This is a genomic window from Kitasatospora sp. NPDC058032, from assembly GCF_042885845.1.
In the GTDB taxonomy this organism is placed as follows: domain Bacteria; phylum Actinomycetota; class Actinomycetes; order Streptomycetales; family Streptomycetaceae; genus Kitasatospora.
Genome location: NZ_JBHVRK010000017.1, coordinates 1 through 56419 on the forward strand (window position 1 = coordinate 1; position 56419 = coordinate 56419).

A 56419-nucleotide genomic window follows, 5' to 3' on the forward strand; every position below is an offset into this window, starting at 1 on the left:
CGCAGCACCGCCACCGGGTACCCGCACAACGGCCACCACACATTCGGCACCCGATTGCGCAGCACCGGCGACACCACCGCCAGCAGCAGCGCGACTGCTCCCAGCACACCCGCCGCCCACACCACCGGCGGCGCCGACGCCCCGGCCGCCACCACCGTTGCGTTCTCGATCGTGCTCACTTCCTCACCTCCGCGATTTGGTTGATCACATCGATGTCCACGACCACCGACCGGCTGATCTGATCCGCCCACGTCTGCCGGCGGTGATGCACCAGCGGACGCACGAACCCGAAGAACCCCGGCGCCACATCCACCACGTGCAGCAGGCTCCGCACGATCGAGCGGGCCGGACCCAGCGGACGCGCGGTGTCCTCATCCACCGTCACGATCCGCATCACGCGCTGCCCCAGCGACTGACCCGTCCGACCCCGCACCGCCCACTGCCACACCAGGAACACCAGCGGCAGCGCCCAGTACAGGAACCGGTACACCGGCTCCAGGTGCACACTCAGCAGCAGGGCGACGGCTTGCAGCAGCGCCAACGGCGGGCGCGCGTAGTACAGGAGAGCCGTGTACGTCGTCATGATCCCCCCGGCGATCGAGACCTCCAGAAGGAAGGCACACGCCCGGGTACTCCAGTCCGCCATCCCCGGCACGGCCGGCCGAGGTTCCTTCCTCGCCCGCCCCGGTCCGACGAGGGCCTTCCACCGTTCCTCGCTCACCGGCTCTCACCGTCGCCCGGGTCCGACCGGGGCAGGATCACCCCGTGCTTGGCCGCCAGCACGTACAGCTCGCCCTCAAGGTCCCGGGCCAGACGGGCCGCGTCCTCCGCCATCGGCGCGATGATCGCGAACAGGAAGCGGGCCCGCCCCCAGTCCATGTCCGGACGCATCTCCTCCGCGAAGGCCCCCAAGTCGTTCAACCGCTCCCGAAGGTCCAGCCAGGTGCGATCCGCCCTGCTCACTCCGATCCCCCAGCAACGGCACGGGGATCAGCCGACTGCCGGGCCGCACGCGCCGGGGCGGGGGCCGGGACCACCGAGTCCGCCCGGTAGGACAGGCCCGCGCGCCCGTTCATCTCCCACCAGAACGCCTCCAGGCCCTCCAGGCTCACCACCTGACCGACCATCACACCCGTGGGCTCGCCACTGACCGCCACCTCGATCAGCGCGGTCCGTCGACCCTCCGGCCGCACCGCCACCCCGACCGTCCACACCGGAACCCCATCGCGGTCCGCCTTGACCTCACCCGTCTCGGGAACGGTCTTAGCCTCCACGGAAACGCACAGAGCGACACCCAGACGCCCGGCGTCCAACGGGAGATTCTTCAAGGTCATGCCCTACTCACCCCTCCCGGACGACCCCCCAGATAGGTCAGTCGTCATGATGAATTGTGCGGGAGGTCGATGATGAGCCCCCTTGACGCCGGACGCAAGGGCAATCATCCTGACGACTGCTGAATTCAGGTCGCGGCACGCAGGCTGAGCAGCGGCGATGGCCGTTGGAAAACGAACGTGACGGACACGAACGACCCAACGGCAAAGGGGCAGAAGTGACAGTTGTGAAGGGACAGGCCCTCTACAAGCAGGTGGCACGCGAGATGCGCAAGGCCATCGCCAAGGGCCAGTGGCGACCGGGCGAGAAGATCCCGACCGAGGACAAGCTGACCGCCCTCTACGGAGTCTCCCGACCCACCGTCCGCCAAGCGGTCGCCGAGCTGCGGGCCGATGGACTGCTCGACGTCCAGCAGGGACGCGGCACATTCGTCCGGGGACCGCAGCCCGAGCAGAACGCGACGATCAACATCCAACGCACGGTCATCTGCGACGGCGACCAGTACCACTGCCCGGCCGGCTGGCAGGACGCCGAGAAGCCCACGGTCTATCGAGTGCGACTGGAACCCAGCGCGGCGGCAACCCTGGAGACCGACGAAGGGGAAGCCGCCTTCCTGGTTCAGCGCCTCTACACCCACGAGTCCAGCGGAGTCCGCGCCCGCTACTCAGGACTGCTGCCCATGGAACAGATCACCAGCACCGTGCTCGCCCAGCGCCCCGAGGTCTTCAACACCGACGCCTACGCCGCACTGGCCGCAGCACACGGACCCATCGAATGGCACGAGGCTGTCAGCGCACGCATGCCCAACCCCGACGAACGCGCCGCCCTCCACGTTCCCGAGAACACCCCACTTCTCGTCTCCCAGCGCGTCACCCGCACCCAGGCCGACGCTCGCCCCCTCATGCTCGAAACTCTCACCATGACCGCAGCCGCCACACAACTCACCATCACCCACCGCCCCGTCATCCAGTAGGTTCACCGCCCCGAACTGATCGCTGACGGAATACTCAGCGCTCCGGCATGGACTGTCTATGCGTTGTGTGGGTCTGGGTGTCGTCGAAAAGAAGCCCACCCGAGGCTCTGGGAGAGTTACTCCATCTACACCTCTCGAAGCTCAGCTTCCCCCGGTAGAAAGTTGTACTCTCCGCCAGCAAGCCGGCTAAGGAGGGGAAGAATTCAATGCTGGAGAGATTCCCAACCCTTACGCGTGATCCGCGATCACCATATCAGGCCTAGTTCGCTTCGAGTCGACCCTGATCGGGAACCGCGGATCACGGTTATGGTGGTGGGCGAGGTACGTCACCAACCATCCCAGCATTCGATGCCGATCTGTCTTCCTTCCTTAGTCAACTCGGATGCTCGATGATTCGACGTCATCGAAGTACTTGCTCTCGCCAGCGGAAAGCTTGACCGGGTCTCCATCCTGCCCCAGGTACGGATAGATCAGAACACTGTACTCACTGTTGTTCTGAACCCACGCTCCGTCTCCGGGAAAGAAGAAGTCGTCCGCCATCCCGGGCTCCGGATTCAGGTAGCATTCTCTGTCGTGGCCTCGGCGCCGGTAGACAGATCCGGGGGGAATCTGGAGTTCTTGGGAACCAGTGTTTGCCTTTCCGTCGCGGATTGCAATGGAAACCATAAGGATTCACCTTCATCCTGGGATAAGCGGCCGAGTAGGTTGGTGCGATCACCAGCCGGGAACCTTGAAATCGTCGAAGGCTCTACAAGCCACACCACGCTGTGGCCGGCGGAATCGCCGGCCACACAGGGCCCGGTCGACCGGGTCAGTCTTTGTCATTCGTGTGGTCGTAGTCCGGGTCATTACCAGCGCTGTTGGTAGCACCCGTTTGGGTCTCCTTCAGGGTGTCCGAGGCTCCAGCCATCACGAAGGGGGCCGCCGGCTGCGGGTCTACGAGGTAGCCGACAAGGTGGTCAAGCCGCTGCTGTGCGTCCTTGTCCGCAAACACGTCCGGAATACCCAGAACGGGCTCTTGATCACTCAGCAGGTAGCTGGCCATGACCTTCGGTGTTGTTTCCACTTTACTTCCCTCTCTGCGCATCGGATACCTACGCATTATTTGCGTTCCTGGCATTTTCCGTTGAGTCACTCCTCCGTTGCGTGATTCCGCCGTTGGCTGCGACGGTGAGGCCAACGCTGTTAGTATCGGGTGCCCGCCCAAATATTTGACAATATTTGACGAAAGCGACTCAGGAATTCCGTGTCATGACGTCAACAAAACCCTGCATGAGGCGCAGCTCCGGCACCCATTCCTGAATGAATACCCATTGGCCATTCGGGTTGACCTCCAAGAAGATGTGCTCACCCTCAGGGGTCACGATGAAGTCGAAAGCCCCGAAGTGCAGACCGAACTCCTCCAGCATGGCTAAGCACGCACTCTCAATGTAGTCAGGGAGTTGGCCAGTTGTTGCGTGGGGGCGGAAGTCCTGTCGCCGCCAGTCGTATCGAGTGAGATCGTTCTTCTGTGAGTCGATCTGACAGGTGAAGACCTGATCCTCAAAGACGGTGACCCGCAACTCGTGCTTCTTTTCCACAAGCTCCTGAAACATACAGGCACTCTGACGCACGCTATCGACCTGATCCATGTCCCCGCCAGTGAACGGCCGGACGAGCGGGATTCCGGGAAGGACTTCAGAGGGGGTGGAAACTTCTATGTCATCAGGGGGGAGAAGAACTCCCGTCATAGACTTGAAGACCATCTTCTCTGAGCATCTATCATAGAACCCGCGCACATCTTCGGGATTGTTGGTGATGATTGTGTTCGGAGCGGTGAGGCCGTGGGCTGTGGCTCTGGCCATCTGGAGCATCTTATTATCCGCCTTGCGGATGTTCTGTGGGTCGCTCATCCAATAGACATCAGGATTTCCGGCAAGCAGGCCCCACAGACCGTTTAGGGCATAGCTATTCTCTCGTCTGGAATAGAGAAATTCTATCCTGGATAGATCGTCTGGCGGTCTGGATGCGAGCGGCTTTCGCCACCACACAGCCTTGATTTTATCCAGGTCGATTAGCCCGTCCTCGGTGTGCAACACGTTGGACCACTTGCCCTGCTTGAACACCGCATCGAGCTGCGCGCGCTGCGGAATGTCATCGGGGTAGAAGAAGGCCGATTCCCTGCCGCTCCGGCGCAGGACTTCAGCCGCAACGTAGGCGGTCGCGTCCCACCGCGACGTGACAATCAGAATTTTTGCTCTACTCATGACATCACCCCTGGCTACTCACACCGACCAAAGGTCAAACCATCTCGAATTGACCACCCCGGACGAGTAGCCGCGACCAGCTGCCACGGCCATGGCGCTTCAGCTCCCGCAGGTTCGCTGACAGCACGGGCCTCCGAGGGGCAGTGTCCGTTCCATGGGCGGCCGCACTTGGGGAACGCTGTGGCCCTCGACCATGCGGGCACGTTGTTCAGGCCGTCCACCGCCATGGAACAACGCCCCATAGCGAGTTCTAGCCCGCCTGCCGTCCCAGGAGGCCAGGAGGGCGGTAGTTGGCTGTGTTCCTACTTCCAGTATCCGCTTCACGACGTACCGTCGCTACTGGAGGCGGATAGGCCCCAGGCCCCGGTCCGGGCAAGCCCGAAAGACTCCCGACAGCCCGGCCATCAACAAGGCCTACCGGAACATAACGTGCCGCTTCGGTCTGTGCAGGCGGGGCGTCTCGCGGAGAAGACCGACAGCCGAGCTGCCTGTCTGCGCGAGGGCTTACGCGGCGGAGCCGATACAACAAACGCGGCTACGCAGCCCCGGCACCATCATCGCAGCAGCCCTCTCGACCTGCTCACCCGGCACGTTCGTCCGGGGGTCGCAGCCCGAGCAGAACGCGACGATCAACATCCAACACACCGTCATCTGCAACGGCGACCAGTACCACTGCCCGGCCGGCTGGCAGGACGCCGAGGAGCCCACCGTCTACCGCGTCCGACTCGAACCCAGCGCAGCGGCAACCCTGGAGACCGACGAAGGAGAAGCCGCCTGCCTCTACACCCACGAGTCCAGCGGAGTCCGCGCCCGCTACTCAGGGCTCCTGCCCATGGAACAGATCACCAGCACCGTACTCGCCCAGCGCCCCGAGGTCTTCAACACCGACGCCTACGCCGCACTCGCCGCAGCACACGGACCCATCGAATGGCACGAGGCTGTCAGCGCCCGCATGCCCAACCCCGACGAACGCGCCGCCCTCCACATCCCCGAGAACACACCACTCCTCGTCTCCCAACGCGTCACCCGCACCCAGGTAGACGCCCGCCCCCTCATGCTCGAAACCCTCACCATGACCGCAGCAGCAACTCAACTCACCATCACTCACCGCCCCGTCACCGAACTGCTGAGTTAAGGACCTATCCGCCCAACGGCTTCCGCTCGTCCTGTTGACAGCGCACCTGCATAGGAATCCCGTCCGATCGGAATGATCGGGCGGGATGTTGTCAACTGACCTTAAGTGAGGTCGACGAAGCGCCTGCCATGCCTGACGGAATCGCCGGGCGTGAGGAGCTTGGTCCCATATCTCGTGGTCCTTCGATCCGTCGATCTTGGAGTCAGGCCGCCCCGCGTCCCGGTTCATCCGCTACGAACCTCCGCGAGCAGCAAGGGCGTCGAGGCTCTGCGGCTTCACCATGAACCCCGACATCCAGGGAACGTAAGAAGGTCGGGGTCCACGCATCCTTGCTGCATCCGTCACTCGAAGCACAGCCAGGGATCCCCATAGGTCCGACAGTCCAGTCGCTCACATCACGCAGCTGGGAAACCCGGCGCCCTCAGTGGAGCCCGTTAGAGTGAAATTAGGCAACTCGATCACCCATGCTGGTGAATCCCGCCAAGTGTGCTGCAGCAAGCAGGGTAGAGTCTCTGTACCCGAACCTAGCTGCATGAAAGTTCCGCATGAAGCTACAGGCGAAGATCATACTCACCGCAGCGCCAAACGCGACATCCACGCCCTGTCGCCCGTAGGTAGATCGGGCCCCGAATTCAGCACTGCCGGAGGATATCCATCCCACCTGGAGCCAGATGAGCGCCTACAGCTACTTCACTTCGGAATGCGGAACCAACTCCTGGGCAAGATCGAATGATGGATTCAAAGTCAATACGACCATGATGATCAACGACAGCACAGACTTCAAGGACTGCGTCACAATCGAGGGTGGCGGTCACGTCTATGGGGTAAATTTGAACAAGTCCCCGAATCCCCTTTATGGATATCGGATCAGCGTGGACGCCTGCGGCCCGACTGGAATGACATCGACCATGTACCTGTCATTTCAGGATCGCAATGGAGAAATTTACCACCTCTCCATTTATAAAAGTGCAAGGATTATCCACTCCTTGGACTATAGTAGCAGCAATCCGGAAATCATTGAATTCAGGTGGAGTAATATGCCATTAACCTGAACTTTCTAGAACTGTCGACTGCCTTTTGTTGCGATTATCGCCGCGCAGACCCGCCCCTTGCGAGGGTCGAATGGACAACTCGGGACCCATTCGAGGAAAGACCAGAGCCTAGGGACCCTGTCCCGACACAAGAACGGAGAAAAGAAGTGACCGGATATGGATTCAACCTCAAGATCGAGAAGGACCTCAAGGAGCTTGCCGGCCTCAGCCTGGCGATCTTCAAGACCGTGTCCACAGACGGTGCCGCAGCCGTGAGCTCGGCTGGCCCGACCTTGTGGGTTGCAGACCCACACTTCACGAACAGCTCGAACACGTACCGCTGGGAGACCAAGTATCAGGGATACTTCGCAAACCAGGAATTCAAGGACGGCTTGACCGTCGAACATTCGGACGCGAAGGATGCCGACCTCGGGACCATGTTCGACATTCAACCCCTGGAGGGCGACCCCACGAAGGCCACGCTGGAAAAGGAGAAGGAGAAGGATCCGGCTGGCTACATCGACTTCTACAACACCACCGCAGACAAGCATCTGGTAGGCCTGAGTCAGGCCTACACAACCTCGTCTGGCACCTCCTTCAGCAAGCTCTGCGCCTTCTCTGAAGGAGCAGGACTTCACCGCCGAATCAAGCCGCTCGAAAAGATCGTTATTCTTTTCGAAGACTCCGCCACGAAGGTTGGTACGATCCTCACCCAGGCTTCCTCTGACGCATTCTCCGTCGACGCAGGACCTGCAGATAGCCCCATCGAGATCACGTACACGCAAGCGGGAAAGTGGACCGCGAAAGACGCGAAGGGGAATCCCGTGGGAACGACCATTCTGCCTAATCAGTTCTGGAGTTCCCTCATCGTCAAAGCCTGAGGCAAGTCCGATACCGCTGTGGAGCCTCACTTCGCGCACTATTTCCCGGTCGAAACAGGGCGGTAAATAGGGCATGGTCCGCAGGTACCTTGCAGGCGGTCGTCGGCATTGACGCAGGGCCCTACCTGGCCACTGGCCAGTAGGGCCCTTTATTTGATGTGGCGTGAAACTTGCCGGTCACCCTGGCCGCGGGAGCCACGCCACCGCCAAGGGTCATTCGAGCGTGGTAGCGCACTGGCGGCCGAAAAGGCCTGTCAGTCAATACTGTGCAAAGGGGCCCACGGAACTCGTGACGGCAAGACACGGTCGACGCCGTCGAAGAATTTCTTCACTCACTCAAGAGGCGGCGCACAGCGCCGCCGGTCGCCCATGGCGCCCCGGCCGGGCATGCGGCCTGACGGCCGGTCCCGGCCGGGCGCCGGGCTCCCGACGGCCACACGCAGCCCGGCATGGTGATCAGCTACCAGCCGACGCCTCAGGGTTGGGATCCGCGTCATCGACGGCACCGTCCCGGGTCGCCATGCGGTCGAGCGTGGCTCCGAGCTTTCGCGCGCCCGAGAGCGTTCCCCTCAGGAATACCACGCCGTGGCCGTCGTCCGACCAGCCGGCTTGGGCCTTGACCTGATCATCGCCCTGCAGCCCCAGCGCCGCGAGCACCGAGTTCAGATGGACCGCTGCGGCCCTGGCTTCCAACCAGGCGGCCTCATAGTCCACCCCTTCGACCGTCGGCCCGCCCCCGAGGAAGACATCCCCGCTCTCGTCGCCGCCGTCACGCCAGTTCGACATGCCTGCCGCTCCCCGTATACCCGTCCCGAGCACCCCCGCGCCGATGGGCATCGGCTGTCCAAAAATCGATACCACACCCCACCGACAGCAACACGGCCATTCGGTGAACACGCAAGTGGCAGCCCCGGGGTACACGTCTCCCAGGGCTGCCCAACGGCCTATCGGGCCGTCCAAGTTACTCGCAGTCGTTGAACACCGCCAGCATTTCAGTCACGATCGGCCCGACCGCCCAGCAGTCCAGCGCGCGGAACCTGCGGACCCCATCCGACCACGGCCGGGGGTCGTTCTTCGCCCGGGGCTCGTGGCTGACCGGGTAGTGGTGCGGTCCCATCAGCGTCCACCCGTCCTGCCGGCACCGAAGCAGCCCCTGGGTGTTCCCTCGCCGCGTACCGTCGGGCAAGGGCTTGACGAACGCCTTGGTCATCACTCCACCCCCCGGTAGAGGTGGGCACCTGGGTAGGTGTACGTGGTGTCAGGCAGTCCTTCCGAGGGCGCTCGCAGTGCCTCCCGTCGGTGGAACTGACGCTCCATCTCGGCGAGGTCACCGGCCCACGTATCCCGCGCGGCGCCAGCCGGCGAAGGCTCGTTGGCGCGCGGCGCGCAGCAGCCCGGGTTCACGGCCGGCGGCGGAGTTGGCCGCCGAGACCCCGTCGTCCTTCGCCGCTTCCCCTTACCCGGCGCGAGGACCGCGCGCACGAAGGCGAGCAGCAAGATAATCTGACGCACGTCGATCAGCTCCCTAAAAGCTGTGTCGGCTGCCCCGGTGGACCGCTGCAACGGCCCCGGGGCGTTTCTCTTTCGACGATAGGCCTAACGTCAAGGCATGTATAGGCTTGTAAAGGTACGTCAATGGACATGGCTGGATGTGTGCGCTAGTCATTGGGGCGCTAGCGTTCCACCATGGACTACGACCCCGACGCCCAGATCATCCGCGACGCCCCGGAGCCGCCGTTCGAGCAGCTTGCGGGCATCCTGCGGGCTCGAATCGCCCGGGGCGACTGGCAACCACGACGGCCCATCCCTTCAGAGCCCCGGCTCGGGGACGAGTACAAGCTCTCCCGGCCGACGATCCGCCGAGCCATCGCGGTCCTGGTGGCTGAAGGCCTGTTGTTCGTCGTTCCACAACGGGGAACGTACGTGGCCAACCGCGACACGGAACCCGATGGGAGCAAGTAATCCCCGCCTAACTGGAGTTCACCAATTGGGCGGGGTGGTAGGTCGCCGGGTGGGCGTGGCTCGACCCAGTCACGCCCACCCGGCGATTCAGTGGCTGGCTGCTAGTTGATGACGGCCGACCACTGTCCCCTGGACAGATGGATCACCCCGTTCGGGGCGACTCGCGCGGTGCAGCCGTACAACGGCAGGCCACCTTCGACCATGACGCGGGTGCGGACCTGTTCGAGCGTCGTCCACAACCGCTGAGGGCCGGCCTGGTGGACGGTGGGCGGCTCGTAGCGGACCGCAGAGGCCCGAGCCCAGGAGCCATCCGGATGAACCAGATAGGCGGTTCGCCTGCCGGCCCGTTCCTCGAAGTCGTACTCGATGCCCGGGAGCGTGACGGACAGAAAGGACCAGATCTCCCAGGCGTTCCGTACGTCCGCCACGGGGTACCGGCCGGTTGAGACCTCGTCTCCCTCTGCCTCACGGGCCAGGGTGAACAAGTCGACGGGACCCGGCGGGTAGTCGGCGCCGTGCCGTGTCCCCATGAAGCCGGCCCAGTCCCGTTCGATGTGCCCGGCCGCTCCGCCGTCAGGAGTCCGCCACGCGGTGAGGATCAGCGCGGTGTCCCGGATGGTGGTGACCAACCGTCCCCCCGGCCGCAACGCGGCGAGCCATGACGCGGGGATCGGTCGGACCCCGACGGTGGAGACGATCCGGTCGTAGGTGCCGGGAAGCGGCCCCGTGGCGTCCACGGTCGCAAGCGCCGGCCGGAGCCCCAGCGCGGCGAGCCGGGCATGGGCCGCCTCAACGAGGTACGGGTCCACGTCCACGCTCGTCACGTGCAGGTCGCCGACCCTGTGGGCGAGGTAGGCGGTCAGCCCACCGGCTCCGGTGCCGACATCCAGTACATCGTGCCCACTGCGGATCCGAGCATGCCGAAGCATCTTCACCACCAGGGCCGCCAGCGTCGCCGAGGACGTTGCCAGGCCGGTCGGCTGGTCGTCCCGCTGCGCGTGGTCCGCGTGCAATCCGCCGACGCTGGTCACCGCCGACTCGTTGCCGTAAGCGACCTCCGCCCAGCGCTTCAGGTCGTCCTCACCGACGCGCAGCGTCCAGCCTCCCTCGGGGGTGGGTTCCCACCACTTGGGGATCAGAGCGTGCCGCGGAACGCTTTCGACCGGTCGACGCCATCGCGAGTCCGGGTCCGTGATACGTGCCGCCAGCTCTGCGGCAAGGTGTTGCCAGTCCATGCGTGCCCCTCCTACAGCCCGAAGGCAGGATTGCACGGAGCCTCCGTGGGCGCGCAGTCGTTCGAGTCGTTCGGCGGGCAACTACGCAGAGCGGCGGGGGCGAACTCGTACTTCGGGTTGCACGCCGGGGTCTTGGCGGGGTTGCAGTCGTTCGAGTCCGACGGCGGGCACATCCCCACCACGCCCAGACCGTCCGAGTGATCCCCGGGGGCGCGGGCCGGGATGCTGTCCACGGCAGCCGCCCACTCGGAGCTGACCAGGATCTCCCTGAGCGACGTCTCGCGGACGTTGAACGGTCGGATCCACCGGCCCAGCACGCACGGGCTGACGGCCCCGTCCGGCATGATGGCGAGCCGGCCCCGCCCGCAGTTGCCGCACAGCGTGCCGACGTCCGGCGTCACCTTCGCCGCACGACCGACGCCTCGGGCGTAGTCGAGCGTGACTTGTCCGACGCCGAGCGCGCGCAGTTCCTCCACCGCGAGCTGTTCGAGCTGTCCGTCATGGACGCCCACGATGCCGGCCCGAATCCGGATTCCCCGCCGAACCGCCTCGACGATGTTGGCGCGGGTGCGTTCCTGGCTTCCCTTGACGGTGGTCACCTTGTCGTGCTCACCGGAGTTCGGCGAGTAGTAGGAGGTGGCGAGGCTGACGCCGTCGCGCTCGAACACGGACCAGCCCTTCGCGGTCACGTGGTAGAGGTTCGAGAACACCTCGACGAGCCGCCCCCGGCTCAGCGCGTGGTCGACCAGGTCCGCCCAGCCCGGGTACGTGGTCGGCTCGCCGCCGATCAGCTGCACCGTCCGGATGTCGAGATCGGCGGCCTGGTCGATCACGTCGTACCAGTCGGACACGCTCATCACACCGTGGGTGCCGGTCGGGCCCGAGTCGGCGAAGCAGTGGCTGCATGCCAGTTGGCACTTACCGGTGATCTCCAACTCGATCATGCTCGGCACCTTCGGAATGGCATCCGTCGGCGGTTCGAGTACAGCGGTCACATCCGTTCCTCTCGTTGTTGACGCAGGAAGTTCCACCTCGGACGAGTGTTGATGCCAGTGCGAGGCAGAGGTTCAAGAAGCGGCTTGCGGAACGCCGTCCCGTCAAGCCGCGAGGTCCGCATGGTCACTTGTGGGGTTAGGGAAGTGAGCCCACCCCCCTCGGCACGGACGGAGATCACGAGTTCGAGGAGGGTGGGCCCGGCCGTGTACACCCCCAGTGCACACGGGTCTTGGGGGTCAGCCGGCCGCGCAGTCCGCCGGCTCGCCGTTGTACAGCAGCGGGAGCCGGAAGCCGTTGGCGGCAGCCGCGAGCGCAGCGCGGATGCGGTACTCCATGAACGGTGCCACGTAGTCCGACAGCTTGTTCGGCGGGACCCAGGCCAGTTCCTCGATCTCGTCGGTCGCGCGCAGCGGCACGGACAGAGCGTGTGCCTCCGCGTCGGTCATCAGCCCACCGTCGCAGACGATGTTCAGGCCCTCGGACTGCCGCGTGTCCGGGTTGGCGGGAACCTGGTCGATCGCCAAGGCGTGAGTGATCCTTCGACGCAAGCCGAGTTCTTCGGCCACCTCGCGGGTGGCGGCATATCCGATCGGTTCGCCGGGGTGCGCTCCACCACCCGGGAGCAGCCAGTCCGGCCGGTAGGTGGGCTTCACCAACAGCACTTCGTCGTGTCGGGTGCGGATGAGAACCAGGGCGCCCGCCCGTCGGCGAGGTTCGATCCTCACGAAGGGCTTACTCGTCATGTCGGCCACTTGGGCTCCAGGGGGTTCGACTCGGGTTTGAGGCCCCTCCCACACCCCCGTGCGGGAGGGGCCGGCGTTGGGAGCCTCGCCCACGGTGCATGGGGGAGGTGCAACCGTGAGCGAGGCCGTGCGCCACGACCGTCGGGACAAGCCCCCGAGAGTCGCGGCATGAATGCCGGCCCCGGCGACCGGGCGAGGATCGCCCAGGGCTGGCGGCCTCCCACGTCCGCCAGGTCGCGGGAGGCAGGGCGGTCACACATCCGCACGAGGAGGTGAACGCCCACCCCAGAACGCGGCGTCCCACAATGCGCGTTCTGGGATCGGACCCCGCCTCGACGGCTCGAAGGCTCCCGACAGCGAGCCGCCGAGGCGGGAGTTCTGCGCGCAGCCTGTCTGTCAGGCCGCGCCGGTCACCGTTGCCGGACCGTCAACCGAACCGGCCGGCTCGATTTCCGAGGGGTAGGTCGTCCACTCGATCCCGCCGTCCGGCCGCCGCAGGTAGATCCGCCCACCCACAGTGCCCATGTAGGCGCCGACAGCCCCACCATGGAGCAAGTCCCTGACCAGTTCGCCGAGTTCCGGACGGTAGTCCGGTCTGGCCAGCTCCGACTTCCTACGCGACATGATGCCGCTCCCTTCCGTAGTCATCTCGCTACCGGGATGCTTCACTCTGACGTACGGTCAGCCGTATCTTCAAGCTGCCGTCCTCGAAGGAAGGATCGCTAACAAACCATGAACCGCAAGGAACTTGATCCGGACGCCTCGCCAGCGGCCGCCTTCGGAGCGGCAGTTCGAGCGTTGAGGGAGGAAAGGGGCTGGACCCAGCAAGGGCTGGGTGAACGAACCGGCTTCTCTGCGGTCCACGTGTCGGCTGTTGAAACCGGCCGCAAGCCTCCAACTGAACGCTTCGCCAGAAGACTTGATGTTGCATTCGACACGGGAGAGCGCTTCGAACGGCTGTGGCGTCGTCTGACTCAGAACGTGCTGTTCGAGGGCTTCGCCGAGTACCTTCGCAGCGAGGTCAATGCCGTCACAGTGAGGCTCTTCGAGATCAACATCGTGCCCGGCGTGCTTCAGACCCCTGCCTACGCGCGCGCATATCAGGGTGCGCTGGTGAGGCGGGGCGTCTCGACGCAACAACAAGCCGACGAGCGAACCTCACTTCTGCTGCGACGCCAAGAGCGCGTCGCAGGGGCCCGAATCCATGCGGTGATAGACGAGGGGTGCCTGCGCAGGGCAGTCGGAAGCAGCCAGATCATGGCTGAGCAGTTGGAGCACTTGGAGTCCCTCGCGGCGAGACCGAGGATCACGATCCAGGTCACCCCGTTCAGCCTCGGGGAGGAGCGCCCGTTCGCTCACCCAATTACCTTGCTGACCATGTCGAACAGCGTCATGGTGGGATACGGCGAGACCCAGCGACGAGGCTTCCTCGAACGGGATCCGCACGTCATGGCGGAGTGGGCCGCTGAGTACGATCAACTCCAGGTCGAGGCGCTGCCCCGAGCTGCGAGCATCGCGTTCATTCGAGAGATCCGGAAGGGATTTGAGCATGGTTGATCTGAGCTGCGCCGTGTGGCGCAAGAGCTCATACAGCGCCCAGCAGGGGCAATGTGTGGAAGTGGCGAGCAGCATGCAGGGCCTTGTGCCTGTCCGAGACTCCAAAGATCCCCAGGGGCCCGCGCTGGTGTTCCCGGCGGAGAGCTTTGCAGCGTTCGTCGACGCCGTGCGAGCCGGCGAGTTCGACGTCGCCTGACAGCCCACGCCATCCTTTGACCCCGTCGTGCCCCCAGCGCGACGGGGCCGTTCTGTCTCTGGGCTGCCGCGCCTTGGCTGCGGCCGGTGGCGGGAAGCTTTACGCACCCGCCGCTGGCGGGGCCCGCGTCGGGCAAGACCGGGGGGCCACAGGACAGAATTGCGGTCAGGCCATGAGCCTGCCCTGTTTGCCGGGCCAGCGTACGGCCCCCCGGCCATGCCCGACCCCACCACCGGCAGGACCCCGCCCAAAGCTTCCCGCCACCTCGTGGGTTGCCCGCCGGCCCGGACCCGGGGGGTCCACGGGAGGGGTTCTGACCAGCGAAGCTATACCCCCATGGGGGTTTGGATCCAAGCATTCATGGGCAGATTATGCATAAGGGAAGTACCTGCCCAGGTAGTAGTCGTACATCCGGGCGGGGTGCGGGATCTCCGGATGGAGGTCGGCGGGGACGCCCGGCTCGCCCTGCTCCCACATCTCTTCGTAACTCACCACTGCCGCCCCGCCTCCGCCTCGGTGATCCGATGATCCGTCGGCGGACAGCGTAGGTGTTCGAGCGGACTCCCGTGTGCCGTTCGCCGGTTCACCCCCGGTTGGGCGGAATGGGACACCTGCCGCCATCGGGAGAACGGCCCCCGGCGGGCGGTCCCGGCGCTCCCGGCGGACGATGGGAGTGTCCGGGGCTCTGCCCAACCGAGGTGCCGCCGCCGTGGGGCGGCTACGGGAGGTCGCCATGGCCGTCGCCGAGATCGTTCCGGCCGACATCAGGGAGTGGCGGGGTCAGGCCGTCCTCGACCAGAAGGGGCACAAGATCGGCAAGCTGGAGTCCATCTACGTGGAGACCGCCAGCGACGAGCCGTACTTCGCCACCGTCACGGTCGGGCCGGCCGTCTCGGTCGGGCTGAACGTGAACAGCAAGCTGATCTTCGTCCCACTCGACGGGGCGGTGCTGGGCCCGGGGTACCTCAAGGTGGCGTTCGCGCGGGCGCTGGTCAAGGCGGCGCCGTCGATCGGCGTCGACGACGTGCTGCCCGCCGAGGCCGAGCCGGAGGTGTTCGCGCACTACGGCCTCGACTACGCCACCGGTACGGGCGGGGAACGGCGGCTGGCCCGCCGCTGAGCGCCCCGCCCACCCGGTCGCCCGCCCCCGCCGTCGACCGCCGGGGCAGTGATACCCCACGGGGTACACTGGACAGCCGGTAGTCGACAGCGGAAGGCGGTCCTGAGATGCAGGTGGACGAGGAAGCCGTCGGTGCGGTCCTGAACCGGCTCCGGCGTGCCCAGGGGCAGCTGGCCGGCGTGATCGCCATGATCGAGGCCGGCCGGGACTGCAAGGACGTGGTGACCCAGCTGGCCGCCGTCTCCCGGGCCCTCGACCGGGCCGGCTTCAAGATCGTGGCGAGCGGCATGCGCCAGTGCATGGCGGGCGCCGACGCCGACGCGCCGCCGATGAGCGAGGCTGAGCTGGAGAAGCTCTTCCTGGCCCTGGCCTGAGCCCGGGCTCCGGACTCCGTACCCCGGCGGGGGCGCGTGCCACTACGGCGCGCGCCCCCGCCGTTTGCGTGCCGCACCCCGCTCCGGGCCCGGCCGTGCCAGGCTCGTCCCTCCATGACTCTCGCCATCGCCCTGCTCACCCAGGACCTCCGCCTGCACGACAACCCCGTGCTGCACGCCGCCCGCGCCACCGCCGACGAGGTCGTCCCGCTCTTCGTCCTGGACCCGGACATCGCCGCCACCGGCTTCGCCGCGCCCAACCGCGCCGCCTTCCTCGCCGACTGCCTCACCGACCTGGACGCCTCGCTGCGCCCGCTCGGCGGCCGGCTGGTGCTGCGCCGCGGACCCGCCGCCCCGGCCACCGCCCGGCTCGCGGCCGAACTGCACGCCGCCTCGGTGCACGTAGCCGCCGGCGTGAGCGCCTTCGCCCAGCGCCGCGAACAGGCGCTGCGCGCCGCGCTCGGCGACCGCCTGCACGTCCACGACGGCTCGCTCACCGCCGTCGTCCCCGGCGCGGTGACCCCCGCGGGCAAGGACCACTACGCCGTCTTCACCCCGTACTTCCGCGCCTGGTCGCAGGCGCCCCGCCGGACCGTCCACCGCCCGCCGAGGAGCCTGCGGACCCCGGAGGGCATCGCGAGCGAGCCCGTCCCCACCGCGCGGCCGGACTCGCCCGCGCTCCCGCCGGGCGGCGAGCGGGCCGGCCGGCGGCTCTGGCGCAGCTACGAGCGCCACGACCTCGACCGCTACGCCGAACTGCACGACGACCTCGCGGCCGACGCCACCTCGCACCTCTCGCCGTACCTGCACTTCGGCTGCCTGTCCGCCGCCGAACTGGCGGCCGGGGCGCTGCGCCACGGCGGCGACGGCGCCGAGGCGTTCGTCCGCCAGCTGGTCTGGCGCGACTTCCACCACCAGGTGCTCGCCGCCCGCCCGCAGGCCGCCCGGCAGGCCTACCGCGACCGGGGCGACCACTGGCTGCCGGAGGACGACGAGGAGTGCGCGGCCTGGCGCGCCGGGCGTACCGGCTTCCCGCTGGTCGACGCCGGGATGCGCCAGCTCGCCCACGAGGGCTGGATGCACAACCGGGCCCGGCTGGTCACCGCCTCCTTCCTCACCAAGACCCTCTACCGGGACTGGCGGATCGGGGCGCGCCACTTCCTGCGGCTGCTGGTGGACGGGGACCTCGCCAACAACCAGCTCAACTGGCAGTGGGTGGCGGGCACCGGGACGGACACCCGGCCGAACCGGGTGCTCAACCCGCTGGCGCAGGCCGACCGGCTCGATCCGGACGGCGCCTACGTCCGGCGCTGGGTCCCGGAGCTGGCGCACGTCCCCGGGCGGGCGGTGCACCGGCCGTGGCTGCTGGACCGGCGCCCGGCCGGCTACCCGGACCCGCTGGTCGACCCGGCGGCGCTCTCGGACCGCCTGCGCGGCGCCCGCGGCCTGGACTGACCCACCGTCCGGGCGCCGCCCGTCCCACAGTTCCCGAACCGCCCGACGTTGCGTCACGCTTCGTTCACGTCCAGGTCGCCGGTCTTCGGATGAATGGGCCCGGCCCCGCAGTTGTACAGCCAACTGTCCATGGGGCTCACTCCTCCCAGCCTCCGTCAGCAGCCGTGGACGGCCCCGGTCCGATACCCCCCGACGGCCCGGCGCCCGAGCGGCGGACAGGACATCCGTGGCCACCGGCAACACCCTGACTCCCACCTGGTCGACCAGTCCCTTCGAGGGCGACCGCCTCACCTTCCACTGGACCACCGACGCCCCCGACCCCAAGAACTGGGTCGGCATCTACGACGGCGCCCGCCGGCCCGGCAACGGCGGCTCGCTGCTCTGGAAGTACACCCCGGGCACCGCCGGTGACGTCCAGCTCGACACCTCCGCGCTCACCGGCGGTCCCTACACCGCCTACCTGCTCGCCAAGGACGGCTACGGCATCCTCGCCACGAGCGAGCCCTTCGCCTTCCGCCCCAAGCCCGCCGTGGTCCGCCCGCACGCCGTCGTGGACGCCTTCACCGCCACCCCGGTGGCCCCGGGCGCGGCCGTCACCGTCAGGCTCGGCGGCCTCTGGTCGCGCCCCGCCGGCAACCCGGCCGGCAGCGCGGCCTTCCGCAAGGTCTCCGGCCCGGGCTGGCTGACGGTCGCCGCCGACGGCACCGTCACCGGCACCGCGCCGGCCGGCAAGGCGCCGCGCACCCCGGAGGTGCTGGTCGTCGGGGTCAAGGACGGCACCGGCGCCACCGACACCCTCACCGTGCTGCTCCCGGTCGCCGATCCGGCCGCCGCGCCGCGCCTCAAGGTGGCGAGCTGGAACCTCGCCGACGCGGGCGCCGCCTTCACCGACGCGGTCGAGAAGCAGTTGCGCATCGTGCTGGCCCAGGGCCTGGACGTGCTGGCGCTCCAGGAGACGGCGGGTACGGCCGCCAGGACCCTCGCCGACGCCCTCGGCTGGTACGCCCACCAGAGCACCGGCAGCGTCGGCATCGTCAGCCGCTACCCGCTGACCGCCGTCACCGCTCCGACGCCCGACCTGCCCGCCGCCGCGGCGACCGTCCAGCTGCCGGGCGGACGCGCCGTGCGCGTCTGGAGCGCGCACCTGGACGAGGCCGACTACGGCCCGTACGCCGCCCAGGACGGGTGCACCGGCGCCGGGATCACCGCCGCCGAGAACGCCTCCGTCCGCCTCCGGCAGGCCAGGGCGCTGGCCGCCGCTGTGCAGGCCGACGCCGCCGCGGGCGTGCCGGTGGTGCTGGCCGGCGGGTTGTCCTCGCCGTCCCACCTGGACTGGACGGCCGCCACCGCCGCCGCGCACAGCGGTATCGGCGCGCTCAACTGGCCGGTCACCGCGGTACTCCAGGCCGCCGGGCTCACCGACACCTACCGCGAGGAGAACCGGGACCCGGTCAGGGCGCCGGGCACCACCTGGTCGCCGGTCCGCAAGCAGCGCGCCGCCGGCAAGGCCGAGCCGCAGGACCGGATCGACTACGTGCTCTACCGCGGCCGGCTGAAGCTGGTCGAGGCGCACACCCTGGTCGCCGACTGGCCGGCCACCGCCGCAGACCCGGCCGCCCTCGCCGCCAACCAGTGGCCCTCCGACACCGCCGCCGCGGTCGCCACCTTCCAGCTCTGAAAGGCCAGTTCGCGATGTCCGACCTTTCCCGCCGCACCTTCGTCGGCGCCACCGCGGCCGCCGGCGCCGCCGCCCTGACCGGCCTGCCCGCCACCCCGGCCCAGGCCGCCGCCCCCGCTCCGGCCCCGGCCCGGCTCACCGGCACCATCAAGGACGTCCGGCACGTCGTGGTGCTGATGCAGGAGAACCGCAGCTTCGACCACTACTTCGGCACCCTCGGCGGTGTGCGCGGCTTCGGCGACAAGCAGGCGCTGCAGTTCCCCGACGGCACCGACGTGTTCCGCCAGCCCGACCCGCGCCGCAGCGACGGCAACGTGATGCTGCCGTACCGGATGGACACCTCGAAGTACAACGCGCAGAACGCCGGCGGCCTGCCGCACGACTGGGCCACCGGCCACCAGGCCATCAACAACGGCGCGATGAACAAGTGGATCGCCGCCAAGGGCGAGCGCACCATGGGCTACTTCACCCGCGAGGACATCCCCTACCAGTACGCACTGGCCGACGCGTTTACCCTCTGCGACGCCTACTTCACCTCGCTCGCCGGCCCGACCGACCCCAACCGGCTCTACCTGTGGACCGGTACCGCCGGCCCCGGCCGCGACGGCACCACCGGCCCCTGGATCGACAACACCCCCGTCACCGACAACCCCGTCGCCGACTGGACCACCTACGCCGAGCGCCTCCAGCAGGCCGGCGTCAGCTGGCGGGTCTACCACAACCCCAGCAAGGACGACCGCACCGGCGACTACGACGACAACGCGCTCTCCTACTTCAAGCAGTTCCACGACTTCCCCGAGGACGACCCGCGGTACGTCAACGCGATGACCAAGTTCGACCCGGCGGCCTTCGACGCGCACTGCAAGGACGGCACCCTGCCGACCGTCTCCTGGCTGGTCGCCCCCTACCTGTTCTCCGAGCACCCCGAGGCCGGCCCGGCGTACGGCGCGCACTGGGTCAACCAGGCCCTGCAGTCGCTGATGTCCAACCCGGACGTGTGGCGGCACACCGTCTTCCTGGTGATGTACGACGAGAACGACGGCTACTTCGACCACATGGTGCCGCCCACCCCCGAACTGGGCACGCCCGAGGAGTTCACCCAGGGCCGCGCCATCGGCCTGGGCAACCGGGTGCCGCTCTGGGTGATCTCGCCCTGGTCGCGCGGCGGCTGGGTCAACTCCCAGGTCTTCGACCACACCTCGGTGCTGCGCTTCATGGAGCAGGTGACCGGCGTCGCCGAGCCCAACATCTCCGCCTGGCGCCGCGCCGTCTGCGGTGACCTCACCAGCTGCTTCGACTTCGCGGCGCCGGACCACTCGATCCCGCAACTCCCCGACACCAACGCCCTGATGGCCAGGGCCGACGCCGGGACGAAGCTGCCGGGCGTGCAACTCCCCGCCGTCGGTGCCCAGTCGATGCCGGTCCAGGAACGCGGCGAGCGCCCGCACCGCCATCTGCCGTACCAGCCCTGGGCCGAGGCCGAGGTGGACCGGCGCACCGGCCGGGTCACCTGCACGATGAGCAACGACGGCGCCGTCGCCTTCCCGTACACCGTCTACCCGAACATCGCGTTGCCGTTCGCCGGCACGCCGTTCACGGTGGCGCCGGGCGCCTCGGCGACCTACGTCTGGGAGGCCGCGGCGACCAACGGCCGCTACGACTTCACCGTGCACGGCCCGGACGGCTTCGTCCGCCGCTTCGCGGGCACCGTGATCCGCGACGGCGCGGGAAGCGCGAGCGTCCCGGAGGGCCAGAACGACATCGGCATCCCGATCGTCACCGCCGACCTCTCCACGTCCGGCCGGCTCACCCTCCAGCTGGTCAACGACGGCATGACCGACGTCTGCTTCTCCGTAGCGCCGAACGACTTCGCGGGCACCGCGCAGACCGTCTGGGCGCGGCCCGGCAAGCAGACGAACCTCACCTGGCCGCTGGACAAGCAGGGCCGCTACGACGTGGTGGTCACCGCCGCCACCGGCCAGCGCTTCGCCCGCCGTTACGCGGGCTGGGTGCACTGAGCCACCGGTAGCGGCGGCCCGCGCCGCGGCCCGGGGGCGCCGAACCGGTGACCCCCGGCCGTGGCGCGCCCGCCCGGCCGGGGCCCGCCGCTACCGTCGGCTCCATGCAGCAGATCACCCCATGCCTCTGGTACGACGACCAGGCCGAGGAGGCCGCCCGCTTCTACACCTCGGTCTTCCCGAACTCACGGATCACCGGCGTCACCCACTACACCGAGGCGGGCCCCGGCACGCCCGGCACGGTGGTGACCGTCGCCTTCGAACTCGACGGCCGCCCCTTCGTCGCCCTCAACGGTGGCCCGGTCTTCCCGTTCACCGAGGCCGTCTCGCTCCAGGTGCACTGTGACGACCAGGCGGAGGTGGACCGGCTCTGGGCGGCGCTGCTGGAGGGCGGTGGCCAGGAGAGCCGGTGCGGCTGGCTCAAGGACCGCTGGGGCCTCTCCTGGCAGATCACCCCGCGCATCCTGATCGACCTGATCGCCGACCCGGACCGGGAGAAGGCCGCCCGGGTGACCCGGGCGATGCTGACCATGCGCAGGATCGACATCCGGCAGCTGCTCGACGCGGCCGAGGGGTGAGTACATGGCCGTCCCCGCCTACCGCCACATCTGCTACCTGCACGCCACCCCGCAACGGGTCTGGCACGCGCTCACCAACCCGGACGAGTCCGGCCTCTACTGGGGCCACCGCAACGTCTCCACCTGGCAGCCGGGCGCCCGCTGGGAGCACCGGCGCGCGGACGGCTCCGGCGTCGCCGACGCCTTCGGCACCGTGGAGGTGGCCGAGCGGCCGAACCGCCTGGTCACCACCTGGTCCGGCCCCGGGCAGCAGCGGCCGACCGGGCCCTCCCGGGTGACGTTCGAGCTGCGCTCCCACCGGGACCTCACCCGGCTGACCGTCACCCACGACAACTTGGCCGACGAGGCCGAGCGTGCCGACACCGAGGCGGGCTGGTCGGCGGTGCTGTCCAACCTGAAGACCTACCTGGAGACCGGCCACCCGCTCCCGCAGGACCCCTGGTCGATGCCCTGATCCGCCCGGCCCGTTCCGGCGTCCGCCTCAGCCCTGCCCGGCCCGCTTGCGCCGGCGCCGCGCCCGGCCGAACCCCGGACGGTCGCCGCGCACCCACCGGCGCAGCCGGCCGAGCCGGGAGAACCGCTCCCGGCTCGCCACCGACGCCCGGTCCAGCTCCTCCATCAGCCGCCGGGAGCGGTGCTCCAGGTCCAGCTCGTCGAGGATCCGGTCGACCTCGGTCAGCAGCGAGCCGAGCAGGTGCCAGGCGTCCGGGTCCGCCCGCACCTGCTCCAGCAGCAGCCGGGCGACGTTCTCCCGGCTCGCCCAGGCCGCGGCCAGTTCGGAGTTGAGCCGCTCCTCGGCCTCCTCGGCGTTCAGGCTGACCTGGGTGGTCACCAGCACGGCGAAGCTCACCAGCGCGCCGCCGACGTGCGCGAGCAGCTCCTCCATCGCCACCGCCAGCGCGGGGGCGACCAGCGGCTCGCCGGGCGCGCGGCGCTTGGCGAGGTCGGTCAGCGAGCGCGAGATGACCCGGATCACCACCACGCAGATCTCCAGGGTGTCCAGCCCGGTGCGCAGCACCAGCCGGGAGAGCAGCCCCTCGCTGATCCGGGGGTTGAACCGCAGGCTGTCCTCGGCCTGCCGCAGCGCCGCGTCGACGTCCGCGATCGCCTGGTCGAGCCGGCGGGCCTCGTGCAGCCGCTCGGCGGCGTCCGCGACCGGGGTGGGCCGGCCGAGCTGGTCGGAGAGGTCGAGCAGCAGGTGCCGGGCCCGGCGCGAGAGGTCCTCGATCGACTCGCCCGCGGTGTCCACCCAGACCGGTGGCGCGAAGACCAGGTTGAACAGCAGGCCGACGCCCGCGCCGATCATCGTCTCCAGCACCCGGTCCCAGGCCCGGGAGGTCACCTGGGTGACGCCGAGGATCAGCATCGCGCTGATCGCGACCTCCTGCACGAACTCGTCCACCCGGACGAACCGGCCGATCACCAGCGAGGCCAGGATGATCAGCCCGAGGCTCCACCAGGAGAGCCCGACCACCGTACTGAAGCCGATCGCGATCAGCACGCCGACCACCACCGAGTTCACCCGGCGGATGCTGGTGGTGAGCGTGGAGTAGACGGTGACCTGGACGACCAGCAGCGCGGTGAGCGGCGCGGTCAGCGGGGCGGGCTCGCTGCTGAGCCAGGTCGCCACCACGTAGGAGAGCGTGGCGGCGACGGTCGCCCGGGCGGTCTGCACGGCGAAGGGTTCGCGGGCGGCGCGCCGCACCAGTGCGGCGGCCCGGTCGGGCGCCAGGACCACGCGGCCCTCCTTCCCTACGGCTTGTCGCGGCGCCCCTCGCGCAGCAGCTTCCACGGTGCGAGCGCCGACTCCACCTGTACCCCGAGGCTCATCTTGGACGCGCCCTCGACCCGCTCCTCGAAGCGGATCGGCACCTCCTTGATGGTGAGCCCCTGCCGCACCACCCGGTGGTTCAGCTCGACCTGGAAGGAGTACCCGTTGCTCTGCACCGACGGCAGGTCGATCGCCCGCAGGGTCTGCGCGCGCCAGGCCTTGTAGCCGGCGGTGGCGTCCCGCACGCCGAGGCCGAGGATGGTGTTCACGTAGAGGTTGGCCCAGGCGGAGAGCGCCTTGCGGTGCCACGGCCACTCCTCGGCCGTCGATCCGCCCGGCACGTACCGGGAGCCGAGCACCACCGCGGTGTCGTCGGCCAGCAGGGTCGTCACCATCAGCGGCAGCACGGAGGCCGGGTGGGACAGGTCGGCGTCCATCTGCACGACCACGTCCGCGCCCTCCTCCAGGGCCCTGGTCATGCCGGCGACGTAGGCCCGGCCGAGGCCGTCCTTCTCGGTGCGGTGCAGCACCCGGATCCGGCCGCCGGACTCGGCGGCCAGCTTGTCGGCGACCTCGCCGGTGCCGTCGGGGGAGTTGTCGTCGACCACCAGCAGGTGCAGGTTCGGCAGGTCGAGGTCGGCCAGCAGTCCGGCGAGGACGGGAAGGTTCTCCCGCTCGTTGTAGGTGGGCACGACCACAACGACCTTCGGGGAGGCCTCGACCATCTTCTGTTCCCTCGCGAGTTCGGCGGCACCGCGGCCGGTCCGCGGTACGGCCGTGCGAGTCTAGCCGCGCCGTCGCGGACGCCGTCGCGCCGGACCGTCATCTGGTCCGGCGGGTGCTCCAGGCGGGGGCGACGACCGCGACCAGGGCGACGGCGAAGCCGAGCTGGAGCAGATGGCGGATCCAGTCGATCCCGGACGTGTTCCGCACGCCGATCCATCCGGAGACCGCGTTGCCCAGCCAGGCCCCGGCGGCGCCGAGCAGCATGGTCAGCCACCACGGAATGGACTGCGGGCCGCGCAGGATGAGCTTGGCGATCACGCCGAGCACGAAGCCGATGAGCAGAATCCACAGGAGCTGGAACATCGCATTCCACCTTTCGAGGCGCGTTCCCCCATGATCGCCCGAACCGTCCGGCACGGCACGTCCAGCGGGGGAGCGGGGTCGGTCGCGCCCCCGCCTGCCCCTTCCTGCCCGGCGTAATCCCGAAGAGAGGGCCTAACCGTCCGTTTCCCGCTCCTCACCCGCCTCGCCACTGAGCGCCGCCCCGGTGTCCGGATCGAAGACGTGCAACCGCTCGGTGTCGATCCATAGCTCCAGCGGGGCGCCCTCGGCCGCCCGGGTGGTGGTGCCGATCCGGGCGACCACCTCCCGGCCCGGCGCGCCCGCGCCCGCCTCCGCCTGCCGTGCGCCGATCTCCTCCAGGCCGCCGCCGGAGACCGCGTCGCCCTCCACGGTGAAGTGCGCGTAGACGTCGGAGCCGACCGATTCGAGCACCTCGACCCCGACGGTGACGGTCGTGCCGCCGGCCGGGTGCTCCAGCAGCGCGGCGTCCTCGAAGTACTCGGGGCGGATGCCGACCACCACCTCGCGCGGCGCGTTCGCGGCCGTCAGCCGCCGGCGCAGCCGGTCGCCCAGCGGCAGGTCGCCGAGCGCGGTGCGCAGCGCGTCCTCCTCCAGCCGGCCGTGCAGCAGGTTCATGCCGGGCGAGCCGATGAACCCGGCGACGAACAGGTTGGCCGGCCGGTCGTAGAGCCGCTGCGGCGGGCCGACCTGCTGGACCACGCCGGCCCGCAGCACCACCACCCGGTCGCCCAGCGTCATCGCCTCCACCTGGTCGTGGGTGACGTAGACGGTGGTGGTGCCCAGGCGCCGCTGCAGCCGGGAGATCTGGGTGCGCATCTGCACCCGCAGTTTGGCGTCCAGGTTGGACAGCGGCTCGTCCATCAGGAACGCCTTGGGGTCGCGGACGATCGCCCGGCCCATCGCGACGCGCTGGCGCTGCCCGCCGGAGAGGTTGGCGGGCCGGCGGTCCAGGTGCTCGGTGAGGTCGAGGATCCGGGCGGCCTCCTCCACCTTGGCGGCGATCACCGCCTTGTCGGTCTTCGCCAGGCGCAGCGCGAAGCCCATGTTCTGGCGGACCGTCATGTGCGGGTAGAGCGCGTAGCTCTGGAACACCATCGCGATGTCCCGGTCCTTGGGCGCCCGGTCGTTGACCACCTGCCCGCCGATCCGCAGGGTGCCGCCGGTGATGTCCTCCAGCCCCGCGATCATGTTCAGGGTGGTGGACTTCCCGCAGCCCGAGGGGCCGACCAGGATGACGAACTCACCGTCGGCGACGGTCAGATCGAGGTCGTGGACGGCCACCGAGCCGTCCGGGTAGCGCTTGCTGATGCCGTCGAGGACGATCTCCGCCATCGGTCCGCGTCATCCCTTCACTGCGCCGGCGGTCAGACCGGCCACGATGCGGCGTTGGAAGAACAGCACGAACAGCACGATCGGCACCGTGATCACCACGGCCGCGGCGGCGATCGAGCCGGTCGGCTGCTGGAACTGGGAACTGCCGGTGAAGAAGGCGATCGCGGCCGGCACGGTGCGTGCGGCGTCCGTGGAGGTCAGCGAGATCGCGAAGAGGAAGTCGTTCCAGCAGAAGATGAAGACCAGGATGGCGGTGGTGAACACACCCGGCGCCGCCAGCGGCGCGATCACCAGCCGGAACGCCTGGGCGGGCGTGGCGCCGTCCACCTTGGCGGCCTTCTCCAGCTCCCACGGGATCTCCCGGAAGAACGCCGACAGGGTGTAGATCGCCAGCGGCAGGGAGAAGGTCATGTACGGGATGATCAGCCCCGCCCAGGTGTCGAAGATCCCCAGCACCCGCTCGATCTCGAACAGCGGCGAGACCAGCGAGATCGGCGGGAACATCGCGATCAGCAGCGACATCCCGATCAGCAGCCGCTTGCCGGGGAAGCGCAGCCGGGCCACCGCGTACGCCGCCATGGTGGCGAGCACCACCGCGATGGTGGTGGAGATCACCGCGATGCCGATCGAGTTGACCAGCGCCCGGGTGAACTCCGAGGTGTGGAAGATGCCGCGGTAGTTCTCCAGCGTCCAGACGCGTGGCACGAAGTTGCCGTCCGTCAGGGTGGACGGGTCCTTGAACGACAGCGCGGCGATCCACCAGACCGGGAACAGCGCGTACAGCACCACCACCAGGTTGACCACGCCCCAGCCCGCTCCGGCCCGGGCCCGCCGGGCGGTCACCGGTGCTCCGCCGAACCGCCGGGCGCGGCGGCGCCGAACACCTTGACGAAGACCAGGGCGATCGCCGCCACGCAGAGGAACACCAGCACCGAGATCGCCGAGCCGATGCCCAGGTTGAGCGCGGTGAACAGGTTGTCGTAGCCGAGGATCGAGACCGAGCCGGTGTTGTTGGCGCCGCCGGTCAGCACGTAGATGTTGTCGAAGATCCGGAACGCGTCCAGGGTGCGGAACAGCAGCGCCACCAGGATGGCCGGCTTCATCAGCGGCAGGATCACCAGCCGCAGCCGCTGCCCGAAGCCGGCACCGTCGACCATCGCCGCCCGCACCGTCTCGGTGGGCACCAGCGCCAGGCCCGCCAGCAGGAGCAGGGCCATGAACGGGGTGGTCTTCCACACCTCGGCCAGCACGATCAGGCCGATCGCCGGCCAGTGCTCGGTGAGCGGCGCGCTGTCCGCCGGCAGCAGCGCCGCCAGGTACCCGGTGCCGGGCGTCCAGGCGTACTGCCAGGAGTAGGCCGCCACCACGGTGACGATGCCGTACGGCACCAGCACCGCCGTGCGCACCAGGCCCCGTCCGACCATCGCCCGGTGCATCACCAGCGCCAGCGCCAGGCCCAGCACCAGCTCGGCCGCCACCGAGACGACGGTGATCACCACCGTCACCCAGAGCGCCTGCCACCAGTACGTCGAGGTCAGCACGGCGCCGTAGTTGGCGAAGCCGATGAACGCGGAGCGGTCCGGGAAGCGCAGGTCGTAGCGCTGGAAGGAGAGGTAGACGGCGTAACCGACCGGATAGGCCGTCACCAGCAGCATCACCAGCACGGCGGGGGCGCACAGCAGCCAGCCGAGCCGCCGCTCCTGCCGGGAGCCCTCGGAGAGCCGGCCGGCTCCCGCGGTCCTCGTCCTGGTCGCGGTCATGGAATCAACCCCTTCGAGCCGAGCGCGTCCCTGATCTGGCCGGAGAGGTCCGCCACCGTGGGTTCCGGATCCACCGACGACGGCGGCGAGAGGGCGTGCGCGACGGCGATCGAGACGTTCTGGTAGGCGGGTGTCTGCGGCCGCACCGACGCGGAGTCGAGGGCCTTCAGCACGTCCGCCGCGAACGGGTAGCTCCCGGTGAGCTCGGCGTCGGTGTACAGGCTGCGCAGCGACGGCGGCAGGCCGCCCTTGAGCGCGTTGGTCAGCTGGTTCTCGCGGTTGCGCAGGCACAGGACGGCCTCCTGCGCGGCCTCCGGGTGCCGGGAGTAGCCGCCCACCGCGAGGTCGATGCCGCCGATGGTCACCGTCGCCGGCCGCCCGGGGACGACCGAGGGGTAGGGCGCCCAGCGGAAGTGCGGGAACAGCTCGGGCTTGTTCTCCTTCATCGACGGATAGACGAAGGGGTAGTTGAGCTCGAAGGCGGCGGTGCCGGATTCCATCGCCAGCCGGTTCTCGTCCTCCATCTGGTTGGACAGCGAGGGGTCGGCGGCGGGAGAGGTGGCCAGGTCCCGGATCGCCCGCGCGGCGGTGACGGCCGGCTCGCCCAGCGAGGGCGCCATGGCGTCGGGGGTGAGGATCGAGCCGCCGGCGCTGGTCACCAGGGTGTTGAACCAGACCGTCAGGCCCTCGTACTGCGCGCCCTGCACCTCGACGAAGTGCGGCTTGCCCTGCTCCGCCAGCCGCCGCGCGGCGGCGAGCATCTCGTCCCAGGTGGCGGGGGCGGTGGGCACCAGGTCGTCGCGGTACCAGAGCAGTTGGGTGTTGGAGTTGTACGGGACGGCGTACAGCCGGTCCTTCCAGGTGGCGGTCCGCAGCGCGGCGGCCAGGGTGTCCGCGCTCGCCCGCTCGCGCAGCGGCCCGGTCCACTCGCGCACCCAGCCGGCCTCCGCGAACTCGGGCGTCCAGGTGACGTCCAGGCCCATGATGTCCACGCCGGTGTCGTGCGCGGCCAGCCGGCGCACCAGTTGCTGGCGCTGGCCGTCGGAAGTGCGGGGCAGCTTGTTGTAGCGGATCGAGTAGCGCCCGCCGGAGTCGCGGCCGCAGTTGTCCGCGGCCTGCTGCAACGCGCCCGAGTCGTCGGGGAAGTTGTACCAGTCGAGGACCACCGCCCCGCCGCCCCCGGACCCCCCGCCGCTGCCGCAACCGGCCAGCGCCCAGGCGAGCAGCAGCACCAGGGCGAGGGCGACCCGGTGGTTCGGTCTGGGCATCGCTACTCCCTCCGGTGGACCGGCCCGCGGCGGGCCCACGGTAGGCCGGGCCACCGCCCGGCGCGCCGACCGGCCCCGTGCGACACCCCGGAGACCGCCCGGGCGGCCTACGCCGTCTTCTCCCGGGCGGCCTGGCGGCCGGACGGCTGAGCGGGGCGGCGGGGTGCCGCGGATGCCGCTCGGGGCGGCCGGTCAGCGCAGTTCGCCGAACCAGCGGACGATGGCGGCCGTGGCGGCGACGTTGGAGCCGAGGTGCCGGGAGCCGGCGAAGTCCGGGGTGCCGAGGCCGACGACCGCCGGGTTCACGCCGTGCGACCGCAGGGCGGCCTCGCAGTGGTCGGTATTGGCGTTGGCCGCCTGCTCGTCCGCCTCGGCCGCGTACAGGCGGACCGGGACGCGCGGTGCCCAGTCACAGGTGCTGTCGGCGACCCGGAGGGCCTCGGCCAGGGCGCCGGTCGGGTGGGCCAGCATCGCGAGGGCGTGCGGGGTGAGCAGGGCGTCGACGGTTTCGGGCGTGCCGGCGAAGAGCTGGGAGCCGGTGTGCACGCCGTCGAACAGGGCCTCGACGGTGCTGTCGTAGGGCGCCCGGAAGACCTCGGCCGGGGAGTCGTACAGCGGGTGCAGCCGGTTCCAGGCGACGAGGAGGTAGGCCGCGTACAGCACGCTCGACTTCGGTTCGAGGGAGCCGCCGAGCAGGGCCGGCAGCTCGGCGTTCCGGAAGTCGTAGCCGCCGCTGACCGGTGCGACGGCCCGCAGCCGGAACCAGCGGTCGCCGCCCGCCTGGAGCGAACGCGCGAGGCCCATCGCCGCCGAGGCGCCCTGGGAGAACCCGGTGACCAGCACCTCGCGGCCCAGCGCCCGGCCCGTGCCCGGAACGAAGGCGCGGGCCGCCCGGAGCATGTCCAGCGAGGCGGTCGTCTCCGACGGCACGTCCATCCAGGGGTGGAAGCCCGGGCCGGTGCCCAGGCCGAGGTAGTCCGGGGCGACGGCGGCGAACCCGGCGGACGCGTACGTGAGGGCGGGCGAGGACGCGAAAGCCGCCCCGACCACGGCGGAGGGGGCGGCGGCGCGGTAGCTGGTCGTGCCGTGCGCGACGGACACCGTCCGCAGCTCGTGCGCGCCGCCGCGGGGGAGCACCAGCAGGCCGCTGGCGGTGATCGGCCGTCCGGCGGGGTCCACCGTCCGGTACTCCAGCCGATAGGTGTCCACGCCGAACCGGACCGCACCCGCGTCGAAGGCGGCGCCGGTCAGCGCCGTGGCGACGTCCTCCTTCGTGGCCAGGGTGCCCGTCCGCACGGCGGAGAGGAGGCGGCCGCGATCGTCCGGCCGCGCCGTCCCCGCCGACGCGGCCCCCGCCGCCACGGTCGCCGAGGCCAGGACGGTCAGCGCCGCCACCGCGCTCAGCCTGCGAAGCGCGGACCGCAGTCCGCCCGCCAGGTATGTGGATTTCATGGCTCCGAGGCTATGGACCGTCACCTCCGCGCCGCAGTCGGGCCAGCGGGTGTATCCGTGCTGGGGCTGGCCCCACCCCCGTACTGGGTGGTGGGAACGGTCCTGCGGCTCTGGCGGGCGACGGCGCCGAGCCGCTACGGTCTGGACCAGCCACCTGTCCGGCCGATCGGCCGCGGCCCCGTCCTGGCCTCTCCCGGGAGTCGTCATCAGCACCCGATCCACCGTCAGCGCCCCTCCTGCCAAAGCCGTTACGGCGCTCGACGCGCTCACCCTGCCCGACCTGCTCGACGACCGGGCGCGGCGGCACCCCGACCGGCCCGCGCTGCTCGTCCCCGGCCGCCCCGCGCTCGACTACCGGACCTGGCGCGAGCGCGCGGTGCGCGCCGCCCACGGGCTCGCCCGGGCCGGCGTCCGGCCGGGGGAGCGGGTGCTGCTGCTCTTCCCCAACCGGGCCTGGGACGACTACGCGGTGGCCTTCCTGGCCGCGCACTACGCCGGCGCGGCGGGCGTCGTCGTCCGCGAGGACCTGAGCGCCGAGGACACCGCCCGGCTGGCCGGTGACAGCGCCGCGGCCCTCGCCGTCGCCCACTCGGCCGAGGACGAGCGCGCCTCCGCCGCCGGCCTGCGCACCCTGCGGCTCGCCGGCCTGGAGACGGGCGGCGACGGCGACGGGGAACCGCCGCACCGCCCCGACCCCGGCGACCTCGCCCAGGTCATCGGCACCTCCGGCACCACCGGCGCGCCCAAGGGCGTGCACGCCGCCCACGCCAGCCTCACCGCCGGCCAGCGGCTCGACCCGCGCCCGCGCCCCTACGCCCACTCCGCGCACGCGCTGCACGCCTTCCCGATCGGCACCAATGCCGCCCAGGTGGTCCTGGTCAACGCCCTGGTCGCCGCGCCCGCGACGATCTGCCTGCCGCGCTTCGACGCCGAGGAGTTCGGCCGGACCGTCGCCGAGCACCGGGTGGGCACCGTCTTCCTGGTCCCGTCGATGGCCGTCGAACTCCTCAACTCGGGCGTCGCCGCCCGGCACGACCTCGGCAGCGTCCTGCTGATCAGCTCCTCCGCCGCCGCGCTGCCCGCCCCCGTCGCCACCGCCCTGCGCACGGCCCTGCCGACCGCGGCCCTGGTCAACACCTACACCTCCGCCGAGGCGTCCCCCGCCCAGATATCCGCCGTCGTCGACGCCCGCCGACCCGGCTCGGTCGGCCGCCCCGCCAACCCGGGCGACCTGCGGCTGCTCGGCGAGGACGGCCGGCCCGTCGAGCCGGGCGCCGTCGGCGAGGTCTGGCTGCGCCAGCCCGGCCCGCCGCGCGGCTACACGGCCGGCGCCGCCGCCTCGGCCGCCGTCTTCCGGGACGGCTGGGTGCGGATGGGCGACCTCGGCCGGCTGGACGCCGACGGCTACCTCTACCTGGTCGACCGCGAGAGCGACGTCATCAAGTCCGGCGCCCTCAAGGTCTCCACGCTGCGCATCGAGGACGCCCTGCACGCCCACCCGCGGGTCGCCGACGCCGCCGCGCTCGGCCTGCCGCACCCCGTGATGGGCGCCGTGCCGGTGGCCGCCGTGGTGCCCGCCGCCGACGGCCTGGACCTCGACGAACTGCGGCTCTTCCTCGCCGAACGGCTCGGCCGGGCCGAACTGCCGGTCCGCATCCTGGTCACCGACCGGCTGCCCCGCAACCCCAGCGGCAAGGTCGTCAAGCACGAACTGCGCGCCCGCTTCGAGGAACCGGCCCCGGCCGCCGTCGGCACCCCGCCCGCCACCGCGCACGAACGCGCCCTCGCCGCCGTCTGGCGCCGGGTCCTCGGCCGGCCCGTCGACGCCGTGGAGGAGGAGTTCTTCGCCCTCGGCGGCGACTCCTTCCGCGCCGTCCAGCTCGCCGCCGCCGTCTCCGCCGAGTTCGGCGTCACCGCGGGCACCGCCCTGGTCTTCGAACGCCCCTCGCTGCGTGCCCAGGCCGCCTGGCTCGCCGACGCCCCGAAGAACACCGACGCCCCGCTCCCGGTGCACGACGCCGACCTCTCCCCGTTCCTGCGCGAACTGCGCGCCCAGCCGCACGACATCCCGCTCACCTCCCAGCAGGAGAACTTCCTGCGCTGGATGGCCGAGGCCGAGGGCCGCAACGTCGGCTCGGTCGCCGTCATGTTCCGCGTCACCGAGGCACTGAACCCCGGCCTGCTCACCGAGGCCCTGTACGAGGCGGTGCGCCGCCACCCGGCGCTGCGCACCCGGTTCGTGCCGGTGCCCGGCGCCGCACCGGGGGTCCGGCGCGCCGTCGTCGACGCCGAGCCGGAGGTCGAGGCCATCCTGGTCGACGCCCCCGGCGAGAGCGACGACGAGGTGTCGGCCCGGCTGATCGCGGTGCGCGACCGGCTCACCGACGTCGGCGAGGGCCCGATGACCGGCCTGGCCGTGGTCAGCCGGGCCCCCGACGACCACGCCGTGTTGCTCGCCGTGCACCACATCGTCGGTGACGGCTGGTCGGTCGGCGTCCTGCTGCGCGACCTCGGCGTCATCTACTCGGCGCTGCGCCGAGGCCGTCCCGCGCCCCCGCCGCGCCCGATGCCGACGCTCGGCGAACTGGTCGCCGGCGCCAACGCCCACTGGCCGGTCTCCCGGGCCCACTTCGCCCGCACCCTGGCCGGCGCGCCCGAGGCCGTGCACCCGTTCCCCGGCCGCGCCGACACCGAGACGGTGCTCAGCGCCGCCCACCGCCTCACCGTCCCCGCCGCCCGGGCCGCCGCACTGCGCGAGCGGGCCGCCGAGGCCGGGGCGACCCCCTTCCAGGCCCTCGCCACCGTCTGGCTCGGCCTGCTGGCGGAGCGCAGCGGCCAGGACGACCTGGTGCTGATGACCCCCGTCCCCGGCCGCACCACCCCCGAGGCCGAACAGGCCGTCGGCTGCTTCGTCCAGTCCCTGCTGCTGCGGGTCGACGCCTCCGGCGCCCCCGGCTTCGCCGAACTCCTCGCCCGGGTCCGGGACACCGCCACCGCGGCGCTGGACCACCAGCTCTACCCGTTCGCGGAGTTCAGCCCGCTGGCGCCGTTCGCCGCCTGGCTGCGCTACGAGAGCTGGAACGCCCCCGCCCAGCTCCCCGGTCTCGCCTGCACGGCCTGGGAGGTCCCGCGCAGCGCCACCGTCCCCTACCCCCTGCCCGGTGGCGACCGTCACGTGCCCGAACTCGCCGCCACCGAGCAGCCCGACGGTTCCCTGGTCTGCTGGCTGCGCTACAACGAGCACGCCTTCACCCCGGCCGCGGTCGAGTCGCTGGCCGCCGCGCTCGAGGCCCGCATCACCGCCGCCGCCGGGCGCTGACCGCGCCGCCGGGGCTGCCTGCCCGACTGCTGGGCGCCCGTTGTTACGGGGTGTCCAGCAGGCGGGCTCGCAGAGCGGCGGCGCCGGTCTCGGCGAGCCAGTCCGCCAGGGTGCGCAGGCCGGGGTGGATGACGCGCAGCGCCTCGATGTCGGCGTGCCAGCGGTGTCCGGCGGCCCACTGCTGCCGGATCTCGGCGAAGTCCGGGTTCAGCGCGGTCGCCTCCTCGTGGGTGACGTAGTCGTAGCGCACCGGGACCCCGATCGCGGTGCTGATCGCGGCGGCGGCCTCGACCGGAGTGAGGTCGTCGCCGGCCAGCTCCAGGGTCCGTCCGGCGAACCGCTCCGGCTGCTCGAAGGCCAGGGCCGCGAACTCGGCGATGTCTTCGAGGGCGATGACCTGAAGGGAATCGTGCGGGGTGAAGAGGTGCCGGTGGACGCCGTCGACGATCCCGTCCAGGCCGACGCCGGTCGTCCCGAGGTAGTTCGTCATGAACCGCACCGGGCGCAGCACGGTCACCAGCGGGAAACGCTCGCGCAGGTACTGCTCGATGCGGCGCTTCCCCGGGGCCGCGAACGCGGCGCCGGAGGTCGAGGCGACGCCGGTGAACACCACCTGGCGGACCCCCACGGCCGCCGCCGCGTCGGCCAGCGCCCGGCCGCGGGTGAACTCCAGCTCCTGGTCGGTGCCCTTCGGCCCGTAGGCCACGGGCGGCACGGCGAACAGCGCGGTGGTGCCGGCCAGTGCGGGTTCGAGGCTCGACGGCTCGTCGAAGTCCGCGCGGACCAGCTCGGCCCCGGCGTCCGCGAGCGCCACGGCGGCGGGCGCGGCCGGGTCCCGGACCAGCGCGCGCACCGCCCGGCCGCCGGCCAGCAGCCGTCGTGCCGTCGCGGTGCCCTGCTTGCCGGTGGTGCCGGTCACGGCGACGGTGCCCCAGGCGGTGTCGGTGTCTGTGGTCATGGTGCCCTCCTCTTTCCTCGGGGCCCGGTGCGGAACCGGTGCGATCGGCCCGAGGTATCTGGAATACTCCAACCCGGTTGGCTCCCAGGGGGCAAGGGGTTTCGTGACATGACCGCAGTGATCGGCAGTGGTGACCGGGCCGACGCCCGCCGCAACCGGGCCAAGGTGCTGGCCGCCGCCGGCGAGGCGTTCGCCGAGCAGGGGCTCGACGTCCCGCTGGGCGAGATCGCCCGCCGGGCGGGCGTCGGCGCCGGCACCGTGTACCGGCACTTCCCGAGCAAGCAGGCGCTGCTGGAGGCGGTGTTCGCCCAGCACCTGAACGACCTGGTCGCCTCCGGCGAGCGGCGGATGGCCCGCTTCGCGCCCACCGAGGCGTTCTTCGGGTTCCTCCAGGACGTCGTGGAGACGTCCCACCGGCGCGGCCCCCTCTGCGACGTCGTGGCCGCCGACGCGAGCTGGCCGCGCCCGGTGCTCACGGCCGCCGTGCTGAGGTTCCGCCAGGTGCTGGCGGCGCTGCTGGAGGCGGCGCAGCGGGTCGGCGGCGTCCGCGCCGACGTGGGCCCCGAAGACGTCGCCGCGCTCACCCTCGGGTGCGTCTCGACGCTCAACGCGCGCCGTGACCGGTCGGCGGGCCTCAAGCTCGTCCAACTGACCCTGGACGGACTGCGTCCTTCCACTCCTGTCACGGAATCACACGGTTTTCGTGACGGCCGCGGCGGTCACGGTGCCGCCGCGGCCTGTGAGGAGTGCGGGGCCGCGATCGCCGTCCGCCCCACCGGGCGCCCGGTCCGCTACTGCGGCGCCACCTGCCGCCAGCGGGCCCACCGCCGGCGCCTCGCGGGCTGACCTGTGCACCTCCGGTGTGCCCGATTGTCAGTGGCCGGTGCGAGGATCGCGTCACCGACTTGAGGAGATCACCATGGGTACCTGGGACATCGGCCACTTCGACAACGACACCGCCGCCGACTTCTCCGGCACGCTGGACGAAACGCCCCTGGCCGAACGGGAGGCCGTGGTCCGCCGCGTCCTGACGCTCGCCGCCGACACCGGGGCCGAGGACTACCTGGACTGCGACGAGGCGGTGGAGGCCGTCGCCGCCGCGGCGCTCGTCGCCTCCCAGTGCCCCGGCGGCGAGCCCGTCACCACCAGCTACGGCCCCGACGAGCCCCTCCCGGTTTTCCCCACCGACCTGCGCCCGCTCGCCGCCGAGGCACTGGACCGCGTACTCGCCGAGGAGTCCGAACTCGCCGAACTCTGGGACGAGACCGAGGAGGGCCCCGCCTGGCGCCGCACCGTCAAGGACCTGCGCGCCGTCCTGAGGCCCGAGCCGGAGCCCGTGAGGGAGGCGCTGTTCGAGGTCTGACCCCCAGGGGCGTTGGGGGTCGATCTCGGGGTGATCACTGATGACCTGAGCGGCACCGCCGGTCCGGTCACCCCGACGCGTGCCTGCGGATCGGCAGTATCAGTTGGATCGCGCCGAGGGAGAATGCTCGGCATGACCACTTGAAGAGGACCGACCGGGCGACAGTTCTGGCAGAAGGTCGCGACCTGGACCACGGCTGCCGACGGCGATCGGCGCCTCTGTGTCGCCTGCGGAGCATCCGTCCGCCTGTACCAGTACCGCTTCCATCCGCCTGAGTCCTCCATGTTCGAGCGCTGCATCGGACTCGCATGGTGTCCCGGTTGCAGGATCTACGCCAGCAGCCTGGTGCACATCCCACGGGAGCAAGCCCTCGTCGACGCCCTTGCCCCTCTGCCCCCTGAGCAGCGTGAGCGGCTTCTACGTTCGGAAGCACGACTGATCAAGTTCCTGAACAGTGCCGAACGCGCTTGACCTCAAGTCGGGTTGATCTTGCACGATCGGGCTGTTCGCACTGACACACGAGCAGGGGGTACGCAGCATGCGCGCCGTACAGGTACACCGTTTCGGAGGGCCCGAGGAACTGGTCCTCGGGGAGGTGCCGGATCCGGTGGCGGGGCCGGGGCAGGTCGTGGTGGCGGTGGAAGTGGCCGGGCTGACGTTCATCGAGACGCAGATCAGGCGGGGCACCGATCCCTGGCACGAGCCGCCGGTGCTGCCGTACGTGCCGGGTGGCCTGGTCGCCGGCCGGGTGGACGTGGTCGGTCCCGGGGTGGACCAGGCCTGGCTGGGGCGGCGGGTCCTCGCGTGGACCGGGGAGACCGGCGGCTTCGCCGAGCGGGCGGTGGGCTCGGTCGAGGCGCTCTTCCCGGCGCCGGACGGCCTGGGCCTGCCCGAGGCGGTGGCGCTCTACAGCGACGGCAGCACGGCGCAGGGGCTGGTCGAATACGCCCGGATCCGTCCTGGGGACTGGGTCCTGGTGGAAGCCGCGGCGGGCGGGGTGGGCAGCCTCCTCGTTCAACTCGCCCGCGCCGCCGGCGCCCGGGTGATCGGCGCTGCCGGAAGCGCACGGAAGCTCGACGTCGTCCGCGAGCTGGGCGCCGACGCCGCAGTCGACTACCGCGCACCCGACTGGACGGGCGAAGTGCGCGCCCTCACCGCCGGTGCCGGCGCGGACGTGGTGTTCGACGGGGTCGGCGGCGACATCGGCCGGGCGGCGTTCGCGGTGACGGCCCGGGGCGGACGCTTCTCCGTCCACGGCGCCGCGAGCGGAGCGGCCACCTCCATCGATCCGGCGGTCGCGCGCCGCGCGGGCGTGGAAGTCATCGGCATCGACCAGCTCTTCGGCTTCGGCGCCCACGTCAACCGCTGGGCCCGCGAGATCATGGCTGAAGCGGCAGCAGGTCGGGTCCGGCCCCTCATCGGCCAGACCTTCCCCCTGGACCGCGCCGCCGACGCCCACGCCGCCATCGAGCAACGCACCGCCCTCGGCAAGACCTTGGTGCTGGTGTGAGGACCTGAGCTACCCGGTGACCACCGAAGGTCCGGTGAACTCCGTGGCGAGGGCGTCCATCACCACCTCGTCACAGACCTGCCCGAGCCAGTACCCGGCCTCCCGCAGCGCCCCGACCGTCCGGAACCCCGCCTTCTCGTACGCGCGGACAGCCGGCCGGTTGGGCGCCAGCACCTTCAGCCAGACCATCCGCAGATTGGCGATGTGGAACGCGTAGTCCAGCACCAGCCGCGTCGCCGCCGTCCCCAGCCCCCGCCCCCGCAGCTCCGGGGCCACCATCACCACGTACTCGGCCGTCCGGACAGCGGAATCCGGTAGAAGCGTGGCGACGCCGACCGGCACGGCGTCGGCGTCGCCCGTGAGCTCGTAGACGGTGAACCGGATGTTGTCGCCGAGGAGTTGCCGCGCCATCCCCTCCGCACGGGCCTCCAACGACTCCGGCTGCTGCCGCCCGTACCCGACCAGTGAGGCCGGATGCTGCTCCCAGCGCCAGTACGTCTCGACGAGATCGGCACGATAGGGCCCGAGGCCGCAGCCGCCGTCGCGGATCCAGATGATCGGGTCAGTCCCGGTGTCGATGGCAGGCTCCAGGCGTGAGATGTGTTTCCGGCTCACCGGCAGGCGTGCCGTCCTCAGTCTGCGCCAATACGTCAGGGCAGCAGGGCGGCGAGTTCGGCGTCGAAGAGGGTCTCGGGGTCGAACTGCATGCCGGTGAAGTGGCCGGCGAGCTCCAGCGACAGGACGCCGTGGAGGCGGGTCCAGAGGGTGAGGAAGAGGGCGAGCGCCTCGGGTGGGGCGGGGTGGTCGGCGGCCCACGCGCGGTGCTCGGCGAGGTGGGTGCCGAGGGGGGAGACGGGGGTGGCCGAGGGGAGGGCGGCGGCGCAGGCGTCCAGGAGGGTGGTGGCGATCTCCTGGGAGATGGCGGTGGTGTCCTCGGGGGCCTGGTAGCCGGGGATCGGGGTGCCGTAGACCAGCAGGTAGCGCTGGGGGTCGGTGAGGGCCCAGGTGCGCAGGGCGTGGGCGAGGCCGGCCAGGTCGGCGCCGTCGGCGGCGGCTGCGGCGAGGGTGTCGGCGAGGCTGCGGTAGGCCTCGCGGACGAGTTCGGTGATCAGCTCGTCGCGGTTGGCGAAGTAGCGGTAGAGGGCGGGGCCGCTCAGGCCCATCTGCTTGGCGATGGCGTTGAGGGAGAGCGCGGAGGCGCCCGCCGTGGCGATCTGTTCCCAGGCGCGTTCCATGACCTCGGCGCGGACCTGGGCGCGGTAGCGCTCGCGGGGGGTGGTGGGGTCGCTCTTCGCCATGGGTTAGAAGCTATCACGGAAGCTATTGACTGTCCGGGAAAGAAGCGGTTAGAACTTGTCACGGAAGTGATTGGTTCTAGAGGGAGGACATGTCATGACGGGAATCCGAGCCGCCGCGATCACGGTCCCGCTGGTCGTCGGGATCCTCGTCGGCGCCGCCGTGCCCGCCGGGGCGCAGCCCGCCGAGGGGCTGACCTGCCGGGGCGCGGGGGTCGACCCCGGCGCGCAGGTGAGGTACCGGACGGAGGCGGTGATCGACGCGCCGCTGGACGTGATCTGGAAGCTCCAGACGGATGTGGACCGCTGGCCGTCCTGGCAGCCGCCGGTCACCAGCGCCGAGCGCCTCGACCACGGCCCCTTCCGGGCCGGGTCGGCGTTCCACTGGACGACGCCGGTGCCGCCCGGGACCGGGGTCCCGGCGACCAGCCTGGACATCACGTCGACCGTGCGGCAGGTCAAGCAGGGTGTGTGCATCCGCTGGACCGGTCCGGCGGTCGGGGAGGGGGTGCACATCGACGGCGTGCACGTCTGGAACTTCACCGAGGTGAAGGGCGGTGTGAAGGTCAGCACCGAGGAGACCCACACCGGGCCGCAGGTGGACGCCGATGTGCCGGTGGCGACCGCGATCCTCAAGGCGGGCCTGGACGGCTGGCTGGCCGACCTCAGGGCCGCCACCGGGGCGCAGGCGTCCGGGTGGACGCCCGCGCCCCGGCCGTGATCAGCCGCCGAGGCGGTCGGCGGCCTCGTCCTCGCTCAGGGCCTCGATCTCCGCGATGAGGAGTTCCTCGACGCGGGCCGCGAGCGCGGCGGCCGTGGACAGCTCGAACGCGTCGCGGATCGGGACGTCCAGGCCGACGCCCGCCCGGATCCGGGCCACCACCCGGGTGACCAGCAGCGAGTCCCCGCCGAGTTCGAAGAAGTCGTCGAGGGCCCCCACCCGGGGCACCCCCAGGACCTCCTGCCACAGCTGGGTGACCAGTTGCTCGGCGTCGGTCCGCGGGGCCACGTACGGGCGGGCGGAGGCCTGGTCCGGTTCGGGCAGGGCCGCTGTGTCCAGCTTCCCGTTGAGGGTCAGCGGGAGGGTGTCGAGCAGGACGACGGTGTCCGGGACGAGGTAGGCCGGCAGCCGCACGGCGAGGTGCTCGCGCAGGGCGGCCGGGTCGGGCTCGGCGCCGGGCGCCGGGACGGCGTACGCGACCAGGCGGCGCCCGCCGAGCACCACGGCGGCGGCCCGCAGCACGTCCGGACGGCCGGTCAGGGCCGCCTCGATCTCGGCCGGTTCGATCCGGTAGCCGCGCAGCTTGACCTGCTCGTCGGCGCGGCCGAGGTAGTCCAGGCTCCCGTCGGTGCGCCAGCGGGCGCGGTCGCCGGTGCGGTACATCGTCCCGCCGGCGAACGGGTCCGGCACGAACGCCGCCGCGGTCAGGTCGGGGCGGCCCAGGTAGCCGCGGGCCAGGCCGGCGCCGCCGACGTGCAGCTCGCCCTCCGAGCCGCGCGGCAGCAGGGCGCCGCGCTCGTCCAGCACGTACAGCCGCACGCCCGGCAGCGGGCGGCCCAGCGGCGGGCGGCGCCCGGCGTCCGGGGCGCCGAGGTCGGCGGCGGTGACGATGACGGTGGCCTCGGTCGGCCCGTAGGTGTTGACCAGCCGGACGGTGTCGCCGTGCCGGTCCCGCCAGCGGGCGACGGCGTCGGCGCGGACCTCGGAGCCGCCGAGCACCACCAGCCGCAGGGCGGCGGGCCAGGGGGTGCGCTCGTCGTGCGAGACCAGCTCCTCCCAGTAGGCGGTCGGCAGGTCAAGCACGGTGACGGACGGGCCGTGCGGGCCGCGCAGCAGCTCCGGCAGGGTGCGGCCGCCGCCGGGCAGCAGCACCACGCAGGCGCCGGTGGCGAGGGCGGGCCACAGCTCCTCGGCGTGGGTGTCGAAGCCGATCGAGGCGAACTGGACGATCCGGTCGCCGGGCGCGAGGCGGTAGCCGTCCGGGCCGGCCATCCAGTCGACGCGGGCGGCCAGCGCGGTCTGGTCGACGGTCACCGCCTTGGGGGTGCCGGTGGAGCCGGAGGTGTAGAGCACGTAGGCGAGGTCCGCCCGCTCCTCGGACGCCACCGGATCGGCGGCGGGCACGAGCCGCAGTCCCTCGCCGTCCTCGTCCGTCAGCAGCAGGACGGCGCCGGACTCGCGGACCATCAGGCGCCGCCGCTCCTCCGGGTGGGCCGGGTCGAGCGGCAGGTAGCCGGCGCCGGCCTTCCAGATCGCCAGCAGGGCCGTCACCAGTTCGAAGGAGGGCGCCAGCCGGACGGCCACCAGCTGTCCTGCGACCGGGCCGAGCCGTTCGGCCAGTTCGCCGGAGCGGCGGTCGAGCTCGGCGTACGAGAGCATCTCGCCCTCGCACTCCAGGGCGGGCGCGTCCGGGGTGGCGGCGGCCCGCTCGGCGAAGCGGGTGAGCACGGGGCGGGCGGCGGAAGCGGCCACGGGACCCGCGCCCAGGGCGAGCAGCTCGGCGCGCTCCTCGGCGCCGATCAGCCACTCGCCGTGCAGCGGCACCTCGACGTCCTCGACCACGGCGGCCAGCAGCGCGCGGCAGCGGGTGCCGAGCGCGGCCACCGTCGCCGGGTCGAGGACCTCCCGGTCGAAGCAGAACGAGAGCGTCAGCCCGCCGTCGGGGGTGCGCCAGCTGTCCAGCAGCAGATCGGTCTTGGCGCGTTCGAAGCCGGAGTCCATGGAGGCCGTGCGCACCCCGGCGGGCAGCGGCGCGCCGCCGTCCTCCCCGGTCAGGTCGTACTGGCTCTGGTGGACGAACACCGCCTGGTAGAGCGGCGCCGCACCGGCCTCGGCGGGCAGGTCCAGATGGACGGCGAGCCGCTCCAGCGGGACGTCCTGGTGGCTCAGGGCGCCCAGGGTGGCGGTGCGGACGCGGTGCAGCACGGTGCGGAAGCCGGGCTCGCCGGTGAGGTCGGCGCGCAGCACGCCGGTGCGGGCGAAGTAGCCGACCAGCGCCTCCTGCGCCGCCTCGGTGCGGCCCGCGAGCGGGGTGCCGACCACGAAGTCGGTGCTACCGGTCCAGCGGGCCAGCACGCACTGGTAGGCGGCGAGCAGCACCATGAACGGGGTGCAGCGCTCGCGCCGGGCCAGCGCGTCCAGGGCGGCCGTCAGCTCCGGGTCCAGCGCCACCGTGGCGAAGCCCGCCGGGTGCCGGGGCTCGGCCGGGCGGGGGTGGTCCAGCGGCAGCCGCAGCCGACCGGTGCCGGCCAGCTTCTCCGCCCAGTAGCGGAAGGCCGCCTCGGCGCCGCCCGCCGCCGCGCGCTCCTGCTCGGCGCGCGCGACGTCGCCGTAGGACAGGGCGAGCGGTGCCAGCTCGGCCGGTGCCTCGCCGAGCGCCTCCCGGTACAGCGCGAGCAGTTCGCGCCAGAGGACCTTGAACGACCAGCCGTCCGAGACGATGTGGTGGACGACCAGCGCGAACGCGTGCTCCTCCGGCCCGGCGGAGACCAGGACGGCGCGCAGCGGCGGGCGCCCGGCGAGGTCGAAGGGCGCGTTGACGGCCGGGCGGCAGGCCTCGGTGAAGTCCTGCTCGGCGGCGCCGGGGGCGAGCGCGAGCTGCTCCAGCGGGACGGGCGCGGGCGGTTCGACCAGCTGGACGGGCGCCTCGCCGTCCAGGGCGAAGCGGGTGCGCAGCGGTTCGTGCCGGGCCGTCAGCCGCTCCAGCGCGGTGCGCAGCGCGGAGACGTCCAGCGGGCCGCTCCACCGGCGGCACAGGTACATGTTGAAGCCGGCGTCGGCGGGGCGCAGCTGCTGCAGGAACCAGAGCCGGCGCTGTTCCTCGGTGAGCGGGTGGACGGCCTCGGCGGGGCGGGCGGCGCCGGCGGTCCGGTCGGTGGTGCTGCGGTTGGTGGTGCTGCGGTCGGTGGTGGTCATCGGACGGCGGCCTCGGTTCCGGTACGGCGCGCGGACGCGGCGGATGCGGCGGGTTCGGCGGAGGGGGTCTCGGACGGGGGAACGGCCCCGGTGCGGGCGGAGAGGGCGGCCAGGCCCACCAGGTCGTCGGGCTCGGCGTCGGGGACGTCGCGGTCGAAGTGGCGCAGTGCGGGGACCGCCAGGCAGACGGCCACCAGCAGCGCCATGGCGAGGCCGAACAGCAGGTAGAGCAGGCCGATGCCGCGGCCCTCGCCGGTGCCGATCAGTCGGCCGACGGTGCCGGCCAGCGCGCCGTCCTCGTCGATCAGCGGCTGGACCAGGCGCGGTCCGAGGGGCGCGACGAGGGCGAAACCGACCGGAAGGGTGGACCAGGCGACCATGGTGTTGACCGCGATCACCCGGCCGTGGAAGCGCAGCGGCACCTTGGTCTGCACGATCGTCGCGTAGACGCCGTTGACCAGTCCGAGCCCGTACGCCATGCCGAAGGCGCCGAGCGCCACCGGCCAGACGCTCGGGCGCAGGCCGGTCACCAGGCAGGCGGCGGCCAGGCCGAGGGTCGAGAAGAGGACGCCGCGCAGCCGCAGCCGGCGCGGCCCGCCCCAGACCAGCAGGGTCAGACCGCCGAGCACGGCGCCGAGCCCGGCCGCGACCGAGACCCAGCCCGCGGCCGCGAGCGGGGCGAAGGAGAGCACCAGCGGGGTGGTGAGCAGGAACAGCGGCGACAGGAAGATGTTGAGCACCGCGAAGAAGAGCAGCATCGCCCGGAAGTGCCGGCTGCCGAGCGCCCGCCGGAAGCCGGCCCGGATCTCGGCGGTCACGCTCTCGCGGCGCCGCGCGGCCATCACGTCGGGGAAGCGCACGGCCAGCGTGACACCGGTGGCGATCACATAGCTGGCGACGTCCATCACGAGGATGCCGCCGAGGCCGAGCGCGGCGAGCAGACCGACCGCGAACAGCGGCACCAGGAACTGGGCGAGGCCGAAGGCCATCTGGACGACGCCGTTGGCCCGGCCGAGGAAGCGCTTCGGGACGAGCTGGGGCACGGCCGAGTTCCAGGCCAGCCGCTGGAAGGTCAGCGCCGTCGACAGCACCGCGATCAGCACGTAGGCGTGCCAGATCTCCAGTGAGTCGGTGAGGTACAGCAGCAGCATCACCGCCTGGGTCAGGCCCGCCGCGACGTCGCCGTAGAGCATGATCCGGCGCCGGTCGCCGCGGTCCACCAGGGCGCCCGCGACCGGCGCGGTGAGGATGCCGGGGACCAGGCCGCAGGCGGCCAGCAGGCCGAACTGGGCGAGCGAACCGGTGGTCAGGTAGATCCACACCGGCAGGGCGAACTCGGTGAGCGCCGAGCCGATCATCGAGATCTGCTGGCCGGCCGCGACGCCGAGGAAGCGGCGCATGGTCGGCCGCACCGTCCGGGTGGCCGCCGAAGCGGCCTCGGCGGCGTCCCCGGACCGGGAGAGCCCGGCCAGCCACCAGGTGGCGCCCTCGGTGCGCCCGTGCCGCTCCTCCTCGCCCTCCGCCACCGAGCGGTGCACGGTGGTCAGGATCTCGGCCAGCTCGGCGGCCCGGTACTTGAGGTAGAAGTGGCCCGCCTCGTCGAGCACCACCACACCGGTGGTGTCGCTGAGCCGGTGCCATTCGCGGTACCGCTCCTCGTAGAACTCGGTGGCCGGGTCCTGGGTGCCGCAGACCGCGTACACCGGGGCGGCGATCCGGCCGTCCTCGATCTCGAACAGCCGGGTGAAGTACTGCTCGGCCTCCCGGGTGCCGGTCCGACGGTTGGCGACCATCAGCCGCAGCTGCTCGGTGCCGACCTCGTCGGTCTCCAGGCCCGCCGCCGCCAGGGCGTTGATCATGCCCTGGTCGCTGCGCAGCCGGTCGGCGGTGCGGGCCCACCACTCGCCGACGGCGGCGCCGCGCCCGCGCGGCCGGGCGAAGGGGAAGATGCCGCCGAGGTGGACGGCGTCGATCTCGCGGCCCGCGGCCTCGACCCGCCGGGCGATCTCGACGGCCAGCCGGACGCCGACGCCGCAGTGGCCGTACAGCACGATCCGGCCCTCGACGTTGTCCAGGATCTCCTGGGCGCAGCCGGCCGCGACCTCGTCGACGTCCATCGCCTCCTCGCCCAGCTCGTGGCCGGGGACGGCGAGCGAGTGCAGGGCCCAGTCGGCGGGCAGGGCGTCGGCGAGCGGCTTGTAGATGAGCGCGCTGCCGCCGCCGTACGGGGCGCAGACCAGGCTCGCGCCGACCTTGCGGCCGGGCGGGGTGAGCAGGTGCAGCAGGCTGCGCGGGCCCCGGTCGGCGTGCGGGTCGCTGACCAGCGCGGCCAGCCGTCGCACGGTGGGGTACTTGAAGAGGTCCATCACCCCGACGGGGGTGGGGAGTTCGGGGTAGGCCCGGCGCAGCTTGGCGACCACCTGGGTGGCCAGCAGGGAGTGCCCGCCGAGTTCGAAGAAGTCGTCCAGGGCGCCGACCCGGGGCACGCCCAGCAGCTCCGCCCACAGGGTGGCGACGAACTCCTCGGCCTCGCCCTCGGGTTCGACGAACTCGCCGCTCGCGGCGGGCTCCTCGGGCTCGGGCAGGTTGCGCCGGTCGACCTTTCCGTGGGCCAGCAGCGGCAGCCGCTCCAGCACCACGAAGCGGGCCGGGACCATGTAGTCGGGCAGCACCTCGCCGAGGGCCTCGCGCAGCTCGGCCGCGGCCGGGGCGGGGCCGTCGCCGGGGTGCTCCAGGTAGGCGACCAGGGTCTGCCGCAGCCCCTCGCCGCGCGCCATGACGACGGCCTGGGTGATGCCGGGCAGGGCGGTCAGGGCGGCCTCGACCTCGCCCGGCTCGACCCGGTAGCCGCGCACCTTGATCTGGTCGTCGGCCCGGCCCAGGTAGTCGAGCGTGCCGTCGGTGCGCCAGCGGGCCAGGTCGCCGGTGCGGTAGAGCCGGTCGCCGGGCGCGCCGAACGGGTCGTCGAGGAAGCGTTCGGCGGTCAGGTCGGGGCGGCCCAGGTAGCCGCGGGCCAGCCGGTCGCCGCCGAGGTACAGCTCGCCGGTGACGCCGGGCGGCACCGGCTGCATCGCCTCGTCGAGGACGTGGCAGCGGGCCCCGGCGAGCGGGGTGCCGATCGGGGTGCTGCCGGGGCCGGCGGCCTCGGCGGTGACCTCGTGCACGGTCACGCCGACGGTGGCCTCGGTGGGGCCGTAGTGGTTGAAGACCGCGCACCGGCCGAGGGCGGCGAGTTCGGCGGCCCACGGCCAGGCCGAGGCCTCGCCGCCGAGCACCAGCGCCCGGCGCGGCAGCAGCCGCTCCATCGGGGCGTCGGAACCGAGCGCGGCCAGGTGGGAGGGCGTCATCTTGAGGTAGTCGAGCTTCAGCTCCTCGATGCGCTCGGCCAGTTCGGCCCCGGCGATGCGGCGCGGCAGCAGGTGGACCCGGCCGCCGGTGCTCAGTGCCAGGTAGAGCATGGTGATGCTGAAGTCGAAGGAGAGCGACTGCAGCAGCCCGTAGCCGGCGCCCGGTTCGATCCGCAGCCGTTCGCGCACCCCGGCCAGGTAGTTGAGGATCTGCCGGTGCTGGACGGCGACGCCCTTGGGGGTGCCGGTGGAGCCGGAGGTGTAGATCACGTAGGCCAGCTGCTCGGGGCCCGAGGTCTCCTCCAGCGGCTCGGGGTCGCGTTGCGCCGGATCGGTGTCCAGCAGCAGCGTGGCGCCCCGGTGGCCGGGGAAGCGCTCGTACAGCGCCGAGTCGGTGAGCAGCACCCGCACGTCGGCGTCGGCGACCAGGTGGGCGAGGCGGGCGGGCGGCTGCTCCGGGTCCAGCGGCAGGTAGGCGCCACCGGCCTTCAGCACGCCGACCAGGGCGACGGCCAGTTCGGGCGACTGCTCCAGGCAGACCGCGACCCGGTCGTCCGGTCCGACGCCGAGCGCCCGCAGCCGCCGGGCCAGGCCGGTGGCGCGCTCGTCCAGCTCGCGGTAGTCGACGGTGCGGCCCTCGAACTCCAGGGCCGGGCGGTCCGGGTGGGCGCGCGCGGTGTCGGTGAGCAGGGCGGTGAGGGTGCGCGGGCCGTCGGCCGGGTCGGGCAGCGCCGGTCCGGCGGCCCACCGCTCCAGGACGTCCCGCCGCTCGCCGGGGGTGAGCAGCGGCAGTCGGGAGACCGGCCGTTCCGGGTCGGCCACCGCCGCCGCGACCAGCAGTTCGAAGCGCTCGACCAGTTGCCGTACGGTGGCGGCGTCGAACAGGTCGGTGCGGTAGGTGAGCAGGCCGTACAGGCCGCCGTCGGACTTCTCCCGCAGGTAGAAGGCGAGGTCGGTGCGGGTGGTGGCGGCCTCGTGCCCGAAGCTCTCGGCGGCCGGCGCGCCGGGGGAGCCGTCCGGACCGGCGGAGGTGGTGGCGCTGCGGTCGCCGTAGTTCTGGAAGGCGAAGCTGACCTGGAAGACGGCGGAGCGGCTGACGTCGCGCTCGATGTCCAGGTCGGCGACCATCTGCTCGAACGGCACCTCCTGGTGGGTGTACGCGTCGAGCGTCGTGCCGCGCACCCGGCGCAGCAGTTCGGTGAAGGAGGGGTCGCCCTCCAGCCGGGCCCGGATCGGCAACATGTTGACGAACAGGCCGACCACGCCCTCGAGTTCGCGGTGCAGGCGGCCGGCGACGGCCGATCCGATCGCGAAGTCCCGCTGTCCGGCGTGCCGGCCGAGCAGGGTCTGCAGCGCGGCCATCAGCACCATGTACCCGGAGGCGTTCGAGGCGCGCGCCAGGGCGGCGACGCCCCGGCCGAGTTCGGGGCTCCAGTGGAACTCGGTGGCGGCGCCCTCGAAGGTCAGCACCGGTGGCCGGGGGCGGTCGGTGGGCAGCTCCAGGGCGGGGACGTCGCGCAGTTCCTCGCGCCAGTGCGCGCGGGAGGCGGCCAGCGCCTCACCGGCCAGCCGGTCCCGCTGCCAGAGCGCGTAGTCGCCGAACTGCACCGGAAGCTCGGGGAGTTGGTCGGGCGTGCCGTGGGCGTGCCGGGCGTACAGCGCGTCGAGCTCGCGGTGCAGCAGGTCGAGCGACCAGCCGTCGCTGACGATGTGGTGCATGACCAGGGCGAGCACGTGCTCGTCGGGGGCGGTGCGCACCAGCAGGGCGCGCAGCAGCGGGCCGGCGGCCAGGTCGAAGGGCTCCGCGACCCGCTCGCCGAGCTCCCGGGCGGCGCGGGCGGCCGGGTCCGGGTCGGCGGAGGCGTCGACGAACTCGGCCGCAGACGGGGCCGGTTCGGCGATCCGGACCGACGCGGTGCCCTCGGGCGTGGCGGGGAAGGTCATCCGCAGCGCCTCGTGCCGGGCGAGCAGCGCGGTGAGGGCGGCGTCCAGCGCGGTGCGGTCGAGCGGACCGCGCAGCCGGCGGGCCGGGGCGAGCGTCCAGGCGGTGGAGCCGGGGGCGAACTGGTCCATGAACCAGAGCCGTTCCTGGCCGCTGGAGAGCGGTACCGCGGTGCCCGGGGGCCGGGCGGGGACGGTGCTCGCGGGGGCGGGTCCGGTGGCGTCCGCGGAGCCGGCCGCGGCGGCGCGCAGCCGCTGGGCGAGCAGCGCACGCTTGGTCGCGGACAGCCCGGGGGCGGGGTCCTGGAGGTCGGTCATCGGGTGTTCCATTCGGCGCACGTCGGGGCGGTGGGCGTCGGGCCATCGGGCGGGGTCGCCGCACGGCCGGGCCACCGCGGGGGGAGGGGAGGCGAGGGCGCAGGGAGGGAGACGGGGAGCGGCTGCGGGGCGGCGCGGGGGACCGCGCCGCCCGGGGGTCAGCGGAGTTCGCGGACGGCCGCGGCGATGCCGACCGGGGTCGGAGTGGCGAAGAAGACGTCGAAGTCCAGCTCGACGCCGAGCAGGTCGCGGATCCTGGCGGTGATCTGGATGATCGTCAGGGAGTGCCCGCCGAGCTCGAAGAGGTCCTCCTCGGGCCCGAGGTCGGGCAGCCGCAGCACCTCGGACCAGATCCCGAGGACGGCGGTGAGCACCTCGTCCCGGTCCTGGGCGTCGGCCGGCGCGGCGGCGGCCTCGACCGGGGGGACGGGCAGCGCGCGCCGGTCCAGCTTGCCGTTGGGCGTCAGTGGCAGCCGGTCGAGCACCAGGAAGCGCTGCGGGACGGCGGCGCCGGGCAGCGAGCGCTGGAGGAAGGCCCGCAGCTCGGCGGGGGCGGGGGCGCTGCTCCCGGCGGCCGGGACGAGGTACCCGGCGACGAACGGCTCCTCGCCGTCCTCCTCCCGGTGCACCGCGGCGGCGGCCTCGGCGACCGCCGGGTGGGTCAGCAGCGCGGACTCGATCTCGCCGAGCTCGATCCGGTGGCCGCGGATCTTGACCTGGTCGTCGAGCCGGCCGAGGAACTCCAGTTCGCCCTCGGGGCTCCAGGCGACCAGGTCACCGGTGCGGTAGAGACGCTCGCCGGGCGCGCCGAACGGGTCGTCGACGAAGCGTTCGGCGGTCAGTTCGGGCCGGCCCAGGTAGCCCTCGGCGAGCCCGTCGCCGCCCAGGTACAGCTCGCCCGGCACCCCGATGGGCAGCGGGCGGCGCCGGGCGTCCAGGACGTAGGCGCGGGTGTTGGCGATCGGGCGGCCGATCCGGACGGCCTCCGGTGCGGCCGGGAGTTCGGCGCAGGTGGACCAGATGGTGGTCTCGGTCGGCCCGTAGACGTTGAGCAGCCGTTCGGTGCCGGCCCGCAGCTGGCGGGCCAGCGGCAGCGGCAGGGCCTCGCCGCCGACCAGGCCGGTCAGCCCGGCGGGCAGCGGCCCGGCGCCGAGCAGGACCCGCCAGCCCGAGGGGGTGGCCTGGACGTGGGTGACGCCCTCGCGCTCGACCAGGGCGAGCAGCCCCGGCCCGTCCACGGCCAGGCCGTCCGGGGCCAGCACCAGCCGTCCGCCGGTGGTCAGCGGCAGCAGCAGCTCGAGGGCGGAGATGTCGAAGGAGAGCGAGGTGAGGCCGAGCCAGACGTCCCGGGGGCCGGAGCCCAGCCGCTCGGCGAAGGCGGCGAGCAGGTTGACCAGCGCCCGGTGGCCGATCTCCACGCCCTTGGGGCGGCCGGTGGAGCCGGAGGTGTAGAGCACGTAGGCGAGCGGGCCGGGGGTGGCGCCGGCCGGCGCGGGCGTGTCGGCCGGTCCGGGCGTGTCCGCCGCCTCCGGGAAGCGGAGCACCGCCGGGGCGGCGGCGGCCACCTCGGGCGCCGGCTCGCGGTCGGCCAGCAGCAGGGCGGCGCCCGAGTCGGCGAGCACGAAGGCCAGCCGCTCGGCCGGGTAGCCGGGGTCCAGCGGCAGGTAGCCGGCGCCGACGGTGTGCACGGCGAGCAGGGCGGCCGGCAGGTCGGCGGTGCGGGCGAGGTGCAGGCCGACCAGGTCGCCCCGGCCGACGCCGGCCGCGGTGAGCGCGCCGGCCAGCCGCTCGGCGCGCCGCAGCAGCTCGCGGTAGGTCAGCCGCTGCTCGCCGGCGACCACGGCGAGGGCGTCCGGCGCGGCGGCGGCCTGCTCCCGGACCAGGTCGAGCACGGTGCGCGCGGCCGGGTGGGCGCGGGCGGTGTCGTTCCAGGCGGTGGTGACGAGGCGCTGCTCGGCCGCGTCGAGCAGCGGCAGCTCGCCCAGCGCCGTGCCGGGCTCGGCGGTGGCGGCGGCGAGCAGGGTGGCGAGGTGGCCGGCGATCCGCCGGGCGGCGGCCGGGGCGAGGACGGCCGGGTCGTACTGGAGGGAGAAGTCGATCGCGTCCGCGTCCTCGACGGCCTGCAGGTGCAGGGTGTTGCGGGAGGCGTGGTGGAAGACCGTCCAGTCGACGCGGGTGCTGCTGCCCGGGAAGTGCGGGGCGGCGGTGGTGCGGCGGCGGTAGCCGAAGGAGACCGGGGCGAGTCCGGCCCGCGGGGTGAGCCCGGGCACGGCGGTGCCGAACGGGACACCGCGGTGGGCCGCGACCAGCCGGACCTCGGCGCGCACGGCCCGGGCGTACTCGGCGAACGGGGTCCGCTCGTCGGCGCCGTCCGGTGCGTACACGGGCAGCTCGTTGACGAACAGGCCGATCGCCTCGTGCCGGCCGGGGCGGCGGGTGGAGAACGGGACGGCGACCGGTACGGCCTCGCCGCCGTAGCGGCGCAGCAGGCCGTGCAGGGCGGCGAGCAGGAACTCGAAGACGGTGACCCCGGCCTCCCGGGCGGTGTCCGTGAGGGCGTCCCGGCCCGGGCCGTCGAGCCGCCAGTCGACGGCCTCGCCGGGGCCGGCGTCGGTGGTGGCCCGAGGGCCGCCGGGCAGCACCGGGTCGGTGGCGGCGGCCCAGCGGGGGCCGTGGAACGCGGCGGCCGACGCGGCGAGGGCGGCGTCGGGCACCGGCGGGGCGTCGTCGGCGACGGCTCCGGCGGGCGCCGTGCCCGCGAGCGCGGCGGCGTACCCGGCGGCCAGGTCGGCGGCGAGCACGTCCTTGGAGTTCCCGTCGAAGACCGCGTGGTGGGCGACCACCAGCAGTTCGGCGCCGCCGTCCGGCCGCTGGTGCAGGGCGAACCGGGCGAGCGGTCCGGTGGCCAGGTCGAAGGGCAGGGCGAGTTCCTCGGCGAGCCGCTTGGCCAGTGCCTCGCCGCTGTCGGCGGCGGTGTCGAGGACGGTGAGCTCCGGCGTCCGGGCGGCGGGTATCAGGTGGACCACGCCGTCCCGCTCCACCAGGGCGGACCCGAGTGCCGGGTGCCGGGCGGCGGTCGCGGTGACGGCGCGGGCCAGGGCCTCGGTGTCGATCCGGTCGAAGGTGAGGCGCAGCGCGAGGTGGAAGACCTCGGGGACGTGGGTGAGTCTGCCGGTCAGCCAGATCCCGTGCTGGGCGGGGGAGGCGGGCCCGGCGGCGTCCGTGGTTCTCGCGGGTTCCCCGGCGGCGGTGGCGGGGTCGGGCCGGTTGGGGGACTCGGACATGCTGTGCTCGATTCGGGAGTCGGATACGGAGCTGCGGGGCACCCGTCCGAGCGGTGGCCGTGGCGGCGCGGACGCGGCACGGCGCGGTCGGACGGCGCGACTGCCGAAGGGCGGCCGGTCCGCCCCGCGGACCGGTCGGCAGGACGCCGGGGCCCGGCCGGACCCGACTCCCAGGATTTCCCCCCTGATGCGTCAGGCGGTTCGATCTTCTCCCCCGTTCGAAGATCATTGGCCTGGACCTGCCGAGAGATTTCCACAGACCCCATGCCTCGTCAAGGGTTGTCCACGACCTGGCCGGTGACTGCCGACGGTTCGTCAACTACCTTTTGTTTCCGGCATTCCCGGGAATTTGAAGGGGTGCTGTCAAATGGCTCGCGGAAGGTGCTCCGGCGGACGTGGCGGCGGGTGTCGCGGGGGGAGTCGCAGGGGGAGGCCGGCGTGGGGCAAGTTGTCTGTACAGCTCGGGGTTCACTGTCCGTCATTGGCGCGCCATCGAACCCGCCGCTCCCGTCCACCTGGGGCCCGTACACATAACGGGTCTGGACCAAAGCGTCCGACCGCCCCCGCTTTGTACAAGGAGCCACCCCCGATGAGTCCGAAGCCCGAACTGTCGCGCCGTACCCTGCTCGGCGGCGCGGCGGCGGCCGCCGTGCTGTCCGCCCTGCCGCTCAGCGTGCGCGAGGCGCTCGCCGCCCCGGCCCGCCCCGGCCGGCTGGCGGACATCCAGCACGTCGTGGTGTTCATGCAGGAGAACCGCGCCTTCGACCACTACTTCGGCACCCAGGCCGGCGTCCGCGGCTTCGGCGACCGCACGGCGGTGCGCGGCGTCAACGGGCGGTCGGTCTTCCACCAGCCCGACCCCGGCCGCAAGGAGGGCTACCTGCTGCCCTTCGCGATGAACGCCGCCCACACCAACGCCTACCAGCAGGGCGCCCCCGCGTTCGGCTTCGTCGACTCGATGAAGGCCTGGAACGACGGCCTCGCCGACGGCTCGGTCACCCGCCGCTCCGGCGGCTGGCTCGGCCAGGGCTACTACGAGAGCGCCGACATGCCCTTCTACCACGCGCTCGCCTCGGTGTTCACCACCTGTGACGCCTACTACGCGTCGGTGCAGTGCAACACCAACACCAACCGCGACCACTTCATGACGGGCACCAGCGGCGGCACCGTCCGGGACACCCCGGTCACCGACAACACCGAGATCCCCGGCGGCTACGAGTGGACCACCTACGCCGAGCGCCTGGAGAAGGCCGGCGTCAGCTGGCGGACCTACCAGGCGCTGGACAACTTCGACGACAACGCGCTCGCCTGGTTCACCCCCTTCGTCAAGGCCAAGCCCGGTGAGCCGCTCCACGAGCGCGGCATGCGCGCCGTCGGCGACCCGGCCAAGAAGAACGACCCCTTCGCGATGGGCGACGCCCTGGTCGAGGCCTTCGCCGCCGACGTCCAGGCCGACACCCTCCCGCAGGTCTCCTGGATCGTCGCCCCCGCCGCGCTCTCCGAGCACGCCAACTACGCCCCGCCGAACGGCGAGCACCTCACGGCCCGGCTGCTGGCGGCGCTCGCGGCCAAGCCCGAGGTGTGGCAGAAGACCGTCTTCATCCTCAACTACGACGAGCACGGCGGCTTCATGGACCACCAGCTGCCGCCCGTCCCGCCGCTGGCCACCGGCCGCGGCAAGTCCACCGTCCCGGTCGACGGCGAGGTCGTCGTCCGGGTGGGCAAGGGCGGCTCCAGCTACCACCGGGTGGTCGGCCAGGACGGCAGGTACCGGGTCAGGGCCGCCGACGGCTCGCTCACCTGGTCCGACACCCTGCCCGCCGGCGAGACCCTGGTCTCCGGCCCCTACCCGATGGGCCTGGGCGTGCGGGTGCCGATGGTCGTCGTCTCGCCGTGGACCCGCGGCGGCGTCGTCGACTCCACCGTCTACGACCACACCTCGGTGCTGCGCTTCCTGGAGCAGCGCTTCGGCGTCCAGGAGCCCAACATCAGCCCCTGGCGGCGCTCGGTCTGCGGCGACCTCACCAACGTCTTCGACTTCTCCGGCCGCGACCCGCGCTGGCCCGCGCTGCCGGACACCAGCGGCAACCGGCAGAAGGTGACCGACACCGGCAGGCTCCCCGCGCCGACCGTGCCCGACCCGCAGGTCTTCCCGCGGCAGGAGCGCGGCACCCGGGCCGCCCGCCCGGCCCCGTACGACCTGGTCGTCAAGCCGCGCCTCAAGGGCGACCAGCTGACGATCGACTTCATCAACCAGGGCAAGCAGGGCGCCGTCCTCGCGGTCTACCCGGAGCCCGGCACCCCGCCGCGCCACTACACCGTCGGCGCCAAGTCCCGGCTCTCCGACGTCTGGACGGTCGGCCAGGACGGCTACGACCTGCGGGTGCACGGCCCCAACGGCGCGCTCTGGCACCTGCGCGGCACCGTCGACGCGGCCTACGAGATCTCGCTCTCCGAGGAGCACGACGGCAAGGTGCTGGAGGTGGACGTGATCAACCGCTCGCGCACCGCGCAGACCTTCCTGGTCGGCGACCTCGCCTACGGCGACGGCCTGCGCGAGGTCCGGGTCGCGGCCGGCGACGACAGGACCGTCAACGTCAAGGTCGGCCCCGAGGGCTGGTACGACGTCGCCGTCGGCGTCCGCGGCGAACTGGGCTTCCGCCGCCGGATCGCCGGCCGCTTCCCCTGGGACGGCGAGCACCTGCTCACCGACCCGGCGATGGGCCTGGCCGACCCGCTGGCCGTGGACGTCGCCCTCAAGGCCGCCTCCACCACCATCGACGAGGCGATCCTGCTGCCCGGCCGCCCGGCCCGGGTCACCGCCCGCTTCACCGCCACCACCGCGCTGACCGCGCTGGAGGCGCAGCCGGTCGTCCCGGCCGGCTGGACGGTCGCCGCCGTCACCGCCGCGCCCGCCGCGCTCGCCGCCGGGGCCACCGCCACCGCCGAGTGGGACGTCACCCCGCCCGCCCAGCTCCCGGACGGCGCCACCCACCGCGTCCTGGTCACCGCCCGGGCGCAGGCCGGCGACCGCTTCGCCGTCGCCGACGGCGAGCTCGCCGCCCGCACCGCGCCGGTGATGGCCGGCCACCTGCTCGGCGAGGACTTCGAGTCGCTGGCCGGCGCGCTCCAGCCGGTCGGCGGCGTCCTCGGCTGGACGCCGCAGGCGCCGCAGGGCTGGTCGGTGGCCAACGCGCCGGGCATGCCGCAGGGCACCACCCGCCTCCAGGGCTGGACCTTCCACACCAAGCGCGAGTGGTCCAGCCCGGCCGGCCAGGACCGCGGCAACTTCACCCGGGGCCTGGGCATCCTGGCCGTCGCCGACCCGGACGACTGGGACGACACCGGCTCGCCGTCCAAGAAGGGCGTGTTCGACTCGACCCTGGTCTCGCCCGCCGTGCCCGTCCCGGACGGCGCCACCACCCTGTACCTGGGCTTCGACTCGCACTACCGGCAGGAGGCCCCGCAGAAGGCCGCGGTCACCGCGGTGTTCGACAACGGCACCGAGACCCGCCTGGTGTTCTACAGCTCCGACGCCACCGGCAACGACAACGCCGGCAAGGACGTCCAGAACACCTTCGTCGCCAAGCGGTTCGCCGTCCCGGCGGGCGCGCGCAGCGTGACGCTGAAGTTCCGGATGTACGACGCCGGGAACAACTGGTTCTGGGCCGTCGACCACATCCGCCTGGACGTCAAGCCGATCACCGGCTGACGACCCGCCATTCCGCCCGGCCCGTCCGCGCCCCCGTTCCCTGGGGGCGCGGACGGGCTTCCGGGCGTCCGACCCCTGGCAGATCAAGCGCGCCTCCCGGCGCGGCATATGCCGGAAACAAGTGTGTCGGCGCACTGTCAACGGGTGCGAATGCGACGTGCACGGCGGCGCACCGGACCGGAAAGTCACTGTCCGTGTCCATGTTCCCACCGGTAGGAATGGGAGCCGGCGCGGAGAGCCCGCGCCGTGGAGAGGAGCCGCTCCGTGTCCCGTCTTCGTGCCGCCGCCCTGGCCATCGGCTGCGCCGCCGCCGCGCTGACCCTGACCACGACCACCGCGACCCTCGCGCACGCCGCCCCCGGCGACACCCAGAACGTCTGCGCCAGCCAGCTCACCCCGACCGGCTGGGTCGACGTCCAGTGGTGGAACGACATCAGCTGCTCGTCGACCTTCAGCCCGAACAAGAAGCAGATCAAGCAGATCGCCGGTCTGCCGATCGGCACCACGCTCACCGTCTGTTCGTCGACCTACCAGCCGGCCGGCTGGGTGCAGCTCTCCTCGTTCTACAACAGCAGCTGCAACTACTCGGCCGTCCCGAGCCTCAACAACAACGCCTGGCAGATCAAGCGCGTCTCCTGACGCCCCGGTGACGCCCCGGGCACCCCGCGGGCAGCCGCCGACGGCCCACCGGTCCCGCACCGGTGGGCCGTCGGCGTGTCGCGGGCCGGACGGCGCCAGACTGGGCCCGGTCCCTGACCCGCCGTCCCTGACCCGCCGTCCCTGACCCGCCGTCCCCGACCCGTCCCGGAGGTCCGCCGTCATGCACTCGCCCCTGCTGCGCCTCACCGGCGCCGCCACCGCCGTCTACGGACTCGCCGTCGCCCGCCGGCCCGCACTGCTCGCCCGCCCCTCCGGCCTCACCGCCCCCGACGGCTCGGTGCCCGCCCCGGTCGCCGCCTGCCTGCGCCCGCTCGCCCTGCGCGACGCCGCCTGCGGCCTCGCCATGGCCCTCGCCCCGAACGACGCCGCGCTGCGCACCGCCACCGCCGTCCGGATCGCCTCCGACCTCGGCGACGCCGCGCTGCTCGCCACCGCCCTTCCCGCCCGGCGGCACCGGGTGATGGCGGTCGTCGTCTCGGTCGGCTGGGGCGCGCTCTCGGTGGCCGGGCTCCTGGCGCGGCCCCGCAATCTCTCCACCCGTCAAGTCTCTTGACCGTCGAGAGATATGATCCGGGCTGTCCGCCACCCCGCCCCAGCCCGGAGGGCGCCCCGCC

General features: G+C 72.0%; 48 protein-coding genes. 22 read left to right on the forward strand and 26 right to left on the reverse strand.

Translation table 11 applies throughout. The annotated features are described in order from the left end of the window. Positions 1 to 175: 175 nt before the first annotated feature. The 3 genes from ACFVUH_RS25125 to ACFVUH_RS25135 are packed head-to-tail and all read right to left on the reverse strand — an operon-like array spanning position 176 to position 1313. Entirely contained in the window at positions 176 to 721 is a 546-nt protein-coding gene (locus ACFVUH_RS25125) for an RDD family protein (protein WP_387915449.1), read from the reverse strand. Further along, positions 718 to 963 carry a hypothetical protein gene (locus tag ACFVUH_RS25130; protein WP_387915450.1) on the reverse strand — a complete coding sequence of 82 codons (246 nt, stop codon included), beginning with the start codon at positions 961 to 963 and terminating at the stop codon, positions 718 to 720. The genes ACFVUH_RS25125 and ACFVUH_RS25130 overlap by 4 nt, the downstream gene beginning before the upstream one ends. Next, complete coding sequence (locus ACFVUH_RS25135) at positions 960 to 1313, reverse strand: hypothetical protein (RefSeq protein ID WP_387915451.1); 354 nt, start codon at positions 1311 to 1313, stop codon at positions 960 to 962. The genes ACFVUH_RS25130 and ACFVUH_RS25135 overlap by 4 nt, the downstream gene beginning before the upstream one ends. A 236-nt stretch (positions 1314 to 1549) precedes the next feature. On the opposite strand from ACFVUH_RS25135, the gene ACFVUH_RS25140 reads away from it, so the two are divergent. Continuing rightward, positions 1550 to 2305 carry a GntR family transcriptional regulator gene (locus ACFVUH_RS25140; RefSeq protein WP_387915452.1) on the forward strand — a complete coding sequence of 252 codons (756 nt, stop codon included), beginning with the start codon at positions 1550 to 1552 and terminating at the stop codon, positions 2303 to 2305. A gap of 811 nt (positions 2306 to 3116) precedes the next feature. Here the strand turns inward: ACFVUH_RS25140 and ACFVUH_RS25145 are convergent. Next, positions 3117 to 3350 carry a hypothetical protein gene (locus tag ACFVUH_RS25145; protein ID WP_387915453.1) on the reverse strand — a complete coding sequence of 78 codons (234 nt, stop codon included), beginning with the start codon at positions 3348 to 3350 and terminating at the stop codon, positions 3117 to 3119. 190 nt (positions 3351 to 3540) lie between these two features. After that, positions 3541 to 4551, reverse strand: a complete 1011-nt coding sequence (locus tag ACFVUH_RS25150; protein WP_387915454.1) for an MvdC/MvdD family ATP grasp protein — start codon at positions 4549 to 4551, stop codon at positions 3541 to 3543. An 832-nt stretch (positions 4552 to 5383) separates the two neighbouring features. Between ACFVUH_RS25150 and ACFVUH_RS25155 the strand changes: the two genes are divergently transcribed. The 3 genes from ACFVUH_RS25155 to ACFVUH_RS25165 all read left to right on the forward strand — a co-directional run bounded on the left by ACFVUH_RS25155 (position 5384) and on the right by ACFVUH_RS25165 (position 7598). Beyond that, a complete protein-coding gene (locus ACFVUH_RS25155) occupies positions 5384 to 5686 on the forward strand; it encodes a UTRA domain-containing protein (RefSeq protein ID WP_387915455.1) in 303 nt (100 codons plus the stop codon). A 671-nt stretch (positions 5687 to 6357) separates the two neighbouring features. Continuing rightward, the gene (locus ACFVUH_RS25160) at positions 6358 to 6738 is read left to right on the forward strand and encodes a hypothetical protein (RefSeq protein ID WP_387915456.1); all 381 of its coding nucleotides are present in this window, start codon (positions 6358 to 6360) and stop codon (positions 6736 to 6738) included. A 146-nt stretch (positions 6739 to 6884) separates the two neighbouring features. Next, complete coding sequence (locus ACFVUH_RS25165) at positions 6885 to 7598, forward strand: hypothetical protein (protein WP_387915457.1); 714 nt, start codon at positions 6885 to 6887, stop codon at positions 7596 to 7598. A gap of 456 nt (positions 7599 to 8054) precedes the next feature. Here the strand turns inward: ACFVUH_RS25165 and ACFVUH_RS25170 are convergent, their stop codons facing one another. Both ACFVUH_RS25170 and ACFVUH_RS25175 read right to left on the reverse strand, forming a co-directional pair. Then, complete coding sequence (locus ACFVUH_RS25170; protein ID WP_387915458.1) at positions 8055 to 8384, reverse strand: hypothetical protein; 330 nt, start codon at positions 8382 to 8384, stop codon at positions 8055 to 8057. A 175-nt stretch (positions 8385 to 8559) separates the two neighbouring features. Continuing rightward, positions 8560 to 8808 carry a hypothetical protein gene (locus ACFVUH_RS25175; RefSeq protein WP_387915459.1) on the reverse strand — a complete coding sequence of 83 codons (249 nt, stop codon included), beginning with the start codon at positions 8806 to 8808 and terminating at the stop codon, positions 8560 to 8562. Positions 8809 to 9284: 476 nt separating this feature from the next. Between ACFVUH_RS25175 and ACFVUH_RS25180 the strand changes: the two genes are divergently transcribed. Further along, entirely contained in the window at positions 9285 to 9560 is a 276-nt protein-coding gene (locus ACFVUH_RS25180) for a GntR family transcriptional regulator (RefSeq protein WP_387915460.1), read from the forward strand. 101 nt (positions 9561 to 9661) lie between these two features. Here the strand turns inward: ACFVUH_RS25180 and ACFVUH_RS25185 are convergent, their stop codons facing one another. The 4 genes from ACFVUH_RS25185 to ACFVUH_RS25200 form a co-directional block, all read right to left on the reverse strand. Continuing rightward, a complete protein-coding gene (locus tag ACFVUH_RS25185; protein ID WP_387915461.1) occupies positions 9662 to 10795 on the reverse strand; it encodes a methyltransferase domain-containing protein in 1134 nt (377 codons plus the stop codon). Positions 10796 to 10806: 11 nt separating this feature from the next. After that, a complete protein-coding gene (locus ACFVUH_RS25190) occupies positions 10807 to 11790 on the reverse strand; it encodes a radical SAM protein (protein ID WP_387915462.1) in 984 nt (327 codons plus the stop codon). A gap of 237 nt (positions 11791 to 12027) precedes the next feature. Continuing rightward, a complete protein-coding gene (locus tag ACFVUH_RS25195) occupies positions 12028 to 12534 on the reverse strand; it encodes an NUDIX domain-containing protein (RefSeq protein WP_387915573.1) in 507 nt (168 codons plus the stop codon). Positions 12535 to 12930: 396 nt separating this feature from the next. Next, positions 12931 to 13158, reverse strand: a complete 228-nt coding sequence (locus ACFVUH_RS25200; RefSeq protein WP_387915463.1) for a hypothetical protein — start codon at positions 13156 to 13158, stop codon at positions 12931 to 12933. Between the two features lie 108 nt (positions 13159 to 13266). Here ACFVUH_RS25200 and ACFVUH_RS25205 point away from each other — a divergent pair, with 108 nt between their 5' ends. Together ACFVUH_RS25205 and ACFVUH_RS25210 are read left to right on the forward strand one after the other, a co-directional pair. Further along, positions 13267 to 14091 carry a helix-turn-helix domain-containing protein gene (locus tag ACFVUH_RS25205; RefSeq protein ID WP_387915464.1) on the forward strand — a complete coding sequence of 275 codons (825 nt, stop codon included), beginning with the start codon at positions 13267 to 13269 and terminating at the stop codon, positions 14089 to 14091. After that, complete coding sequence (locus ACFVUH_RS25210; RefSeq protein WP_387915465.1) at positions 14084 to 14287, forward strand: DUF397 domain-containing protein; 204 nt, start codon at positions 14084 to 14086, stop codon at positions 14285 to 14287. Before ACFVUH_RS25205 ends, ACFVUH_RS25210 begins: the two co-directional genes overlap by 8 nt. Positions 14288 to 14656: 369 nt before the next feature. Here ACFVUH_RS25210 and ACFVUH_RS25215 read toward each other — a convergent pair whose 3' ends face one another. Beyond that, positions 14657 to 14779: a hypothetical protein gene (locus ACFVUH_RS25215; protein ID WP_387915466.1), complete on the reverse strand. Its 123-nt coding sequence runs from the start codon at positions 14777 to 14779 to the stop codon at positions 14657 to 14659. A 241-nt stretch (positions 14780 to 15020) separates the two neighbouring features. On the opposite strand from ACFVUH_RS25215, the gene ACFVUH_RS25220 reads away from it, so the two are divergent. The 7 genes from ACFVUH_RS25220 (at position 15021) to ACFVUH_RS25250 (ending at position 21964) form a co-directional block, all read left to right on the forward strand. Then, positions 15021 to 15407 (forward strand): PRC-barrel domain-containing protein, encoded by a 387-nt coding sequence (locus tag ACFVUH_RS25220; protein ID WP_387915574.1) that lies wholly within the window; start codon positions 15021 to 15023, stop codon positions 15405 to 15407. A 107-nt stretch (positions 15408 to 15514) separates the two neighbouring features. Next, the gene (locus ACFVUH_RS25225) at positions 15515 to 15781 is read left to right on the forward strand and encodes a metal-sensitive transcriptional regulator (RefSeq protein ID WP_355376282.1); all 267 of its coding nucleotides are present in this window, start codon (positions 15515 to 15517) and stop codon (positions 15779 to 15781) included. A 114-nt stretch (positions 15782 to 15895) separates the two neighbouring features. Further along, the gene (locus ACFVUH_RS25230; protein ID WP_387915467.1) at positions 15896 to 17236 is read left to right on the forward strand and encodes a cryptochrome/photolyase family protein; all 1341 of its coding nucleotides are present in this window, start codon (positions 15896 to 15898) and stop codon (positions 17234 to 17236) included. A gap of 226 nt (positions 17237 to 17462) precedes the next feature. Beyond that, the gene (locus ACFVUH_RS25235) at positions 17463 to 18914 is read left to right on the forward strand and encodes an endonuclease/exonuclease/phosphatase family protein (RefSeq protein ID WP_387915468.1); all 1452 of its coding nucleotides are present in this window, start codon (positions 17463 to 17465) and stop codon (positions 18912 to 18914) included. Between the two features lie 14 nt (positions 18915 to 18928). Continuing rightward, positions 18929 to 20932: a phosphocholine-specific phospholipase C gene (locus ACFVUH_RS25240; protein ID WP_387915469.1), complete on the forward strand. Its 2004-nt coding sequence runs from the start codon at positions 18929 to 18931 to the stop codon at positions 20930 to 20932. Between the two features lie 104 nt (positions 20933 to 21036). Continuing rightward, complete coding sequence (locus ACFVUH_RS25245; protein WP_355358976.1) at positions 21037 to 21510, forward strand: VOC family protein; 474 nt, start codon at positions 21037 to 21039, stop codon at positions 21508 to 21510. Between the two features lie 4 nt (positions 21511 to 21514). Continuing rightward, on the forward strand, positions 21515 to 21964 hold the full coding sequence (locus ACFVUH_RS25250) for an SRPBCC domain-containing protein (RefSeq protein ID WP_387915470.1): 450 nt from the start codon (positions 21515 to 21517) through the stop codon (positions 21962 to 21964). A gap of 27 nt (positions 21965 to 21991) precedes the next feature. Here the strand turns inward: ACFVUH_RS25250 and ACFVUH_RS25255 are convergent, their stop codons facing one another. The 8 genes from ACFVUH_RS25255 to ACFVUH_RS25290 all read right to left on the reverse strand — a co-directional run bounded on the left by ACFVUH_RS25255 (position 21992) and on the right by ACFVUH_RS25290 (position 30182). Further along, positions 21992 to 23248 carry an aromatic acid exporter family protein gene (locus ACFVUH_RS25255; RefSeq protein ID WP_387915471.1) on the reverse strand — a complete coding sequence of 419 codons (1257 nt, stop codon included), beginning with the start codon at positions 23246 to 23248 and terminating at the stop codon, positions 21992 to 21994. Positions 23249 to 23262: 14 nt separating this feature from the next. Beyond that, entirely contained in the window at positions 23263 to 24006 is a 744-nt protein-coding gene (locus ACFVUH_RS25260; protein ID WP_380683327.1) for a polyprenol monophosphomannose synthase, read from the reverse strand. Positions 24007 to 24103: 97 nt separating this feature from the next. Continuing rightward, positions 24104 to 24370 carry a GlsB/YeaQ/YmgE family stress response membrane protein gene (locus ACFVUH_RS25265; protein ID WP_355358985.1) on the reverse strand — a complete coding sequence of 89 codons (267 nt, stop codon included), beginning with the start codon at positions 24368 to 24370 and terminating at the stop codon, positions 24104 to 24106. A 132-nt stretch (positions 24371 to 24502) separates the two neighbouring features. After that, entirely contained in the window at positions 24503 to 25702 is a 1200-nt protein-coding gene (locus tag ACFVUH_RS25270) for an ABC transporter ATP-binding protein (RefSeq protein WP_387915472.1), read from the reverse strand. Positions 25703 to 25711: 9 nt separating this feature from the next. Next, a complete protein-coding gene (locus tag ACFVUH_RS25275) occupies positions 25712 to 26545 on the reverse strand; it encodes a carbohydrate ABC transporter permease (protein ID WP_387915473.1) in 834 nt (277 codons plus the stop codon). After that, positions 26542 to 27462 carry a carbohydrate ABC transporter permease gene (locus tag ACFVUH_RS25280; RefSeq protein WP_380683331.1) on the reverse strand — a complete coding sequence of 307 codons (921 nt, stop codon included), beginning with the start codon at positions 27460 to 27462 and terminating at the stop codon, positions 26542 to 26544. The genes ACFVUH_RS25275 and ACFVUH_RS25280 overlap by 4 nt, the downstream gene beginning before the upstream one ends. Beyond that, positions 27459 to 28730 carry an ABC transporter substrate-binding protein gene (locus ACFVUH_RS25285; RefSeq protein WP_387915474.1) on the reverse strand — a complete coding sequence of 424 codons (1272 nt, stop codon included), beginning with the start codon at positions 28728 to 28730 and terminating at the stop codon, positions 27459 to 27461. The genes ACFVUH_RS25280 and ACFVUH_RS25285 overlap by 4 nt, the downstream gene beginning before the upstream one ends. A gap of 192 nt (positions 28731 to 28922) precedes the next feature. Next, a complete protein-coding gene (locus ACFVUH_RS25290; RefSeq protein WP_387915475.1) occupies positions 28923 to 30182 on the reverse strand; it encodes a lipase in 1260 nt (419 codons plus the stop codon). On the opposite strand from ACFVUH_RS25290, the gene ACFVUH_RS25295 reads away from it, so the two are divergent. Beyond that, positions 30181 to 33501, forward strand: coding sequence for an AMP-binding protein (locus ACFVUH_RS25295; protein ID WP_387915476.1), 3321 nt, complete (start codon positions 30181 to 30183; stop codon positions 33499 to 33501). The two genes, ACFVUH_RS25290 and ACFVUH_RS25295, sit on opposite strands and share 2 nt — an antisense overlap. 43 nt (positions 33502 to 33544) lie before the next feature. On the opposite strand, the gene ACFVUH_RS25300 is transcribed toward ACFVUH_RS25295, so the two are convergent. Further along, positions 33545 to 34459, reverse strand: coding sequence for an NmrA family NAD(P)-binding protein (locus ACFVUH_RS25300; RefSeq protein WP_387915477.1), 915 nt, complete (start codon positions 34457 to 34459; stop codon positions 33545 to 33547). Positions 34460 to 34567: 108 nt separating this feature from the next. Between ACFVUH_RS25300 and ACFVUH_RS25305 the strand changes: the two genes are divergently transcribed. The 3 genes from ACFVUH_RS25305 to ACFVUH_RS25315 all read left to right on the forward strand — a co-directional run bounded on the left by ACFVUH_RS25305 (position 34568) and on the right by ACFVUH_RS25315 (position 37332). After that, a complete protein-coding gene (locus ACFVUH_RS25305; RefSeq protein WP_387915478.1) occupies positions 34568 to 35305 on the forward strand; it encodes a TetR/AcrR family transcriptional regulator in 738 nt (245 codons plus the stop codon). 73 nt (positions 35306 to 35378) lie between these two features. Continuing rightward, positions 35379 to 35822: a DUF4259 domain-containing protein gene (locus ACFVUH_RS25310; RefSeq protein WP_387915479.1), complete on the forward strand. Its 444-nt coding sequence runs from the start codon at positions 35379 to 35381 to the stop codon at positions 35820 to 35822. A 538-nt stretch (positions 35823 to 36360) separates the two neighbouring features. After that, positions 36361 to 37332 carry a zinc-binding dehydrogenase gene (locus ACFVUH_RS25315; protein ID WP_387915480.1) on the forward strand — a complete coding sequence of 324 codons (972 nt, stop codon included), beginning with the start codon at positions 36361 to 36363 and terminating at the stop codon, positions 37330 to 37332. 9 nt (positions 37333 to 37341) lie between these two features. Here the strand turns inward: ACFVUH_RS25315 and ACFVUH_RS25320 are convergent, their stop codons facing one another. Next, the gene (locus tag ACFVUH_RS25320; protein ID WP_387915575.1) at positions 37342 to 37881 is read right to left on the reverse strand and encodes a GNAT family N-acetyltransferase; all 540 of its coding nucleotides are present in this window, start codon (positions 37879 to 37881) and stop codon (positions 37342 to 37344) included. Between the two features lie 101 nt (positions 37882 to 37982). Further along, positions 37983 to 38630: a TetR/AcrR family transcriptional regulator gene (locus ACFVUH_RS25325; RefSeq protein ID WP_387915481.1), complete on the reverse strand. Its 648-nt coding sequence runs from the start codon at positions 38628 to 38630 to the stop codon at positions 37983 to 37985. 94 nt (positions 38631 to 38724) lie between these two features. Here ACFVUH_RS25325 and ACFVUH_RS25330 point away from each other — a divergent pair, with 94 nt between their 5' ends. Then, positions 38725 to 39348, forward strand: a complete 624-nt coding sequence (locus ACFVUH_RS25330) for an SRPBCC family protein (RefSeq protein ID WP_387915482.1) — start codon at positions 38725 to 38727, stop codon at positions 39346 to 39348. Here ACFVUH_RS25330 and ACFVUH_RS25335 read toward each other — a convergent pair whose 3' ends face one another. The 3 genes from ACFVUH_RS25335 to ACFVUH_RS25345 all read right to left on the reverse strand — a co-directional run bounded on the left by ACFVUH_RS25335 (position 39349) and on the right by ACFVUH_RS25345 (position 51433). Further along, a complete protein-coding gene (locus ACFVUH_RS25335; protein ID WP_387915483.1) occupies positions 39349 to 42543 on the reverse strand; it encodes an amino acid adenylation domain-containing protein in 3195 nt (1064 codons plus the stop codon). After that, positions 42540 to 48149, reverse strand: coding sequence for an amino acid adenylation domain-containing protein (locus ACFVUH_RS25340; RefSeq protein ID WP_387915484.1), 5610 nt, complete (start codon positions 48147 to 48149; stop codon positions 42540 to 42542). Before ACFVUH_RS25340 ends, ACFVUH_RS25335 begins: the two co-directional genes overlap by 4 nt. Positions 48150 to 48307: 158 nt before the next feature. Next, the gene (locus tag ACFVUH_RS25345) at positions 48308 to 51433 is read right to left on the reverse strand and encodes an amino acid adenylation domain-containing protein (RefSeq protein WP_387915485.1); all 3126 of its coding nucleotides are present in this window, start codon (positions 51431 to 51433) and stop codon (positions 48308 to 48310) included. 589 nt (positions 51434 to 52022) lie between these two features. Between ACFVUH_RS25345 and ACFVUH_RS25350 the strand changes: the two genes are divergently transcribed. The 3 genes from ACFVUH_RS25350 (at position 52023) to ACFVUH_RS25360 (ending at position 56358) form a co-directional block, all read left to right on the forward strand. Next, positions 52023 to 55145 (forward strand): phosphocholine-specific phospholipase C, encoded by a 3123-nt coding sequence (locus ACFVUH_RS25350; RefSeq protein ID WP_387915486.1) that lies wholly within the window; start codon positions 52023 to 52025, stop codon positions 55143 to 55145. A gap of 264 nt (positions 55146 to 55409) precedes the next feature. Then, on the forward strand, positions 55410 to 55784 hold the full coding sequence (locus ACFVUH_RS25355; RefSeq protein ID WP_355359033.1) for a hypothetical protein: 375 nt from the start codon (positions 55410 to 55412) through the stop codon (positions 55782 to 55784). A gap of 181 nt (positions 55785 to 55965) precedes the next feature. Then, positions 55966 to 56358 (forward strand): hypothetical protein, encoded by a 393-nt coding sequence (locus tag ACFVUH_RS25360; protein ID WP_387915487.1) that lies wholly within the window; start codon positions 55966 to 55968, stop codon positions 56356 to 56358. Positions 56359 to 56419 lie beyond the last annotated feature (61 nt).

Bases quoted from the DNA above. Each gene is read 5' to 3' on its own strand.
- ACFVUH_RS25145 (WP_387915453.1), bottom strand. From the start codon at position 3,350: ATGGCCAGCTACCTGCTGAGTGATCAAGAGCCCGTTCTGGGTATTCCG.
- ACFVUH_RS25305 (WP_387915478.1), top strand. From the start codon at position 34,568: ATGACCGCAGTGATCGGCAGTGGTGACCGGGCCGACGCCCGCCGCAAC.
- ACFVUH_RS25160 (WP_387915456.1), top strand. From the start codon at position 6,358: ATGAGCGCCTACAGCTACTTCACTTCGGAATGCGGAACCAACTCCTGG.
- ACFVUH_RS25150 (WP_387915454.1), bottom strand. From the start codon at position 4,551: ATGAGTAGAGCAAAAATTCTGATTGTCACGTCGCGGTGGGACGCGACC.
- ACFVUH_RS25325 (WP_387915481.1), bottom strand. From the start codon at position 38,630: ATGGCGAAGAGCGACCCCACCACCCCCCGCGAGCGCTACCGCGCCCAG.
- ACFVUH_RS25175 (WP_387915459.1), bottom strand. From the start codon at position 8,808: ATGACCAAGGCGTTCGTCAAGCCCTTGCCCGACGGTACGCGGCGAGGG.
- ACFVUH_RS25360 (WP_387915487.1), top strand. From the start codon at position 55,966: ATGCACTCGCCCCTGCTGCGCCTCACCGGCGCCGCCACCGCCGTCTAC.
- ACFVUH_RS25265 (WP_355358985.1), bottom strand. From the start codon at position 24,370: ATGTTCCAGCTCCTGTGGATTCTGCTCATCGGCTTCGTGCTCGGCGTG.
- ACFVUH_RS25295 (WP_387915476.1), top strand. From the start codon at position 30,181: ATGGCTCCGAGGCTATGGACCGTCACCTCCGCGCCGCAGTCGGGCCAG.
- ACFVUH_RS25345 (WP_387915485.1), bottom strand. From the start codon at position 51,433: ATGTCCGAGTCCCCCAACCGGCCCGACCCCGCCACCGCCGCCGGGGAA.
- ACFVUH_RS25300 (WP_387915477.1), bottom strand. From the start codon at position 34,459: ATGACCACAGACACCGACACCGCCTGGGGCACCGTCGCCGTGACCGGC.
- ACFVUH_RS25220 (WP_387915574.1), top strand. From the start codon at position 15,021: ATGGCCGTCGCCGAGATCGTTCCGGCCGACATCAGGGAGTGGCGGGGT.
- ACFVUH_RS25205 (WP_387915464.1), top strand. From the start codon at position 13,267: ATGAACCGCAAGGAACTTGATCCGGACGCCTCGCCAGCGGCCGCCTTC.
- ACFVUH_RS25315 (WP_387915480.1), top strand. From the start codon at position 36,361: ATGCGCGCCGTACAGGTACACCGTTTCGGAGGGCCCGAGGAACTGGTC.
- ACFVUH_RS25340 (WP_387915484.1), bottom strand. From the start codon at position 48,149: ATGACCGACCTCCAGGACCCCGCCCCCGGGCTGTCCGCGACCAAGCGT.
- ACFVUH_RS25310 (WP_387915479.1), top strand. From the start codon at position 35,379: ATGGGTACCTGGGACATCGGCCACTTCGACAACGACACCGCCGCCGAC.
- ACFVUH_RS25250 (WP_387915470.1), top strand. From the start codon at position 21,515: ATGGCCGTCCCCGCCTACCGCCACATCTGCTACCTGCACGCCACCCCG.
- ACFVUH_RS25240 (WP_387915469.1), top strand. From the start codon at position 18,929: ATGTCCGACCTTTCCCGCCGCACCTTCGTCGGCGCCACCGCGGCCGCC.
- ACFVUH_RS25335 (WP_387915483.1), bottom strand. From the start codon at position 42,543: ATGACCACCACCGACCGCAGCACCACCAACCGCAGCACCACCGACCGG.
- ACFVUH_RS25260 (WP_380683327.1), bottom strand. From the start codon at position 24,006: ATGGTCGAGGCCTCCCCGAAGGTCGTTGTGGTCGTGCCCACCTACAAC.
- ACFVUH_RS25290 (WP_387915475.1), bottom strand. From the start codon at position 30,182: ATGAAATCCACATACCTGGCGGGCGGACTGCGGTCCGCGCTTCGCAGG.
- ACFVUH_RS25270 (WP_387915472.1), bottom strand. From the start codon at position 25,702: ATGGCGGAGATCGTCCTCGACGGCATCAGCAAGCGCTACCCGGACGGC.
- ACFVUH_RS25210 (WP_387915465.1), top strand. From the start codon at position 14,084: ATGGTTGATCTGAGCTGCGCCGTGTGGCGCAAGAGCTCATACAGCGCC.
- ACFVUH_RS25245 (WP_355358976.1), top strand. From the start codon at position 21,037: ATGCAGCAGATCACCCCATGCCTCTGGTACGACGACCAGGCCGAGGAG.
- ACFVUH_RS25280 (WP_380683331.1), bottom strand. From the start codon at position 27,462: ATGACCGCGACCAGGACGAGGACCGCGGGAGCCGGCCGGCTCTCCGAG.
- ACFVUH_RS25200 (WP_387915463.1), bottom strand. From the start codon at position 13,158: ATGTCGCGTAGGAAGTCGGAGCTGGCCAGACCGGACTACCGTCCGGAA.
- ACFVUH_RS25350 (WP_387915486.1), top strand. From the start codon at position 52,023: ATGAGTCCGAAGCCCGAACTGTCGCGCCGTACCCTGCTCGGCGGCGCG.
- ACFVUH_RS25170 (WP_387915458.1), bottom strand. From the start codon at position 8,384: ATGTCGAACTGGCGTGACGGCGGCGACGAGAGCGGGGATGTCTTCCTC.
- ACFVUH_RS25225 (WP_355376282.1), top strand. From the start codon at position 15,515: ATGCAGGTGGACGAGGAAGCCGTCGGTGCGGTCCTGAACCGGCTCCGG.
- ACFVUH_RS25185 (WP_387915461.1), bottom strand. From the start codon at position 10,795: ATGGACTGGCAACACCTTGCCGCAGAGCTGGCGGCACGTATCACGGAC.
- ACFVUH_RS25155 (WP_387915455.1), top strand. From the start codon at position 5,384: ATGGAACAGATCACCAGCACCGTACTCGCCCAGCGCCCCGAGGTCTTC.
- ACFVUH_RS25330 (WP_387915482.1), top strand. From the start codon at position 38,725: ATGACGGGAATCCGAGCCGCCGCGATCACGGTCCCGCTGGTCGTCGGG.
- ACFVUH_RS25195 (WP_387915573.1), bottom strand. From the start codon at position 12,534: ATGACGAGTAAGCCCTTCGTGAGGATCGAACCTCGCCGACGGGCGGGC.
- ACFVUH_RS25180 (WP_387915460.1), top strand. From the start codon at position 9,285: ATGGACTACGACCCCGACGCCCAGATCATCCGCGACGCCCCGGAGCCG.
- ACFVUH_RS25285 (WP_387915474.1), bottom strand. From the start codon at position 28,730: ATGCCCAGACCGAACCACCGGGTCGCCCTCGCCCTGGTGCTGCTGCTC.
- ACFVUH_RS25230 (WP_387915467.1), top strand. From the start codon at position 15,896: ATGACTCTCGCCATCGCCCTGCTCACCCAGGACCTCCGCCTGCACGAC.